Here is a 57,671-nt window from a genome sequence, read left to right as displayed (position 1 = left end):
GTCGGCAATAACCGGTCTTGCTGCTGCTTATATTCTTAATATTCCTTTAATTTACGGCCTATTGATTGGTGCGATTGTCGGTTCAACGGATGCTGCTGCCGTATTCTCTTTATTAAGAAATGCTGGCATTCATATCAATCCTAAACTCAAATCCACCTTGGAGATAGAAAGTGCAACCAATGACCCGATGGCGATCTTTCTCACCGTGGGACTTTTAGAAGTAATCGTAAATGGATTGGAGCCTGGAACAGGGTTACTTATGCTCTTCATCCAACAAATAGGCATAGGGTCTGTTGTCGGCCTTGCATGTGGATGGTTATCTGTCCGATTAATTAATCATATCAATTTAACGACATCCGGGTTATACCCTGTCATGGTAGCGGCTCTAGGCTTATTGTCATTTGGAATTAGTGCAAATTTAGGCGGAAGTGGTTTTTTATCTATTTTCATTACAGGCGTCGTGATTGGTAATAGTCGTTTTGTCTTCCAACGCAGTACTTTTTTATTCCATGATGGATTAGCTTGGTTAGGCCAAATCTGCATGTTTATGATGTTAGGACTACTGATCACGCCATCATCATTACTAGATGTTTGGTTTGAAGGCTTAATGATCGCAGTGGTTCTAACATTAATTGCCAGACCCATTTCCATTCTACCGATATTAAAACCTTTTGGTTTCAGCTTACGAGAAATCACATTAGTTTCTTGGGTTGGGCTACGTGGCTCGGTGCCCATCATCCTCGCCATTTACCCTTTAATGTATGGGGTGCCTGATGCTGGATTAATTTTTAATGTAGTTTTTTTCGTGGTATTTATTTCTGCAACCATACAAGGTTCAACTTTACCTCTCATGGCTCGACGATTAGGCTTAACTGAACCTGCACCATCAACCCCTGCAGCAACCTTAGAAATCACCACCCTAGGTGACGTCGATGCTGAAATTGTTGAATACAGACTCGGAGCAAATTCAAGGATAGCCGGACGCCGTTTATCTCAAATGGCACTTCCTGATGGCACTGTTGTCGCCATGATAACGAGAGGAAAACAAGTCATCCCCCCTCGTGGTTCCACTTTAATATTGGCAGAAGATCATTTATTTATCATGATGAAACCTAATGTTAGAGATTTTGTTGACCTTATTTGTTCGAGTGCAGATGAAACACCAATAGAAAGTTTGCCTAATCATGAACTATGCTTGAAAGGCTTTACCAAAATAGGTGATATACATCATTCTTACGGTATCGATTTACCCGCAGAGCATCATCTCTCTTTAAATGAATTATTAATGCAATCATTTGATGGTATCCCTATTCGTGATGCCGCAAAAGAATTTGGTCATGTCACATTGTTTATTCGAGATATTGTTGATCAACGAATCACCACAGTCGGAATTGTCATCAGCCCGAAAGAACCACTTTAACCCTTAACATCATAAAGGAGCCATCTTGATCAGCGTTTTAATCACCCAATTTGTCGTATTATGGGCCGTCATTGATCCCGTTGGTACTGTGCCGATTTATTTATCTCAAACTCAAGGGCTTTCGACCAAACAAAAGCGCTTAGTCGCTCTAAAAGCGGTGGCAATTGCAACCGGTGTATTATTGTTCTTTTTAGTGATGGGACAGCTCTTATTAGAGGCGATGCAGATTCCATTGCCAGCCTTCCAAGCAGCCGGCGGATTAGTTTTATTATTATTTGCTTTGAGCATGATTTTTGGTGAAGGAAAGCCGGCACAAGAAGCAAAGTTAACTCAAGATCTTAATCGTTCTGATCTAGCAAACTTAGCGGTTTATCCATTAGCAATTCCCTCCATTGCCTCTCCAGGAGCGATGATGGCTATTGTATTACTAACCGACAACCATCGAAATTCAATTATCGACCAAAGCTTAACTGCTGGGGTTATGATATTGGTATTATTATCAACATTAGCTTTACTGATTGGTGCCACGGGTATCCATAAAATCATTGGCAATGTCGGTGCGGCAATTATTAGCCGAGTCATGGGGTTAATTTTAGCGGCCGTTGCAGTTAACAACTTACTCTTAGGTGTAAAAGACTTCTATTTTACTTAAGCTAACTTTCCCTAGAGATTTACTTATTAGACCTTAGACTAACCTTATTAGACCTTAGCCTAGCCCCAACCCAACGCTAGGCTAAATTATTCCAACCCACCTCACAAAAAAGCCTATAAGGTCTTAATTTACCAACATTCCTGCCCGACTAAAGTTGAAAAGCCCCTTTCGACTCCTACTGCTATTGTTTTCTCGTAACGTTTTATTAACAAAAGAGCTCACTGTGAGTTCAGTGAAAATAACTGTTATATCAGTGAACATAGCTGTTATATCAATGAAAATAATCGGGTAAAACACAAAGGAGAATGGCCATGGCGTTTGAATCTGACAAACATGCCCAAGCCTACTGGAAGGAAAACCTAGGCATTATGGCGACACTACTGACCATCTGGTTCGTGGTGTCTTACTGTGCGGGCATTTTATTTGTCGACGCACTCAATACCATCCAATTTGCAGGATTTAAATTGGGATTTTGGTTTGCACAGCAAGGGTCAATTTATACCTTCGTTGTGCTGATCTTCGTGTATGTCGCTCGCATGAATGCGCTTGATAAAAAATACAATGTACAGGAAGACTAAGAGGCTAATATATGGATATTCAAACTTGGACGTTTATTCTCGTCGGTATCACCTTTGCATTGTATATCGGCATTGCAATTTGGGCGCGCGCTGGCTCAACCAGTGAGTTCTATGTCGCTGGTGGTGGGGTTCACCCTGTTGCCAATGGTATGGCAACCGCTGCCGACTGGATGTCAGCAGCATCTTTCATTTCAATGGCAGGTATCATTTCTTTTGCTGGTTACGATGGCTCGGTTTACTTAATGGGCTGGACTGGCGGTTACGTATTATTAGCACTTTGTTTAGCCCCTTATTTACGTAAATTTGGCAAGTTCACGGTTCCTGATTTTATCGGTGACCGCTACTACTCTCGTACTGCACGCTTAGTGGCTATCTTCTGTGCCATTTTTGTGTCTTTCACTTATGTGGCAGGCCAAATGCGTGGTGTTGGTGTGGTGTTTGCCCGCTTCTTAGAAGTCGATATTAACCTCGGCATCATCATTGGGATGGCGATTGTATTCTTCTATGCGGTATTAGGCGGCATGAAAGGCATTACCTATACTCAGGTAGCACAATTCTGCGTACTTATTTTTGCTTTCCTTGTCCCTGCGGTTTTCACATCTATTATGATGACAGGACATGTGTTCCCACAAATCGGTATGGGTTCCACAATATCTGGCTCTGATGTATATCTAATGGATCGCTTAGAAGGACTAACTCAGGAATTAGGCTTTAACTCCTACATTGATGGTTCGAAAAGTACCGTAGACATCTTCTTCATTACCGCGGCATTAATGGTAGGTACTGCTGGTTTACCGCACGTAATTATTCGTTTCTTTACCGTCCCTAAAGTAAAAGATGCACGTATTTCTGCAGGTTGGGCACTTCTATTCATATCACTACTTTATACAACAGCTCCAGCAGTCGCATCATTTGCTCGTGTAAACTTGATTGAAACCATCAACGGCCCAGATCAACAAGGTGTTGCCGTTGAAAATGCTCCAAGCTGGTACAACAACTGGGAAAGCACTGGTCTTGTTTCTTGGGAAGACAAGAATGGCGATGGCAAAATGTTCTACTCTGGCGATGAGCGTAATGAGATGAACATCAACCGTGACATCATCGTACTGGCTTCTCCAGAGCTAGCAAAATTACCTAACTGGGTAGTTGCATTACTGGCTGCGGGTGGTCTTGCGGCCGCACTATCGACAGCAGCAGGCTTACTATTAGTTATCTCGACCTCAATCTCTCATGATTTATTGAAGAAAGAGTTCAAGCCCAATATGACAGATAAACAAGAGCTATTATTTGCTCGGGGGGCGGCAGCACTTGCGGTAATCGGTGCGGGTTACTTAGGTATTAACCCTCCAGGCTTCGTAGCGCAAGTGGTCGCTTTTGCCTTTGGTCTTGCGGCAGCCTCGTTCTTCCCTGCCATCATCTTAGGTATTTTCTATAAGAAGATGAACAAAGAAGGTGCGATTGCCGGTATGGTAACAGGTATTACTTTCACCGCTGCCTACATCATTTACTTCAAGTTCGTAAACCCAGCGGCAAGCACGCCAGATAACTGGTTCTTCGGCATCAGCCCAGAAGGTATCGGTACACTAGGTATGTGTCTAAACTTTGTCGTATCCATTGTGGTGAACAAATTCACTGCAGAAGTACCCAAAGATGTACAGGATATGGTTGAGTCTATCCGCTTCCCGAAAGGCGCAGGTAAAGCACACGATCATTAATAGCTTAAGGTAAATAGCCTAAAAGAAACAAAGCCCGAAGAGTTTATATTCTTCGGGCTTTTTGGTTACTTTAAAGGCATTAATTAATATTGATAGCTGTCATCCTTGAGGAGCCTAAGCGACATCGAGGATCTATATACAGCGCGTGGTGAGTAGATTCCCGCTCTCGCTTAGACTCGGCAGGAATGACGATACTCCAATGAGATCACCATCTAACTACCCCTTCTCGACCTCAATCCCCAACACTTGCGCGACAGCTTCAAGTTCGGTTAAATCTCCCACAAACAACAAAGCATTTGAATCATCTACTGCCAGATAAAAACTGCCTGCGCCATCTGGAGTATTAATCGTGATCGCATGAATATTTTCCACTTTATCTGTCACCACTAAACCACCCATCGCAATACGCACTTGTCCTTGGAAGATTTCGACTAGCACACCTTGCTTAGTTTGATACTCACCCATCATCATTCTGCATCCTTTTATTATTAATTTTCTACAAACAAGTCATCACTATAACCGATTCAACACCGCTCTTAATTTTAAAGGTTTGACTGGCTTAGTTAAAAATTGGAAGCCACCTGCTTTAATGGCTTGGTTTACTTCTTCCGAGCGATCAGCACTGATCACTACCCCAACAAAGCTATCACCAATTTGATCTCTTAACGCATCTAACACTTCTAAACCAATGTGGCCATTATCTAAGTGATAGTCAGAAAATACCACTTCAGGACTCCAATCTTTCTCTAGCGCGCTGATACTTTGTTTAAGATCTAACGCAGTACGAACCTCACAACCCCAACGTTCAAGTAACGTTTTCATGCCTAACAAAATCTCGGGTTCATTATCGACACACAGCACTTTGATATTAGCCAGTGGTGCATGCTCGATAACGCTGGCTTTAATGGGTTCAACTGGTAGTTGATAACAGCGCTTTAAACTCACTGAAAATACCGTACCTTGTTGTGGCCATGAGCGCAGTTCTAAATGGTGTCCAAGCAATCGAGTGATCCCGCGAGCGATCGCTAACCCTAGCCCTAGCCCTTGATCAGCGCGGTTTTCATCAACTCGGGTAAACTCATCGAAAATTTCCCCCTGCTTTTCCAGTGGAATGCCAATACCGTTATCCCACACTTCAATTCGAATATCATCCTGCATACGTCGCACACCAAGCAGTACTTTACCCCGACGCCCTTCTTGTTGACTGTAGCGAAATGCATTCGTCAGCAAGTTTTGCAGTACCCGTCTGAGTAATTTAGGGTCAGATTCGACAATCAGTTGTGTTGGCACTCGCTCAAATTCAATATTTTGCTCTGCCGCTAATACGCTAAATTCAGCATCCAGTTTGTCTAATACTTCGCGTAATTCAAAACAGCGAATATCCGTCGGCACTTTTCCTGACTCTAAGCGAGAGATATCCAATAAATCACCAATCAAATCTTCAGCCGCCCCTAAGGCACTTTCGATATGAGCAGAAAATTGCTTGGTATTATCATCACTAGCCGTTTCGCTAAGCGATGAAGCAAACAGACGTGCAGCATTGAGTGGTTGCATTAAATCATGGCTAACGGCGGCCAATAGTCGACTTTTTGATTGAGAGGCTTGTTGGGCATCTTGAGTGGCATTCACTAATTTAGTGTTTAAGTTTTCCAATTCATGAGTACGCTCTTGTACCCTATCTTCCAAAGTTTCATTCGCTTCTTTTAATGCTTGTTCGGCACGGCGGAAAGCGGTGATATCGGAAAAACTCATTACAAAGCCACCACCAGGCATAGGGTTTCCTTGCACCTCAATCACTTGCCCATCTTCGCGGATTCGAGAAGACGTGTGTTGAGTGCCTCGCTCTAAATGCTCAACCCGACGACGTACATGTATTTCCGGATCGCCCGGCCCACATAAACCTTGTTGCGCATTATGACGAATAATATCGGCAATCGGTCGTCCTACTTGAATTAAGCCTGGAGGGAAATCAAATAACTCTAAATAGCGTTGATTCCACGCCACCAGCCGCAGCTGTTTATCGACCACCGCAATCCCTTGGCTAACGTGTTCGATCGCTCCTTGTAATAAACCACGACTAAAGTCATACAGTTCGGATGCCTCATCGACTATCGCGGCGACTTCCTCCAACTGCATATTGCGACCTTGCAACGCTGACGTCAGCACTAGCCGCGCCGAAGATGCACCAAAGACCCCGGCCAGTACCCGCTCAGTATGACGAATCAAGGGCGCAGAAGCTTGTTGCTGTGGTAGCAGCGTTTCAGGTTGTTGTGACCAAAACAGTTGGAAAGCATTACGTGCTCGCTTACGCCCAACAAAGCGTGAAGCCAACATTTCCAATTCAGCCACACTAACTCGGCTTTGATATAAACTAACATCTTCACTTTCTGGAAATGGAGTACCGACAAACGAAGCGGCTTGCAGGCGTTCACTTAAACTTGAACGCGTCACTAAGGAAACAAACACGTAAGCCAAAGTGTTCACCACAAGACTCAATGCCATCCCCCAATCAGAAGACTGTAAATTCAAGCTTTGTAGCCATTCAGGCGGTGTTAAAAACCAAACTAGAAAGTTAGTTTCTTCACTTCCAGCTAACATATTGGTTTGCAGCATTAAGGTCGCGAGCCACACCACAAAACCAAGGATTAACCCAACATACACACCTTTACGATTGCCTTTTCGCCAATACAAACCGCCAAGTAGAGCTGGAGCAAATTGGGCGATTGCCGCAAAAGACAATAAACCAATCACCGCTAATGAAGGCACGCGATCCAGTATTTGATAAAAGCCCCAAGAGCCAGCTAATAGCAGAGCAATCAAAGCTCGGCGCACATTAAGTAATAAACCGGATATTTGTTTAGGTTTAGCCTTAGATAACTTCATTCGGCGCAGTAACATTGGCCAAACTAAATCATTAGACACCATAATGGTAAGCGCAATGGTCGAGACAATCACCATACCACTGGCAGCGGAAGTACCGCCTAAGTAAGCAAGTAAAGCAATGGTATCCGCGCCAACCGACAACGGCAGATTAATCACATAAGCATCGGCACTTGAGCCCCCAAGTAAATATTGGCCAGCCCATGCGACGGGCAATACAAACAACCCCATCAGCACTAAATAGATCGGAAATACTCGTCTTGCAACATGCAAATCACGCGCTTGGTCATTCTCAACAATCGTCGTGTGGAACTGGCGAGGTAAACAAATGATCGCTGCCATGGTTAGTAGCATATGAATCACTAAAGTAGGAATATTCGGTGCTTGATAATACTGCTGAGATAGCTGGCTTAAGCTGATATTCGGAGTTTGATAAATCAAATACACCACAAACATGCCAACCACTAAAAAAGCCAATAGTTTGACGACCGATTCAAACGCCACCGCCATCACAATGCCACGGTGATGTTCGGTATTATCGATATGACGAGTGCCAAACAACATGGTAAACACTGCCAACACCCCAACCACAAACCATGACACTTGCATATCTTGGTAACCAAGTTGTTGCATTAAATTCGGTGCCACTAGCTCCAGCCCCATGGTAATACCACGTAATTGTAACGCGATATAAGGCAAGATTCCGATCACCGCAATTAACGTTACGGTGATGGCTAACCCTTGAGATTTGCCATAACGCGCGGCAATAAAGTCGGCAATTGAAGTAATGTGTTCACGTTTAGTGATAAGAATAAGACGCGCAAGAATACGCCAACCCAAGGTAAAAACCACAATGGGCGCAAGATAAATAGGTAAGAAAGACCACATATCGGCACTGGCTTGACCGACCGTGCCATAGAAGGTCCAAGAGGTACAATAGACCGCAATAGATAAACTATAGATCCAAGGTCGCCAACGAAATAACCAGCTTTTTTGCCTATCGCCATACCAGGCAATTAAAAATAGAACCCCTAAATACGCCAGTGATACTGGAATCACTATCCATCCTTGCATGTCGCCTCAATCTACTATCCATGTACATTAATTTGATTGTGCTATGGCGAGCTTTTTCCCTCAATCGCTTTACACCTAATTTGTGGGTTCAGTGAGAAATTATTCTTCTTAGGCCGCGTTAAATTGAACAGAGAGATCATATTCAATTGGCCTTGTCTAAAGCTTGTTTTATTCTTGCTGAAATTCGTATTTTGAAGTTACTTGGATATAGGCTGTTCAACCTTAACAAACAAAGCGACGATGCCCATTACTGCCATCAACAAAAAGACATTGCCTCCAAAAAACTCATACCCCCAACCACTTAATGCCGTCATTAAAGCAATAAAAGCCCCTAAAGGAATGGCATTATATAAGCCTTGCAGTGGTACTAAATATTGGTCATCGGCTAATTGTATATAACGAATCGTCGCATAATGCGTTAAAGCAAAAGTTAAACCATGCAAAGTTTGCAACAATGCTAACAACCAAACCTCATTCGTCATTGCCACACCACACCAGCGCACAACGACAGCTAACGAAGCAACAATAAACATAGCTCGTAATGACCAAGCACCAAACAACCTAGCACTAAAAGCAAACAGCAATACTTCAGAAACCACCGAAAAGCTCCACAAGTAACCTATCACTGATTCTGATATCCCAACCTCTTTCCAATGTAGAGTACTGAAACTGTAATAAGCAGCGTGTGAGCCTTGTAATAGAGAAACTAAAATTAAAAACTTCACTATCGGCCATTGTTTGAGCAAGATAAAAATACTTGGCTTAGCTTGTTGTTCACTTCCTACACGAGTCTCTGGCAAAGGAGTAGGTTGGCGTAACGACAGCAACAAGGTAACCAAAAGACCAGCCATCGCCGTATATACAATCATATCGGAACCAAACCCATTGACCAGATAACCGACCAAACTAGAACCAACAATAAAAGCCACCGATCCCCACAAGCGGCTACGTCCATAATCTAGTAGATTGAGCTTGTTATAATAATTAGCAACCGAATCCGACAAGGGAATTCCCGGTCCAAAAGTGGCGTTAAAGCCAATGGTTGCTAACGCCAACCACCAGAAGTTCCCTCCGGTAAAGAAATGCAAAGCACAAAAAATGAGTGCAATAAATGTCAACACCCTTAACGAGGGTAATAAATGCTCAACTTTATGCAATTTGGGGGTAAGTACTAGGTTAACAACACAACGAGTGGCAAAACCCAAACCGATCAGTAGTCCAATATCGGAAGCGGATACGCCTTGTTCAGAAAACCATAAGCTCCAAAAAGGCAAATACACCCCATAAGCAAAAAAGAAACCGAAAAAATATTGAGATATCCAACCAAAAGGCGTGGGGTTAAGCATGAGGTCATCCAAGAGTTTGTAGGGCAAACAAAAAATCAGGCGTCATTATGCCTGTAATCCCACAGAGTGACTATTCCGATAAGGCTAAAATAGTGAATCAACAGCGCACTATTTGAAGTATATATACCCAAGTAACTTCAAGATGCAGAATTCACTTGGGTATAGACCAAAGTCGTCTAGCGCGGTAAATAGAAAATAGCCACACTCAAGATTCTTGTAATCGTATGAGTGTGGTTACCATGCCTGATAAATTTAATATGACATTAGCACCCTTTGATCGCTTGTCAGAACAACAGCAGGCACAACTACGCTCAAATCTTGATGTCGCTTATTTTCGTCAATCCGACACCATACTCACTCCTGGTAAATGTGATGAAAACCTGTATGTATTAATTAAAGGCGCAGTAGAAGAAACCAGTGATGATGGTCGAGAGGTGTTTGCTCACTATGCCCATGAAGACATGTTTGATGTACGATCGCTACTCGATGGTACTATAAAGCACCGTTATACTGCCCTAGAAGACACGCTTACCTACTTACTTCCTCGTCATATTTTTCTGGGGTTATATAAAGAAAATGACGACTTTGCTGCTTATTTTGATAACAATTTATCGGCTCGCCAACAACGGATTGAGCAAGCGCACAACCAACAAAATTTAGCCGAATTTATCCTGACTAAAGTCGATGCGGCTATTTACACACCAGCGCTAATACTTGAGCCGGACGCCAATTTAAAACAAGCAACTGAACAAATGCAGCAACATGGCAGTGATGCGGCGTTAATTGCCCTTCCCACTTACCGACATACCAATCAACAACATGCTAATCAGCAACATACCGGTTCACAGTTACCGTTTGGCATTATTACTCGTACCGATTTATTGCACGCGATTGCTCTAGATCAGCAACCGCTTGAGTACCCTGCACAACAAGTGGCGAATTCTCCGGTTCTACATATACCTGAAGGTGACTATTTATTTGATGCGATGATCATAATGACTCGCTACAAGTGCAAACGCCTTGCGGTAACTCAAGGGCAACAAATTATCGGCATGCTTAATCTCACCCAAGTTTTGAGCGCATTTTCGACCCATTCACACGTATTAACCTTGAGAATCGCTAACGCCGATAACTTAGAGGAACTTATCGATGCAGCCAGTCGACAACGAGAGTTAGTACACACCCTACAACATAACGGTATTCGTACTCGATTTATTATGGAGCTTATTTCTGCGGTCAATGAACAGATCATTGAGAAAGCTTTTGAACTTATCGTGCCAGCACATTTACATGATCATTGCTGTTTATTAGTACTTGGTTCTGAAGGACGTGGAGAACAAATTCTCAAAACCGATCAAGATAATGCGTTAATCATTAAAGATGGCCTACATTGGCATCAATTTGGTCATTTGATGGACAGTTTCAGTGAGACTTTACAGCAACTTGGTTATCCACCTTGCCCCGGTAAAGTGATGGTCAACAACCCAAAATGGGTCAAAAGCCAACTTGATTGGAAAAAATGCTTACAACAATGGGCTAAAGAAAGTTCGTCATCTTCGGTAATGAAGCTGGCCATTTTCTCTGATGCTCAAGCGATAGCAGGCAATAAAAGCCTACTCGAACCACTAAAGCGACAGCTACACACCTTAATGCACAATAATGGTCTAGGCTTAATGGAGTTCGCTCGTCCGGCGCTAGGCTTTGCGGTGCCATTAACCTTTTTTGGTCAAGTTAAGCAAAGCAAACAAGGCATTGATATCAAGCAAGGTGGGATTTTCCCGATCGTACACGGTATCCGTACTTTAGCACTGGAACATCAAATACTCGCCAGTAATACTTTTGAGCGAATTGAACAGCTGCAAAAACAAAATATCCTAGAAAGATTAACTGCCGATAACTTATCGGAAGCCCTCAAACTATTTATCAAGTGGCGACTGTCGCAGCAGCTAACTTGTCAACATAGTCACAATCAACTGGATGTTCAAAGCCTCAATCGTAGTGAGCGCGATCTACTACGTCATAGCCTACATGTAGTCAAAAAATTCAAGCAATGGCTTGGCTACCATTATCAAATTAGGGAGTAATCGGATGAATACTCTGCAGCGTTTATATTGGTTTTTTCGCCTCAAAGGTTCCCCGTATCAACCGTTATTTGGCATGATCCCCAAAGGCGAATTTGTGTCTCTGGATTGCGAAACCACCAGCTTAAATCCACAACAAGCAGAATTAGTTACCATTGCAGCCACCAAAATTATCAACAATAAAATCATTACGAGTGAGCCATTTCATATCAAGCTGAAAGCGCCGCAATCGTTATGTTCCAACTCAGTGAAAATTCATCATATTCGTCATAATGATTTAGCAGAAGGTTACTCAGAAGCCGAAGGGTTAGAGAAATTACTGGCGTTTATCGGCAATCGCCCATTGGTGGGATACCACATTCGTTATGACAAAACGATACTCGATCGCGCTTATAAAAAGCACTTTGGGTTTCCACTACCCAATCCATTAGTTGAAGTCAGCCACCTTTATCATGAGCAACTAGAACGCCTACTCCCCAATGCTTATTGCGATTTAAGTTTAGAGGCGATTTGTCGACACTTAGAACTGCCGATTCAAGAACGCCATGATGCGCTACAAGATGCCATTACTGCGGCATTGATTTATGTTCGGCTCACTTACGGCAGCATGCCTAGCCCTAGTTTGGCTTATAAAAAACACTAAAAACATCCGATCTAGCTCTCATTTCACTCGATAATTTGAGCTAAAAAACCTTTATTAACAACATCTAATCCTAAAGTCTAATTGTAGAAAACACCTCATAGGCGGAAAGTAAGATAAAACAAAAAAGACGAATCCCTACAGATTAAGAATTGAGTCCTACTCAAGCAAGGAGAGCCCAATGAGTGAAGTTCATATTCATCCAGTCAAAGAAAATATCTTGCAGCAAACTCACGCCGACAATGACACTTACCTATCCATGTACCAAGAATCGGTCAATGACCCGCAAGGTTTCTGGGCCAAACATGGCAAAATTGTTGATTGGATCAAACCTTTTACTCAGGTTAAAAACACCTCTTTTGAACCTGGCAACATCAGCATCAAATGGTTTGAAGATGGCCAGCTTAATGTCTCAGCGAACTGTATTGATCGTCATCTCGCTGAACGTGGTGATGAAGTAGCAATTATTTGGGAAGGCGATGATCCAAAAGATGACGCTCAAATCACCTTTAACCAACTGCATGAAAAAGTTTGCCGCTTCTCCAATGTCTTAAAAGCACAAGGAATCAAAAAAGGCGATGTGGTTTGTCTTTACATGCCAATGGTGCCAGAAGCGGCAGTAGCCATGTTAGCGTGTACCCGTATCGGTGCTATTCATACCGTCGTATTTGGCGGTTTCTCTCCTGATGCGCTCGCCGGTCGTATTATTGATTCCAACGCTAAAGTCGTGATCACGGCTGATGAAGGAGTACGTGGTGGACGCGCGGTTCCACTTAAAGCGAATGTAGACCAAGCTTTGCAAAACCCTGAAACCAATATCAGCAGCGTAGTGGTTTTCCAGCGCACTAGGGGTAATGTTGAATGGAATGCTGAGCGTGATATTTGGTGGCATGAAGCAACCGAGCAGGCCTCGCCAGAATGCGCACCAGAGCCAATGAATGCGGAAGACCCGCTATTTATTCTCTACACATCAGGGTCAACCGGTAAACCAAAAGGCGTGCTTCATACCACTGGCGGCTACCTAGTGTATGCCACGATGACATTCAAATATGTGTTCGACTATCAAGACAACGACGTGTTCTGGTGTACTGCCGATGTTGGTTGGATCACTGGTCACACTTACCTTGTGTATGGTCCGCTATCTAACGGTGCAAAAACTATCCTATTTGAAGGCGTGCCAAACTACCCGAACACGAGCCGCATGAGCGAAGTGGTCGATAAGCATCAAGTCAGTATTCTTTATACTGCCCCAACTGCGATTCGCGCACTCATGGCGAAAGGTGATGAAGCAATCAAAGGCACCACCCGCTCTAGCTTACGTATTATGGGGTCGGTCGGTGAACCCATTAACCCTGAAGCTTGGGAATGGTACTACAAAACCATTGGTGATGAGCGCTGCCCGATTGTTGATACTTGGTGGCAAACCGAAACCGGTGGAATCTTGATCACCCCACTTCCGGGTGCTACCGAACTAAAAGCAGGCTCAGCGACACGTCCATTCTTCGGCGTACAACCAGCATTGTTTGATAATGAAGGCGGAACACTGGAAGGCGCTAACGAAGGTAACTTAGTGATCACTGATTCTTGGCCGGGACAAATGCGCACTATTTATGGTGACCATGAGCGCTTTGAGCAAACCTACTTCTCAACCTTTAAAGGCGTGTACACCACAGGTGATGGTGCACGACGTGATGAAGATGGTTATTACTGGATCACAGGCCGTGTCGATGATGTGCTTAACGTATCAGGTCACCGCATGGGTACCGCAGAAATTGAATCCGCTCTCGTGGCATTTGATAAGATTGCCGAAGCGGCGATTGTCGGCATTCCTCATGATATAAAAGGTCAGGCGATTTATGCTTATATCACGCTTAATGATGGTGAATTCCCATCAGCGGAACTGCATAAAGAAGTTAAAGACTGGGTTCGCAAAGAAATTGGTCCAATTGCCACACCAGATGTACTGCATTGGACGGATTCCTTACCGAAAACTCGCTCAGGCAAAATCATGCGTCGAATCTTACGTAAAATTGCCACTGGCGATACTGGCAACCTAGGGGATACCTCAACCTTAGCCGATCCAAGCGTAGTCGATAAACTCATCGAAGAAAAAGCGAATTTGGTGTAAAACAAGATCGCTTCACCACAGTGTAAAAATAAATAATAAGAACCGTGGCTTAGGCTGCGGTTTTTATTTTTAAGTCCCTAGGGCCTGTTGATCTTTGGTGATGATTTTTGCAGCGAAACGTTGTCACGAGAACCTAGGCCGCTTCGTGTCTCGAGGAAAAGATACAAGCGAGTACACGAAAAAACATTATTCCAGACGAGCCTTAGCGAGAGCGGGAATCTCATGCCGCGCACTGTAAACTATTATGAGCTTAACGATTCGGCTCGCTTTAAGTAAATCCCCTATCTTCTTCTCCTAGGACTTAGTTCCTAGAGGTTAATGTTCGAACCTTCGTTACATAAAGCAAATGAATAAGTTATTTATTACCGATAAATATTCAGCACCCGCCCCCCAGAAACTAGGAACTCGCAACCTAGGAACTCGCCTTGACCTCATTAGACCAGTAAAATGCTGCGATTTGCGCTGATTTAGCTATAATTGGGCAAATTATTAGATGTAGAGTCATTTTTTTTGCTATCTTACTTAGCAAAGTATCAAAATTATGACATGATGCATTTTACATTCACTTTAATGGATATTAGCCACACAATGTCAGCAAACTTACGAGTTCTTGTCTTAAATGGGCCGAATTTAAATTTGCTCGGGTTACGTGAACCGACGCATTATGGTTCTAATACATTGTCGGATATTGTTAATAACTTGGAGGCGCAAGCTAAAGAGTTGGGTATTGAACTATCGCATTTACAATCGAATCGTGAATACGAATTGATCGAAGCGATTCATGCTGCCTATAACACTATCGACTTTATCATCATCAACCCTGCCGCGTTTACCCACACTAGTGTGGCACTGCGCGATGCATTGCTTGGGGTGAAGATTCCATTTATTGAAGTACACCTATCGAACGTTCACGCTCGCGAAACTTTCCGCCATCATTCTTATCTTTCAGATAAAGCAGTTGGCGTCATTTGCGGCCTCGGCGCTCAAGGTTACCAATTTGCACTCTCGGCGGCACATGCACAGCTAAGCCAACAATCGGCTTAATGCACTCGTCTTCGATATCAGTAGGGCAACCTGTCTTACTAAAACATAAACAATGGCTTTGCTGTTGTTTGGACATGAATAATTAAATAAATAGAGAAAACATTATGGATATTCGTAAAATCAAGAAGCTTATCGAGCTAGTAGAAGAATCTGGCATCGCTGAACTTGAAATCTCTGAAGGTGAAGAATCAGTACGCATCAACCGCTATAGCAACCAAGCGGCACCTGCGGCTCCAGTTCAATATGCAGCTGCTCCGGCTCCAGTAGCGCCTGCGGCTGCTCCAGCGGCATCTGAACCAGCAGCGCCTGTGGCTGCTCCAGTTGAAACTGGTCACAAAGTACTTTCACCAATGGTAGGTACTTTCTACCGTTCTCCAAGCCCGGAAGCGAAATCTTTCATCGAAGTTGGACAAAGCGTACAAGAAGGTCAAACTCTTTGTATCGTTGAAGCGATGAAAATGATGAACCAAATTGAAGCTGATAAAACAGGTGTTGTGAAAGCTATTCTTGTTGAAGATGGCCAACCTGTTGAATTCGATCAACCGCTTGTTGTGATTGAATAAGTCTGTTGTCTCAAACAGATCTCACATCATTAACACGGTAACAAGAGGCAATAAAATGCTAGATAAATTAGTCATCGCGAACCGAGGCGAAATCGCCCTACGTATTCTTCGCGCATGTAAAGAGCTAGGCATTAAAACGGTCGCCATTCACTCAACGGCTGACCGTGATTTAAAACACGTACTACTCGCAGATGAAACCATTTGTATTGGTCCTGCCCGTAGTACCGACAGCTACTTAAATGTTCCTCGCATTATTTCTGCAGCAGAGGTTTCTGGTGCAGTTGCGATTCACCCAGGCTACGGTTTCTTATCTGAAAACGCAGATTTCGCTGAACAAGTTGAAAAATCTGGCTTTATTTTCGTTGGCCCGAAAGCTGAAACTATTCGCCTTATGGGTGACAAAGTTTCTGCTATCAACGCTATGAAAAAAGCAGGCGTACCTTGTGTGCCGGGTTCAGATGGCCCGTTAGACGATGACGATGCGAAAAACCGCGCCTTTGCAAAACGCATTGGCTACCCAGTTATCATCAAAGCCTCTGGTGGCGGCGGTGGTCGTGGTATGCGTGTAGTGCGTAAAGATGCCGATTTGGTTGAAGCAATTGCAATGACTCGTTCTGAAGCAAAATCTTTCTTCAACAATGACATGGTTTACATGGAGAAATACCTAGAAAACCCTCGTCACATTGAAGTTCAAGTATTAGCGGATGGCCAAGGTGGCGCAATTCACCTAGGTGAGCGTGACTGTTCAATGCAGCGTCGCCACCAAAAAGTGGTGGAAGAAGCTCCGGCACCAGGTATTACTGAAGAAATGCGTCAATACATTGGTGAGCGTTGTACGCGTGCTTGTATTGAAATCGGCTACCGTGGCGCAGGCACTTTCGAGTTCCTATACGAAAACGGTGAGTTCTACTTCATTGAAATGAACACCCGTATTCAGGTAGAGCACCCTGTGACTGAAATGGTTACCGGCATTGACCTAATCAAAGAGCAATTACGTATTGCTGCTGGCCAACCTTTATCATTCACGCAGAACGATATTAAGATCCGCGGCCATGCGGTTGAGTGTCGTATCAATGCGGAAGATCCAGTTCGCTTCCTACCTTGCCCTGGTAAAATCCAACACTTCCATCCACCAGGTGGTATGGGCGTTCGTTGGGAATCTCACGTGTATGCTGGCTACTCTGTACCGCCACACTACGATTCAATGATCGGCAAGCTCATCACTTTCGGTGAAAACCGTGATGTGGCAATTGCACGTATGAAGAATGCATTAGGTGAAACCATCATTGATGGCATCAAAACCAACATTCCTCTACAGCTTGACATCATGATGGATGAAAACTTCCAACATGGTGGTGCAAACATTCACTATCTTGAGAAAAAGCTAGGTTTGCAAGACTAAGAGTCGGTTGCTAGAGGCTAGTCTCTAGTTACTAGGAAAAGATAAAGAGACCGTGGTGAAAGCTGCGGTCTTTTTTTTGTTTCGAGTCTCGTTGCTCGGGCGCTACGCTGCTCGTTTTTCGATAAAGAAAGCAACGGAATTTGGGGAGGCTTCGCTCAAGAGCCGAAAAGAATTCTGATTTCGAGTGACGCGTCTCGTGTTGCGTGTAAGTGCGATCAGCCTCTCGCAATATTTTTTGCTCTTGCTTTTACTCGCAACACGAAGCGAAGCGCTCACGCAACTCGCCACCATCTTTTCACTTTTCCGAGCCACGAGAAGTAAAACGCCCGAGATTCGAGTAACGCTCATTTATGCCATTTGTTTTTCCATCTATTGTTTGTAAAAATGCCCTCCCTCATCCACTCAACAGGTCGCTGCTCATGAAAACACTACAGGCTCGCTATCGACAAGCACACAAAGAAGCTAAGTGGGCGATTGGCCTCGCATTAGCTTATTTTGTCTGGTGGTATGTTTCTGCTTATGGTTTAGCACCTAGCCCAGAAAACATCACGGATATGCCGGCTCTCTATTTAGGCTTTCCATTATGGTTTTTAATGGCCTGTGTAGTTGGCCCGATTGTCTTTACTTTATTGTGTGCCGCGATGGTGAAATGGATTTATAAAGATATGTCACTAGAAATCGAACAAGAAGATCACCATGAATAGCCAAATTTTAATCCCATTAGCTTTATATCTTATTGCGGTATTCGGTCTGGCTTTTTGGAGTAGCCGTCATAGCAATAAACAAGGCTTTTTAAATGAATACCTAGTCGGTGGCCGTAGCATGGGCGGTTTTGTGCTGGCCATGACACTTGCTGCCACGTATGCCAGTGCCAGCTCTTTTATTGGTGGCCCGGGAGCCGCTTATCAAATGGGGCTCGGTTGGGTATTACTGGCAATGATCCAATTACCCGCGACTTGGCTTACCCTTGGCGTATTAGGCAAAAAATTTGCGATTGAAGCTCGTCGTCATAATGCACTCACCTTAAACGACATTCTGTACGCCCGCTATAAAAATCGCGGCGTTGTTGTATTTGCTTCGTTATCTTTATTATTGGCTTTCTTTGGCACCATGGTCGTTCAGTTTGTCGGAGGTGCCCGCTTGCTGCAAACCGTGACTGGTCTTTCTTATACTCACGGCTTGATGATTTTTGCCATTACTGTTGGCTTATACACGACGATTGGTGGTTTTCGCGCAGTCGTCATGACCGATACCCTACAAGGTATTATGATGATTATTGGTACCATCGCCTTATTGGTCGGTATTGTCCATGCAGGCGGTAGTATTGGTGAAATCGTGACCGACTTACACGATATAGATCCAGCCTTAATTACCCCTTACGGACCAAACCACTTTCTAACTGAACCTTTTATGATGAGTTTTTGGGTACTGGTATGTTTTGGGGTAATTGGCTTACCGCATGCTGCAGTGCGTTGTATGTCATATAAAGACAGTAACTCCCTGCACAAAGGTATGGTGATCAGTACCATTATGGTAGCGCTATTGATGCTAGGCATGCACTTAGCCGGTGCTTTTGGCCGTGCCATTGTGCCGGATATCGGTAGCCCAGACCAAATCATGCCAACCTTAATGATCACGGTTCTTCCGCCTGTGGTGGCTGGTATTTTCTTAGCAGGCCCAATGGCAGCGATCATGTCGACCATTGATTCACAACTGATTCAAGCCTCTGCAACCTTATTGAAAGATTTATACATTAACTATATTAACCCTTCGATGGCACAAGGTGAAAAAGCCGAAAAAACGCTACCGAAATTATCATTATGGGTAACGGGTATTTTTGCTGCACTAGTGTTTGTCGCTGCGCTCAATCCACCCGATATGATCATTTGGCTAAATCTATTGGCGTTTGGTGGCATGCAAGCAGTATTCTTATGGCCATTGGTATTAGGACTTTATTGGAAAAACGCTTCGGCAACCGGCGCTTTTTCTTCGATGGTCATTGGACTATTTTCTTATATCGCATTCAGTACTTTCAAACCGGACCTAGGCGGCGTACATGCGATTGTGCCGACCTTATTATTAGGGCTGATTGCTTTTATCGTCGGCAGTAAACTCAAGCCAACCGCCCCGCTCAAAACCAATAGTCCGCAAGCGGTATAATCTTTCACGCCTATTAATAACTCTCACTCCAATCATGGCAAACTGAGTCCATGATTGGAGTAGATCTCTACAAGTTTGTCGTCATCTGCTACACTTCGCCTCAATTCTTATTCATGACGAGAGATCAATTCCATGCCTTGGATTCAAATTAAACTCAACGCGACCGACACCAACGCTGAAGCAATTGGCGATATGTTAATGGAAGAAACGGGTGCGTTATCTGTCACTTTTTTAGATGCTAAAGATACACCAGTATTTGAACCACTACCGGGTGAAACTCGTTTATGGGGTGAAACTGACATCCTTGCGCTCTACGATGCAGAAATTGATACTCAACTGGTATTAAACCAAATCAAAGGTAGCCAAATGCTCAGCGACGATTTTGCTTATAAAATTGAGCAAATCGAAGACAAAGACTGGGAACGTGAATGGATGGATAACTTCCACCCAATGCAATTTGGTCAACGTCTATGGATTTGTCCAAGCTGGCGTGAAATCCCTGATCCAAGTGCCGTCAATGTGATGCTTGATCCGGGTCTGGCATTTGGCACGGGTACTCACCCAACCACCTCTGTATGTTTAGAGTGGCTAGAAAGTTTAGATCTCGAAGGTAAAACCGTCATCGACTTTGGTTGTGGCTCAGGCATTTTAGCGATTGCGGCCATCAAACTTGGCGCTGCCAAAGTGATTGGTATTGATATCGATCCACAAGCGATTTTGGCATCAAAAGATAACGCTGAACGTAACGGCGTAGCAGACCAATTAGAATTATTCCTACCTCAAGACCAACCAGAAGGCTTAATTGCCGATGTTGTAGTTGCCAACATCCTTGCAGGGCCATTACGCGAGCTTTCAGGCGTAATCACTAGCCTAGTCAAACCAAATGGTTTATTGGCTATGTCTGGCGTGCTTGATTCGCAAGCAGCCGATGTTGCGACTTACTACCAAGATGCTTTCGAGCTTAACCCAATTATCGAGCAACAAGAATGGTGTCGAATCTCAGGCCAAAAGAGAACGTAATCATTAATTTCAAAAGCGCTTATGGGGCTAATTGACTGAAAATTAAACAATTTACAAAACTATTTGTGAAATGGTCAAATATTAGTCTTTTCACGCCCCGAAAAAATGCGTAAAATGCGCGCCCTTGCCGAGATGAAGTGTGATGCTGTTTTGAAAATCGGAAACTATACATTACCGAATAACCTAATCGTCGCTCCAATGGCAGGTGTGACCGATAGGCCGTTTCGTGAATTATGTCTTCGATATGGTGCAGGTATGGCTGTCAGTGAAATGATGTCCTCTAATCCTAAAGTTTGGAACACATCTAAGTCGCTACAACGCATGGTACATGAAGGCGAATCGGGCATTCGCAGTGTACAAATTGCTGGAGCAGATCCTGATCTCATGGCACAAGCTGCGCAAGTTAGTGTTGAAAACGGTGCTCAAATCATCGACATCAACATGGGTTGCCCAGCCAAAAAAGTAAATAAAAAACTGGCAGGTTCCGCGTTATTGCAACGCCCCGATATTATCGAACAGATATTAAAAGCGGTGGTGAATGCAGTAGAGGTTCCAGTAACCTTAAAAACGCGCACAGGATGGGACACAGACAATAAAAACTGTGTTGAAGTTGCCAAAATGGCTGAGCAATGTGGCATACAAGCACTGGCACTCCACGGGAGAACGCGAGCTTGTATGTACAAAGGCGAAGCAGAATACGACAGTATTAGAGCCGTTAAACAAGCTATCTCTATTCCGGTGATCGCCAATGGTGATATTGATAGCCCAGAAAAAGCGAAACTCGTATTAGATTACACTGGTGCGGACGCTCTGATGATCGGTAGACCTGCCCAAGGTCGACCTTGGATTTTTAACCAAATCCAGCATTTTTTACAAACCGGAGAACACTTGCCACCGCTTCCAGTAGAAGAAGTGCAAGACATCTTAATCGGTCATGTTCAAGCCCTTCATGAGTTTTATGGAGAGTTTTTAGGCCCTCGCATCGCTCGTAAGCATGTGGGTTGGTACCTAAAAGAGCATGATAGTGAAGGTGAGTTCCGCCGTATTTTCAATGCCATCGAGGATGCTAAGCAGCAAATTGATGTGTTAAGAAATTATTTTTATACCACGAGTATTTAAACACTCGCAGCAAGACGACCCGCGAATGAAGCCTAGTGATTCAGGTTAATAAGCATCGTCAACAACGCTGTCGCTTTAAATGTAACGGGGAAGATACCCTAAATAGTTAAAGTGACAGCTAGGCGGCAAGTGAACGAATCCCCATGAGTTTAGCTCGTCTAAATGATTGGGGTGAGTGAACGCAGCCAACAACGCTGTCGCTTTAAATATGACGGGTATCGTTGCATTATAACTATCAAAACGAAGAGCTAAGACTAATTATGTTCGAACAAAATCTGACTTCAGAACCATTCACAGTTACTACTGTTACATCACAAGACCAGATCACACAGAAGCCACTACGTGACTCTGTAAAAGCATCTTTAAAGAACTACCTTGCTCAGTTAAATGGCCAAGACGTTAACGATCTTTACGAATTAGTATTAGCTGAAGTTGAACAACCAATGCTAGACATGGTTATGCAATACACTCGCGGTAACCAAACTCGCGCAGCGAACATGATGGGTATCAACCGTGGTACTCTTCGTAAGAAGCTTAAAAAATACGGCATGAACTAAGCATTACGCTTATTCAAACCTCTAAAAACCGCATTCATTGAGTGCGGTTTTTTTGTATATCATTAAACCCACAATGAGCTTTCTATTGTTTATTTAACGCTCTTTGTAATAACTCCTGCTGCGCGGCATACTTTTCTGCTTTTGATTGTCCATCGGTGGTAAGACTTTGTAATTGTGCTTGGTCTAAATCTTTCAGATAACTAAAATCCTGTTGGCTTTGCATACTTGCTACAACTGTTTTTAACTTTTCAAATAAACTCATTCGGCTTCCTTTTCCTAGGGCCTGTTAATCTTTCGTGGTTAAATTTTGTTCGAGATAAAAGGGGCAGCGTTTGTTGGTCATTTGCACTGCGTTATCGGCTCCTCGTGTAGGCTAGCTACACCACGGAGCCTCTGCCTTGCTCAAATACCCAATAATTCGCTGCAAAAATCATCACGAAAGTTCAACAGGCCCTAAGGTTACGGTGATTTGTTGTCGATAAACTGCGGGGGTGAGTCCTGTATGCTTACGAAACATTTTAATAAACGCCGAAGCATCGCTGTAACCTAACTGATAAGCCACTTGATTTATTGGGGTTGGCTGTTTTAACAGTTGCAGGGCCGTGACTACCTTCAACCTCTGCCGCCATTCATTAAAACTCATCCGTAAATGCTTTTGAAAGCGCCGATGTAATGTGCGTTCAGTCGTAAAGGCTCGCTTGGCCCATTCAGACATTGAGCAATGGTTAGCGGGATTGGCTTCTAGTTCTGACAATATTGGTCGTAATAGTGGATCGGTGGTTGTCGGCAAAAAATCATCCACTTGGTGAGCATTAGCTAACCGTACAAGCAATACATCAGTTAAACACCTATCTTGGTGGTTTTCTATTTTATCCACTTTGCGTGAGACTAGATCATCAATAATCGCCAGCACTAAAGGTGGCAGGGCAATCATACAAGCCTGATTTGGCAAACGATGAGAATACGAAACATCAATGTTGATCGCGCAATATTCTATATCTTGTCGATTAAAGGCTCGGTGAGGGGTATGCGCTGGAGTCCAAATAGCAAAACCAGCAGGTGAGACCATTTTTCTTCCATTGACCTCCATCTCAAGTACACCTTGCTTGATCAAATGCACCTGCCCCCAATCATGCTGATGAGTCATGGTTTCTGTACCCCCAGCAATATGAAAGTAATGCACAAAAACTGAGCTTGGCAATTGTTCCACTAACTTAGGCATAAAGGTTGAGCTTGCTGTATTTTTGTTTTTCACTTTATTCACTCCGACATCAACTTGTCTGAACCTACCAACTCTCTGTCCGATCGAACCTATTGGCTCTCCAACTTTTCGTGCCACACTCTAGCTCAAAGGTAAAACGTTTTATCAACACACTAAAGAGCAAGTAGATAACACTCTCCACGAGGAAGAATGATGACCGTATTTAACCGTAGATTATTTATTCAGTGCTTATTTCCCATTGTTGCCGTCGCAATTTGGGCGACCAATGCCGTAGTAAGCAAAATGGCAACAGCAACCATTGAGCCCGGGGCCATTGCTTTTTATCGTTGGTTTGTTGCCTTACTCGTACTCAGCCCTTTCTGTTTACTCTCGGTTATAAAGCAATGGGCCGTGATTAAACACCACTTAATCAAACTCACCGTACTCGCTTCCTTGGGTATGGTACTCAACCAAAGTTTGGCGTATTACGCGGCCTACACCACCAGCGCTACCAACATTGCGATATTTCTATCTCTGATGCCGTTGATTGGCCTTTTCCTTGCCGTGCCGCTGCTCGGTTCTCAGTTACGTAAAACCACCTTAATCGGTGCCGTGATCTCTTTTTTAGGTTTGTTGTATATGCTGACCGAAGGAAACCCTTTGCAATTAATGGAGCAAGGCTTAAAACAAGGCGATATGTTGATGCTTGCTTCTACTTGTGCCTATGCCTTGTATTCGGTGTTACTGAATAAATGGAAGCTGCCTTTAACCACTTGGTGCGCTGTCTATTGTCAGGTGCTGCTTGGAGCTTTATTACAACTCCCATTACTATTTTCAAGTCAGCATTGGGGCATTGAAAATAACGCTTGGCCAATGGTTGGTTTTGCTGCTCTTGCCGCCTCGATTATTGCCCCTTGGTGTTGGTTAAAAGGCGTGGCTTTCATTGGCGCAGAACGAGCGACTTTATTTATGAATTTAGTGCCGATTTTTACCGCTAGCATCAGCGTGCTGCTACTTGGTGTGCACCCTACTCAGTTTCATTTAATTGGCGGCGGCTTGGTCTTTATCGGTTTAACGTTGGTTCAATATAAACCGAAGCCTAAACCTCAACTTTCCTCTAATTTGGGGTCCATTGATCTTTCGTGAGAAGGTAGCCCTAGATAACTCCTCTAGGGCTTTTTCTTTATTGATGCTGTAGAGTTTTAATTGCCGCAATTAAAGCCTTTAAGCCCGTTGCCACTTTACTGCGTGGACAACCGACATTCAGGCGCACATATCCTTCACCTTCTTTGCCATAAGTATCCCCTCGCATAATCGCGACCTTATGCTCTTCAATCAAAAGGCGTTGCAACTCATCCATATCAATATTAAGTGGCTTTAAATCAATCCAAGCCAAGTAAGTACCTTGAGGAACTTGATAGTTTAGTTGCGGGAATTCATGACCTAATTGCTCAGCGACATAACTCAGATTGCTATATAAGTACTCTTTTAACGCCTCTAACCATGGTTCACCTTGTTGATAAGCAGCAATATGAGCAATCACCCCTAAAATTGAAGGTGATGACAAACCATGCGCAGCTTTTAATTGAGTAAGGTAGGCATCACGATGCTCTTGATTGGGGATAAATGCATAAGCCCCCGTTAATGCGGGAATATTGAACGATTTAGATCCAGAGCTAACCAACGCCCATTGTTGATCTTTTGCTACTGCCGACCACGGAATATAAGGTTCAAACGCCATATCCATGTGGATATCATCGGAAATTACTTTGACATCATACTTCTGACAAATTTCAGCCATACGTTGCAACTCATCTTGAGTCCACACACGACCCGTTGGATTTTGTGGGCTACAAAGCAATAAGATTTTACATTGTGGGAGCGCAGCTTGAGCTTCAAAGTGCGACCAATCAATCTCATAACTGGTCTCAGTTTTCATTAAAGGACTAGTAAGCATTTGTCGATAATTAGCAGACAACATATTGCCAAAGGCGTCGTAAGCCGGAGTGTGTACTAACACACCATCACCCGGTTTACTCCAAAGCTGAACTAATTGAGAAATAATGTAGATCACCGAAGGGCCATACACTAAATCTTGCGATGAAAGCTTGGCATCATAACGCTTGGCAAACCAACGGGTCACCGCACCTTTAAATTCATCATGATTCCAACGACTATAACCTAAAACACCGTGTTCCATACGCAGCTTTATTGCCTCTAGAACACAAGGCGCAGTTTCAAAATCCATATCGGAAATAGTAAATGGTAATAAATCCGCTTGGCCAAAACGATCTTGAACATAGTCCCATTGAGTACAAAAAGTGCCGTGGCGATCTACCACACGAGAAAAATCAAACATACTTACCTCATCCCGAATAGCAATAAAGGGTAGAGAACGTCCCTACCCTTATCTCTCAATCAACAACCTTAAGCAGGCGAGTTCATGAGTGTTTGCATCTCATTCTTAACCATATGTACTTGTGGGCCGATCACCACTTGTAAATTATGGTCATCCAACTTCACGACGCCTAATGCGCCATTAGCTTTAAGAACCGCATCATTGACTAACGACATATCTTCAACCGACATACGCAGACGAGTGATACAGTTATCAAGAGAAGTGATATTTTTCGCACCACCTAAGGCATCTAAAATAATGTCACCTTTGTAACCTAACTTACTTTCTTTCACTTCAGCTGCAAACGTTAATTCATCATTGCTCTCAGCTTCACGACCTGGCGTTTTCAAGTTGAAACGAGTGATCGCGAAACGGAACACACCGTAGTACACCGCAAACCAAACTGCTGCCACAAGTGGAACTAAGTACCATTCTGTTTTAGTACCTTGCAGCACACCAAAGATTAAGAAATCGATAATGTTGCCATCAGTATTACCAATCGTCACACCCAATAATCCCATCACCATAAAGCCAAGGCCAGTTAGGATTGCGTGCACAAAGTACAACGCTGGAGCAACGAACAAGAATAAGAATTCAAGCGGCTCGGTAATACCACCAACAACACAAGCAACCACACCGGATAATAATAATGCTTTAACTTTGCCGCGGTTTTCAGGACGAGCACAGTGATACATAGCAAGAGCGGCCCCTGGTAGGCCACCAAGGAACGTTGGCATTTTACCTTGTGATAAGAAAGCCGTTGCATGTGGATCAAAGTTAGTCACATCAGAACAAGATAGCTGAGCATAGAAAATATTTAATGCGCCACTTACCTCTGCGCCACATACCGGTAAAGTCCCCCCCGCCTCAGTAAAACGAATTAACGCGACAAGAATATGATGTAGACCGAATGGCAATAGCATACGCTCGCCAGTACCAAACAAGAATGGACCGAATGGACCTGCGTGAGAAATCAGTGAACCAATACCATTAATGCCCATAGCAAAGTACGGCCAAACTACAGGTACGATAAGACCAACGACACCTAGCACGACGGCTGTAACAATCGGTACGAAACGCGCACCACCGAAGAAGGCTAATGAATCTGGCATTTTGTAGGTATAAAAACGAGCGTGTAATTTCGCGACAATAATACCGACAATCACCGCACCTAAAATACCGGTATCAATCGATTGAATACCAATGATCGACTTCACACCATACGCAGTCTCTAGCTCCGCATTACCAATCACACCCGCAACAGTTAAATAGAAATTTACCGATAGATTCATGGCAGCAAAGCCAACGAAACCTGCAAACGCGGCAACACCTTTTTCCTCACGAGCTAAACCTAATGGGATCGCTATCGCAAACATCACAGGTAAATAAATAAATGCGACCAAACCAATCTTGGTCATCCACATAAAGATCAGTTGAAGGATAAAATTATCAAGAAAAGGTAGGCTTTCCTTCACGGCAGAACTCGATAATGAACTACCAACCCCTAATAGGATCCCTGAAAAAGCAAGCAGTGCCACAGGTAACATGAAAGTCTTTCCTAAGCTTTGGAAAAACTCCCACATAGTGGTTTTTTTCTTTGTATTGGACATAGTTTGTCACTCCAAATCATCACATATAGGTTAGTTAACCTGATAAAAAGACTGCTAAAACGTTTTATCAATTTGGTTATAAAAAATGCTGACTCAATAAAATGAACATTCTCGTCAGCATTGCTTTTAAATTAGAAATGAAGGATAAAACGTTTTACCTATATATTTTGCAAACTTGATCACGGTTATTTCCAACCAAAACAAGCATTGTTTGATTTTGTGATCGCGATAAAAGAATCTATCTCTAATACACTTTTATTCATTGGCGGACCATGAGCACACCAAAACCGAAAATCACCGATGTGGCAAAGCATGCTGGCGTCTCTGTCTCTACCGTATCATTAGCATTAAGCGGTAAAGGACGAATTTCTGAAGCAACTATCATCAAAGTAAATCAAGCCATCGAAACCCTTGGCTATGTACGTAATACCGCTGCCGCTAACTTGCGCTCTCATACTTCTAATTTAATTGGCTTAGTACTTAAAGACATTACCGACCCTTTTTATATGGGCATCACAGCCGGATTAAGTGAACAATTAGAAAAACAAGGCTACATGTTATTTCTTGCCCAATCTGGCGATGACAAAACCAAGCAATTAAACTGTCTACAATCCATGATCCAACAAGGTGTCGCTGGACTTATTTTTTGCCCGGTACGAGAAGGTGCTCAAGCCAGTTTCGAATTAATTAAACACGCTAATATTCCTGCTATTAGTATCGCTAGAGCAGATATCAACGTAAACATTGATTACATAGGTCCTGACAATACTCATGCTGCCACCTTAGCGACAAAACACCTCATTGAACAAGGTCATCGTCATATCGCCTACCTAGGAGGAACTGGAGATTCATTAACTCGTGCAGAACGTATTGGTGGTTATTGTTCCACTCTAATGCAATATGGTTTGCCGTTTAAAAATGAATGGATTGTTGAATGCGGTAAAACACAGCAACAAGCCGCAGATGCTGCTCATGCTCTTCTCAATAAACACCCCAAAATAACCGCCATATTATGTCACCGCTCTGCCACAGCTATTGGTGCTATATATGGTGCACAAGCTGCCGGAAAAACCATAGGTAAAGATAATTATATTGGTCAAGAAGTGGCTATATTAGGTTTTGATGATGCCGCCGAAGCCGAACTCACTACACCATCACTTAGCTTTGTTGATACCTCAACGCACTACATTGGCCAACAAGCGGGATTACAGATCATAAGAAAAATGCAGCAACCGAATTTACCACCACAACGGATCATTGTTCCTCCCAAAATGATTCTGCGAGACTCCGCTTAACAACCCCACCACAACAGGTTATGATTTAACCACTTAGCAATGATTCAAGGATGAAACATGAAAAGTTCTATTCGTTACCCTCTCATATTACTAGCAACAGCAACATTACTTGGCTGTGCCCACCAAGATAAGCAAGAGTTCAAAGAAGACGCTCGTGAAGCTGCTCAAGCGACCAAAGAGGCTGGTAAAACTATTGGTCATGCTACCCGTGACGCAGCCAAAGAAACCGGTCACTTTTTCCGAGACATATTCAAAGACTAAGTTTTTGATTTTTATTGACATATAAAAAAGCCAAACGATTGCGCGAGCTTTTTGGTTTGAAGTTAGTTAGAATGTGCGCCAACAAATCTTGGAGTTTTGTGTTCGATTAGCCACCATTCTCAAACAATTAAGATTTTTACCAAAGTATGCTGGTACTGACTCTAGTTTCACTTTGGCAAACATCTTTGTTTTAACTCCGTGATTTAAGGAATATGGAAGCCATGGAAAACGCTCGCCCAATTCGCCGCGCTTTAATCAGCGTATCTGACAAAACTGGTATTGTAGAATTTGCTCAAGCACTCACTCAACGTGGTGTGGAAATTCTTTCCACTGGCGGCACTTTTAAGCTGCTACAAGATAATGCCATCACCGCCACAGAAGTGTCTGATTACACAGGTTTCCCTGAAATGATGGACGGTCGTGTTAAAACTCTTCACCCGAAAGTGCACGGTGGCGTTCTAGGCCGTCGTGGTACGGATGAGGCGGTAATGGAACAACACGGCATCAACCCAATTGATATCGTCGTGGTTAACCTATATCCATTCGCTGAAACGGTTGCCAAAGAAGGCTGCACACTAGAAGATGCCGTAGAAAACATCGATATCGGTGGGCCGACTATGGTTCGCTCGGCAGCCAAAAACCACAAAGATATCACTATCGTGGTGAATGCATCAGACTACGATCGCGTGATCGCAGAAATGGATGCTAACGACAAATCTCTGACTCTAGAAACTCGCTTTGATTTGGCGATTGCCGCGTTTGAGCACACTGCCGCTTACGATGGCATGATCGCTAACTACTTTGGCACTATGGTTCCTTCCTATGGAGAGAACAAAGAAGGTGATGAGGAAAGCAAATTCCCACGCACCTTTAATCAGCAGTTCGAGAAAAAACAAGACATGCGCTACGGTGAGAACAGCCACCAAGCCGCTGCTTTCTACGTTGAAGCGAATCCTCAAGAAGCCTCCGTTTCCACTGCGCGCCAAATCCAAGGTAAAGCCCTGTCTTACAATAACATTGCCGATACTGACTCAGCACTTGAATGTGTGAAAGAATTCAACGAGCCAGCTTGTGTGATCGTTAAGCACGCTAACCCATGTGGTGTGGCGTTAGGTAAAGACATTCTTGAAGCATACAACCGCGCTTACCAAACCGATCCAACATCGGCGTTTGGTGGCATCATCGCCTTTAACCAAGAATTAGACGCAGCAACAGCGCAAGCAATTGTTGAACGTCAATTTGTTGAAGTGATTATCGCACCTTCTGTTTCAGCGGAAGCGATTAAAGTCGTGGAAGCGAAGAAAAACGTGCGTCTACTTGAGTGTGGCCAGTGGTCAAGCAAAACCACTGAATTTGATATCAAACGCGTGAATGGCGGTCTACTGGTTCAAGACCGTGATCAAGGCATGGTGAGCCTAGATGACCTAAAAGTGGTTTCTAAACGTCAACCAAGTGATGAAGAATTAAAAGATGCGTTATTCTGCTGGAAAGTCGCCAAATACGTGAAATCAAACGCCATTGTTTACTCAAAAGGTGACATGACTATCGGTGTCGGCGCAGGCCAAATGAGCCGCGTGTACTCAGCCAAAATCGCCGGCATTAAAGCGGCAGATGAAGGTTTGCAAGTCGAAGGTTGTGTGATGGCATCGGATGCTTTCTTCCCATTCCGTGATGGCATCGACGCGGCAGCCGAAGCTGGCATTAAATGCGTGATTCAACCAGGCGGATCAATGCGTGATGATGAAGTAATTGCTGCTGCCGATGAACATGGCATGGCGATGATCTTTACCGGCATGCGTCATTTCCGTCATTAGAAATAAGGAAGCGAGGTTCTAGTCCCTAGTTTCTAGGGTTCGAGCCTCGTAATTTTCAAAAATTCTTAACGACTCGATACACTTGAAGATTTTAGACCTAATAAAAGCGTCTACCTCTAGGGACTAGGAACCAGGAACTAGTAACCTAAAATGTCGAGTCGATAAGCTAAAGAGATACCATATATGAACATTTTAATTATTGGCTCCGGCGGCCGCGAACACGCACTAGGCTGGAAAGCAGCACAAAACCCTGACGTTGAAACCGTATTCATTGCCCCTGGTAATGCGGGTACTGCGCTTGAGCCTAAACTTAAAAACATCAATATTGGCGTTGAAGATATTGATGGTCTAGTTGAGTTTGCACAAAACAACAGCATTGAATTGACGATTGTTGGCCCTGAAGCACCGCTTGTTATTGGTGTGGTTGACGCATTCCGTGCGGCTAAACTGCCTATCTTTGGCCCGACTCAAGCGGCAGCGCAATTAGAAGGCTCTAAAGCGTTCACAAAAGACTTTCTAGCACGTCATAAAATCCCAACCGCCGATTATGCTAACTTTACAGAAATCGAGCCTGCGTTGGCTTATGTGCGCGAAAAAGGCGCACCTATCGTGATTAAAGCCGATGGCCTTGCAGCCGGTAAAGGCGTAATTGTTGCGATGACGCTACAAGAAGCTGAAGATGCCATTCAAGATATGTTGGCTGGCAATGCCTTTGGGGAAGCCGGTAGCCGTGTGGTAATCGAAGAATTCCTTGATGGCGAAGAAGCAAGTTTCATCGTTATGGTCGATGGCTCAAGCGTACTGCCAATGGCCACCAGCCAAGATCACAAACGTGTTGGCGACAAAGATACCGGCCCAAATACTGGCGGTATGGGTGCGTATTCTCCCGCACCAGTAGTGACACCGGAAATCCACCAGCGCGTACTTGATGAAGTCATCTACCCAACCGTACGTGGCATGGATGCAGAAGGTTATCCTTACACTGGTTTCCTTTACGCAGGCCTGATGATCATGGCTGATGGCACACCTAAAGTCATCGAATACAACTGCCGCTTTGGCGATCCAGAAACCCAACCTATCATGATGCGTATGCAATCTGATTTGGTTGAACTGTGTTTAATGGCGATTGATGAAAAATTAGATGAAGCGGAATCACATTGGGATCCTCGCGCGTCAATCGGTATTGTATTAGCCGCTGGCGGTTACCCAGGTGATTACGCCAAAGGTGATGTGATCAGCTTACCAGCAGGCGCTGAAGTAGAAGGTGAGAAAATCTTCCATGCCGGCACCAGTAATAATGCCAATGGCGATGTCGTGACCGCTGGCGGCCGCGTACTATGTGCCACTGCACTAGGTAATACGGTTTCAGAAGCGCAACAACGTGCTTATCAGCTCGCGAAACAAGTAAGCTGGAATGGTATGTTCCATCGCAATGATATCGGTTATCGGGCAATTGCTCGTGAACAAGAGCAAAAATAATACCAATCACACTAATTAGGTGATCAGATAATTAATACGATTGGTATAAATTCCTAGTCGCATAAAAAAGCAAAAGCGCGCACTTTTATGAAGTGCGCGCTTTTTTATATGTAAAGACAATATACCCAAAGTAATTGAAGTTGCAGTGAGGCGACAAGTGAATGAGGCCCCATGAGCGAGCATAGCTCGTCGATATGATTGGGGCGAATGAACGCCGACAACAAAGCTGCAGCTTCAAGTGCGACGGGTATAGATTAATTCATAATAAGATGAGCTCGCTGAATACAGCCATGAGTAGGTTCATCCAACAATAATAGCTTCTCAACCGTCAGGGTTTTACTCTTTTTATTTTTATAACCAATAAATGCAGCATAACTATTTAAACTTTTAATTCGTTCTTTTAGTACCGGGGATATATTCGCAACTTGATCGAACTGCAAGTTATCATATTGAACACCATCGCATGAGTCGAAAGCACTGCCATTCCATACCCCTTGAATTAACTCGAAACCTTGACCATGAATATCATCGACTTTTTTGACTAAGTCTTCCGCTTGTTGCGAGTAATAATCTAAATCTTTTTGGTTTAATGGTAGTACTTGATTATCTAAACGATAACGCTGATAAATCGCCTCGCCTTCAGCGCTAAAGCGAATATGAACGAGAAAAGGTTTTAATCCATCACTGCTTTGTTGTATTTCACCTTCACGAACAATCTCTTTAATAGTGCCATCTTGCCATTGGTAACTACTTTTATACCAAGCATTACCAGGTAATTGAACGTAATCTGATGCAACTTTAGGTTTGGATAGCGCTCGAGTATACCAATAGAAAGCTTTTGAAGTGCCTTCTAATTCGCCACCGGATAATTCGGCGGACTCAACTGAGCCTGAGAATTTACTGCTGATATGATCTGTCCACGAGCCAGGTGATGAACAACCAGCAAGCAAAGATAAAGTAAGTATGGAAAAAAAACTACGTTTCATAAAAAAACTACGCTGAGAAGACACTCAGCGTAGTATATACACAAACAACCGCTGGGTGCGAGTTGCAAATTATCAAGACAAAGTAAAATTATTTTACAGCGTCTTTTAGTGCTTTACCGGCTGTGAATGCTGGAACATTTGCTGCAGAAATTTGGATTTCAGCACCTGTTTTAGGGTTACGGCCAGTGCGAGCTGCACGGTGGTTAATTTTAAAAGTACCAAAACCAATTAGTTGCACTTGATCGCCATCTTTAAGAGCGCCAGTTACGCCTTCAAGAGTTGCTTCAAGAGCCGCTTTAGCTTGAGCTTTAGATAGGTCTGCTTTTTCAGCAATAGCATCGATTAATTGAGTCTTGTTCATTCTAGGTTTCCCTTCTCATTATTTTTGAAGATCGTATTGTTTAAGGTCTGAAGTCACTCTAAATCATAAAGGCCCCGTCTGGCAAAGGTTTGTGGCACTTCTTTTGATCTTATGACGTAATTTTGACCATAATTTGAGCTTTAACTCACATTTTGTATTTTTTTAGGAAAATCAGATACAAAATGATGAATTTTAAACTATTAATGCTTTCTTGATTTAAGTGACACTACATTCATTAAAATAATCTTTTTTGTCAATTTGATTACATTAATGTTCAACACTAATCCCAATATTACTAATGCCTTCTTCACGTAGCTCAATACGTAACTCTTTAATCAAATCAATATCGCGAACTTCTGATTCACGTAATGGGCGGAATAATGCCCATTGAACATCCCATTCTTGGCAAACCGCTTCATTTTGTTTTTGATTCTCGTTGGTGATCTCATCACTACCTTGTGCTTCTTCAAGTTGCGCAACCGTCTTAACCGATACTTGGCTTAAGTCGATCATCGCTTCAAACATTTCTTCACGGTCAAGTAGAGCATGCAACAAAATAGATAAACCTATACAGGCATCAATCGCAGGGTATACCGCATAGAATTGATAGTCTTCTGAGCTTGGGATCAACTCTTCTAGCTTTTCAAGTTGACGTTCGAAATTCACTTTGGCAGTTTTAACCGTTAGAACTTCCCAAACACTGTCTAAAATTTCACGGTATTTTCGCGCATCGGCAAATTCGGTGTTTTCACAAAATAAAGCGTAGTTTGGATACATACGCTCACATAAACAGGCCATGAAAGTCATTTGCTGCCAAGGGACGAATTTTTCTAAGCGGACTTGAAGGGGATTCTGTAGCATAATTACGTTAACTCATTCCAAATAATACCAGACATGGGAAGTGTACTTGATAACCGTATCGTTTACTTGAAAAAGCATTCGGTTTACCTAAAAAAAGCATGGAGCTTAGTATAGTTTAATGAAACCAACTGCCGAAACATCTGCTACCCCATTATTGTATATTGCATCAAAACAGCAGCAGGATTACCTAGATTTATTACAACAATCTAGCTTAAAACATATCGCGATTACTCAAGATAAATCACAAGCGAACATCGTTTTGGCCGATCCACCCCTTCTGGCTAAATACCTTGATGAGCTCACCAATCTAAAATGGGCTCAAGCTACTTATGCCGGTATTGATAAGCTCACTAAACCGGAACTACGCCAAGACTACACTCTCACCAATGTGAAAGGAATTTTTGGGCAGCTTATTAGTGAGTATGTTTTAGGTTATAGCTTGAGCTACTTCCGACACTTGAATCAATACCAACAATTACAAGCTCAAAATAAATGGCAACCTATTGAATACCAGTCTGTGATGGGCAAAAAAGCCGTAATCCTTGGTACAGGTTCCATTGGTACTCAACTCGCATCATGCGTATCGGCATTGGGATTTGTTGCGATTGGGGTTAATAGTCGAGGTCTGATCCCACAAGGCTCAATGTTCAGCCAATGTTACTCAACCGAGCAACTCGATGAAGCATTAGCCCAAGCCGATGTGGTCGTTAATGCCCTACCGAGCACGCCACAGACTTATCATATTTTAAACGCTCAACACTTATCACATTGCCAATCGGCTCTATTATTTAATATTGGCCGAGGAACGGCGGTCGATGATGATGGCTTGTTACTGGCTTTAGAAAAGGGTTGGATTGCGCACGCTTATTTGGATGTTTTTCCGCAAGAGCCGTTACCGCAAGAAAGCGCGTATTGGCAGCATCCTAATGTCAGCATTACTCCGCATATTGCTGCTAATAGCTTTCCTCAACAGGTTTTCGATATTTTTGAGCAGAATATGCAACGCTGGCAAAATCAACAGCCCTTATTAAATCAAGTGGATTTTAGTCGAGGTTATTAGTGGCTAGCTTTACTTCGCTATTAGATAACATTCAACAATGCCAAATTTGTGCTAAATCGCTTGCCGATGGATGTCGGCCAGTAGTACAAGCTCACCCAGATGCAAAGATATTAATTATTGGTCAAGCACCTGGATTAAAGGTTCATCAAACTGGCATTCCTTTCAATGATGCCAGTGGTGAGCGTTTACGCCAGTGGATGGGGATTGATAAAACGCTCTTTTATGATCCCCACTTTCTCGCCATTATGCCAATGGGGTTTTGTTATCCGGGAAAAGGCAAAAGTGGCGATTTACCACCACGTAAAGAATGCGCGCCGCAATGGCATGCACAACTACTGGAACAATTGCCAAATATTGAACTGATCTTATTAATAGGCCAATATGCGCAAGATTATTACTTAGCGAATAAACCCAAAACCTTAACCGAGACAGTTCAAGCTTGGCAGCAGTATCTGCCTAAATATCTACCTTTGCCGCACCCTTCGCCACGCAATAATATCTGGCTCAAGAAGAATCCTTGGTTTGAACAACAGCTCGTCCCGCATCTGCAAAGCATTATTGCTGAACTACAACTCTAGTCGATTTCGCTTTACGCTGCATTAACCACAGCGCTAAGCCACCGTAGATCGCAACTTGTGCCCAGAGCTGCCAAACATAAGGAAGAACTTGTTCGAAGCTTGCGCCCATTTGGTTAAGACGCAAAAAACCATTAATTGCAGGGGTAGAGGGTGCTAATTGTGCTAACCATTTAAGTAAACTTGGCAGCTCTGAAGTCGGCCAGACAAAACCGGCACAAAAAACTAAAGGCAAAGAGCTCAATACCACGATTAAAGTCGCTAGCTCTTTACGCGGGATTAATTCTCCCATCACCATCCCCAAACCAATCACTGCTAATAAAAATGGAATGATCAGTGCAAATAAATGGGAAATAGAAGCTAGGCGACTAATGCCATAAAACTCGAAACTAAAGCCGAAGTAGTACATTACTAATGGAATATAAGTCAGTAATAGAATCAGCGCTCGTGCCGACCACATATCAAAGGCCGAACAATCTTGCCAATATCCAGTTTTCTTAGCTTGGCGTTGCTCATTAAGACCTCCACCGAGTAAGCCTGCGGCAATTAATAGCGTTTGATGCAAAATCAACACAAATACCGCTGGTACTATGTAATTAATATAGCCGTTGGTTGGGTTAAATACCGGCTGCATTGACAACTTAATTGGCGCATATTGATTGGCTGCCAAAACCAAGTTTTCTCCTGACATGACCATTCTCGACACTTTAGCCTGCGCCGATAAAGTCCCTCCTGCGGTCGCTAGCCCTTCAACTACTGTACCGTAAATAAGGAAATAAGCGGCATCACCGGCATAGGCTAACGTCGGGCTTTCACCTAATAATAAATCACGAGCAAAGTGGCGAGGAATCAATAAAATGCCATGCACCTTACCTTGATTAAATAACTGCTTGGCCGCTTCTAAGCTATAGGCATGTTGAGTGATCTGTACCTGTGGCGTAGCATCCACCATTCGCTCAAGTGTTCGACTGGTTGAAGTGTTATCTAAATTGATCACTACAATCGATTGCTCACGCGGTAGTTGCTGGCTATAAGGTAGAGGGTATAAAAACGAATACATCACTACCCCACCAAACACCGTAAGCAGTAATGCCGAGTTGGTATAAATCGACTTTACTTCATAGCGAAATACTTGCCACCAGCTCATTATACGATTCCCTGTTTAGTGGATAACGTCAAAGATCGTGCTCTTAACCACACCACGAGCAACAGTGTTAAAAACAAACTCAGTGCAAGTAATGAACCCATCACTTGCGTTAAATCGACCCCGTTATTGACCTGTTTCACTTGCACATCAATATAGTGACTGACTGGTAATAAACTTCGCCAAATCTGACCTAACAACGGCATATCTGAAGTCGGAAAAGTGATCCCCATAAACGCAAAAGCTGGCGCGGTAAACGCGGCGACAAAACTCATTGAACGGGTAGCATCTAAAGTGATCATAAAAAATAACGCACCTACTGTTTGGCAAGCCAAGACCATCAATACTTGTGCGGATAATAAAATCCCCCAACTACCGTGCATAGGCCAACCTAGCCAACCGTACATTCCCCATAAAAACACCACGCCTTGCGCTAGATATAACGGAGAGTAAGCCAACAGTTTGGTGACAATAGACTGAAAAGGCGTAACCGCAAGCCAACGCTGTATACCTTGCGTTCTTTGCTCTAATGAAAAACTCAGCACGGTAGTCGCGACAATTAAGATTTGCCATAACGCAGGGATTGCCGCTGAGACTAAGAATTGACCATAATGACTATTACTATTAAATAACGCGGTGATTTGAGTTTGAATCGGCACAGCTTGTGCTAAAGCTTGTTGCGGAACAGTATCTCCTTTACTGAGATTCTTAACCGCTTCAATTTGCGCATTAAAGGTACCCTGAGCTTGCTGCATGGCGGCGTTGACTAACTTACCAATCAAGATAAATTGGCTGTTATAAAAGGTAGTAATGGTTGGAGAATGACCTAGTAATACATCTTGAGTAAGACTATCTGGGATCACCACTAAGGCGTAAATTTTACCAGATTGCAGATCTTGCTTGCCTTCTGATACCGAAGTGTAGCTTTGAGCGACTTTCAAAGTAGGGCTGGCATCGTAATAACGCACCACTCCACGCGACATACTTGAGTGCTCAAAATCAACCACACCGATAGCAAGATCACGGGCGCTGCCATTCGAGAATATCCACCATAGTGCAAAAAACATCAGCAGAGGTAGCCAGAACAACATCGCCTTAAGCCAAGGTTGAGTTGCTATCTGTCGCCACTCTCGAATCAGTGCATGCCGATGCAACATTAATTCAGCCCTGCATTCTCAAGCAACACACTCATTCCTACTCGTAAACCTTCGATTGGCTTATTTGGACGAGCCTCAACTTCAAAAGTTCGCATATCAAAACCTTGATTAGCATCGGTGGTGCGCCAAGTAGCAAAGTCCCCCATCACGGCCACATGAGAAACCACAAAGGTATATTGCTCATCACCTAAAGCAGGAATCGTCAGGCTGAGCTCGGTGCCCTGTTTAAATTGTTGTAATTTATCTTCACGAACATGGAAAATTGCCCATGCATCCTGCATATCTAAAATCGTCACAACAGGAAATCCCTGTGGTGCTAACTCACCTGAATGCAGCAAAATATCGCTCACTTCGCCATCATGCCAACTGGCGACTTGAGTATCGGCTGCATAGGCCTCGACCTCAGCCACTGCACCTGCCGCTTGTTTCTCTTGCTGCTTGGCGGCGCGCTTCGTTTCATCACGAGCCCCCTCTTGCGCCATTTGGTACATTTGATATGCCGCACGTTCGGTATATAACGAGGCTTGCCATTGGGTATAGGCTTCATCACGTTTTTGCTCAGCGACAACACCATCTTGATACAAGTTTTGCACACGTTGGTAGGTTTTTTCCATCAAGCTAGAAGCTGCCTTAGCTTTACGCCATTGATCTTGTGCCGCGGCAACTTCTTGAGTACGTGCGCCTTTTTCTGCTTGATCTACCATCGCCCCCGCTGCGCCTTGAGCGGCTTTCGCTTGCGCTAGTTTGGCTTCAATCTCTGGGCTTAAAATGGTGAAAATTTGCTGACCCGACTTAACTTGATCACCTTTTTTAACCAACACTTGATCTATGCGCCCCGGCACTTTCGATGAAATCAAATATTGCTGCGCTTCAATCTGACCTTGAAAACGTTCCGCTTTAGGTTGATAGGCAAGCCAAAAGGTATAAGCCAACCAGACTAGAACTAAAGCCACAACACCAATAAAAATAATCGATTTACGTGAGCGCATTATTGAACCTCTAATCCTTGATGTTGTTGGTATAGATTAAAACTATCGACTTCACCACTGATCGCCAGTAAGCGCGATAAAGAAAGAACATATTGATAAGCTGCTGCTGAACGTTGGGTTTTAATACTGTTTAAATACATCTCCGCATCCACTACATCCAGAGAAGTCGCAAGTCCTTGACTAAAGGCTTTTTTCTGCAAGCTAATATTTTCACTGGCCATACTGACACTCGAGGCTAAGCCATTATATTCTTCTAGCGCTTGATTAGCTTCGCGATAAGTTTTTTCCACCAGCAAAGATAAATCTTGTTTGGCTTGTGCGCGTAAATAACCAACTTGCTTAATGGCACTATGGGCAACGCTGACTTTTTCAGAGCGACCCGACGTATCCAATAGAGGAATACTCACGCCAACCCCCACTAACCAATCTGGGGTATTATCGCCAACTAAAGTGTCATCTTGGTATAAGTTGTAATTACCGTAGAGATAAACTTCTGGATAATATTTTCCTTTCTCCACATCAACCAATCCACTGGCTTGTTGTTCTTTAGCATCCAAAATACTCAAGCCAGGGTAACTTTGCAGGGTTTTATCCATAAAGGCTTGCATCGGTGGTAGGCTTTCATTAATAAAAAGATGGGTAGAAGGCTCTGCCAGTGCGGGCGCTTTAATCAAGTTAGTCAGCGCCATTTGGGCAATTTCCAGATCGCGCTGTGCTTTTTTGGTATCAACTTGCGCCTTATGGTACGCAGTTTCTGCTTGTAGACGCTGCACACGAGCAATTTGTCCTTGCTCTTGCATTTTAACCGCATGATCAAAGTGTTCTTTCAAGCCTTGCTCGACTTCTTGTCTAGTCTCGAGTACTTGTTGGGATAACACCACACCAAAATAGTATTTCGATAAATCTTCAAATTTACCTTGTTGCTTCATCTCTAACAGATACTTGGCTTCTTCGGATTTCGCTTTGGCAATATCTTGAGTTGCAGAAATCCGTCCACCAGTAAAAATAGGCCAAATAGCACGAATTGAACTGGTAAAAACATCTTTCTCCACCAAAGTAGAAGTCAACATACCATCAAAGGCTTGAGTTAAAGCACTAGAGCCTACTGAAGTACTGTCCGCCAACTCAGATGGGGATACTTCAATATCATCATCTAAACGGGTGTAATTGGCACTTAAGGTAATGCTTGGTAAGTTCATCGCGCCAGCTGCTTGCTGCTTATATTCAGCCTGCTCAACACTAGCACGCTCTGCAGCTAAACCATCATTATTGCTAAGTAGTGATTGCCACGCTTGATAAAAAGTCACGCTTTGCGCCCAACCAGACGTTGGCATCAATAGAAGTAGCGGCAGAACAAAAATGGCAAGGGGAGATTTGAATCGATACATGTGTCTGTTACTTATCCATAGTAGGTGCTGACGACTAATTATAGGTCGTAGATTGATAGACAGATCCGAGCAGTTATTTTGCAGTAATGCACTGACAAAAAATGAGATCTAGATCACCATCACATTAACCATATCAATGAACAACCATTGAAATAACCATATGAAAACACAAATAAATAAAAACGCAGCCAAAGTTAAAGCTGCGTTTTTTATTATTTATTTTCAATACGAAGATGATTGATAGTTATTTATGGTACGGCCTAGATAACTCATGCACAGCATCAACAAAGACGCCGGCGTTTTCTGGCGGCACATCTAAATGAATACCATGACCTAGGTTGAATACATGCCCAGTACCAGCATCACCAAAACCTTCAAGAATCGAAGCGACTTCTTGGCGAATACGTTCAGGTTGAGCATACAGCATTGACGGATCCATGTTGCCTTGTAGTGCTACTTTATCACCCACACGAGCCGCCGCATCTTGAATGTTAATCGTCCAATCAAGACCAACCGCATCACAACCTGTAGCAGCAATTTTCTCAAGCCACATACCACCATTTTTAGTAAATAGCGTCACCGGTACTCGACGACCGTCATTCTCACGAATTAAGCCATCGACGATTTTATGCATGTATTGCAAAGAAAAATCATTGTAATCGCGCGGGGTTAATACACCACCCCAAGTATCAAACACCATCACAGATTGAGCTCCGGCTTTAATTTGGGCATTCAAATATTCAATGACACTATCGGCCAGCTTATCTAAAAGTGCATGCAAAATAGCAGGGTCGGCGTACATCATTTTTTTGATTTTAGTGAAGGCTTTAGAGCTGCCACCTTCCACCATGTAAGTCGCTAACGTCCAAGGGCTGCCAGAGAAACCAATCAGCGGCACTTCACCTTGTAAGTCTTTACGAATTTGGCGAACCGCATTCATCACGTATTGCAGTTCACCTTCTGGATCGGGCAAACCAATTTTATCAACATCAGCTTTACAGGTAATCGGGCGCTCAAATTTAGGGCCTTCACCAGCTTCAAAGTATAACCCTAGTCCCATTGCGTCTGGGATTGTCAAAATATCAGAAAACAGAATCGCCGCATCCAGGGGAAAACGACGTAATGGTTGAAGTGTGACTTCTGAAGCTAACTCGGCATTTTTGCATAAAGACATAAAGTCGCCCGCAACACTGCGTGTTTGGCGATATTCAGGCAAATAACGACCGGCTTGGCGCATCATCCATACTGGCGTGTAATCTACCGGCTGTTTTAATAAAGCACGTAGATAACGGTCATTTTTCAATTCAGTCATTTTTCTATCCTAAAAATTTGGGGCAGTCTTTATTTGGCCCTTATTCTACCACTACACAGCGCACATTTTGCTAATGGTTTGTAATCCAGATCATGTTCTTGAACATTAAAATCTATCGTAATTTGCTTCAATTGAGCCATTTGTTAATACTTTGTTGGCTAGCACAATTATAACGAGCTGAAACACATGAATGTTCAGCATCTCATAACGACATCTTACTTACCCCTCCGGCGAACCCGGAGGTTTTTTTTATTCCCTGCGTAATTGAAGCTTCAGCGTTGTTGACTGCATTCATTCACCCCAATCATGTAGACAAGCTACATTCATGGGGTCTCACTCATTTGTCGCCTAGCTGAAATTCCAATTACTTTGGGAGTAATCATTAAGTATTTGAAATAAAATCATGATGTTGCTCTATTTCACAACCTAACGTGTGTTCGATCAAGGCTCGTGCAATCGTTCCTTTTGGAGCAATTGGTGGTAACTCACTAGCACCAAACCAACCAGCAGATGACAATTCAAATTTATCGACACGAACTTCACCGCTATCATAATCCGCTAGAAAGGCCATCATCATACTAGATGGAAATGCCCAAGGCTGACTGCCAAAGTAACGAATATTGGTGATATTAATACCGGTTTCTTCTTTTACTTCACGCGCCACACATTGTTCTAACGTTTCCCCTACTTCGACAAAACCGGCAATGACTGTATGCATACCACTTTGGTGACGGGCATGATGTGCCAGTAGAATTTTATCGTCTTTACGAATAGCGACGATGATGCAAGGAAAAATCCTAGGATAATGTAAGGTACGGCAATCACTACACTGCATCGCCAATTGATTATGATTAAGGCGATTACGTCCACCACAATGTGAACAAAATCGCTGTGAAACAGACATATAACCATATTGAACTGCACGACTAGCCATTAGAAAAGTGGCTTCAGGAAAAGACAACAAGTCTCGTAATGGTGTCATCTTTAGCTCATAGTCAAGCTCACTCACATTAAGCCAAGCACATGGCGTTCCATCTAATTCACCAATAATAACCGCATGTTCTGTCGGTAAGTTTAATTCTTCAGCAGATCCATAAGGCAATGTTTTGTCTTGTAAATGTAACGTACTACCGTCAACGATACACCAGTTTACTTTTTGATCTTTTTTTAGCATCTGCTCATCTCATTGCTTGAAGTTCCACCATTTTACTGGCAATCTAATTTCATACCAGTGCTTATCGATTTGCTGTCTATAACCACTCATATAACTACATGGTATACACTATCAAAAAGGACCCTCTATTAATCAAAAAGTAGAGCGGCTAAACGCCAATAACGCGTTAGCTATTATGAGGATACAGCCATGCTAAATAAACTAAAACAGACTCAAGCACAATTTGGCGGTTCCAGTGAAGTCATCGACCATTGGCTCGACACTAGACAAAACTTGATTGTTGAATATTGGAAATTGGCAGCACTAAAGCCAAGTCATCATAAAAAAACAGCCATCGAGAAACTTCCTTCCCCTGAAGAACTACAAGATTTCTGCCAACACGTGGTGGATTATATTTCTGAAGGGCATTTCAAAATCTACGATATGGTGATGCAAAAGTGGGAATCAACTGGCTTTTCACCAACCGAAGACATCAACACGACGTATTTTAAAATTGTCGAAACCACCGACCCTTTGCTAAATTACACCGACAAATATGCTGATGTAAGTGCAGAAGATGAACTCGACGATTTTGATTTCGATTTGTCACAAATTGGTGAAGTTTTAGAAGAGCGCTTCGAATTAGAAGACCAACTCATCCAAATGATCGCAGAAAGCTTAGAGATCCCACCAGGGGCGTAAGCGAATAATTTTTCGTAGGCATTATTACTCACCATAATAATGCTTACTTTTGCGGCACTTTTGCCATCATAGGCTTAGTGCCTCGACTTTGTTGAGCCAAAATCACCCCACCAATAATCATCGCCATCCCAACATAGTCAAATAAAGCCAAACTAGCGCCTAGAATAATACTGGCAAACACCGCGGTCACTGCTGGCATAAGATTCATAAAGATCGCGGCTTTATCTGCCCCTAAATGTTCAATTCCCATCATCCAACACCAAGGCGCGATCACTGAGGCGAGCAAACCTGCATACATGATCAAAGGCACGGTTTGATTTGAAAACTGAACTGGCTGGCTAATGCTAAACAATGGAAACAAGAACATAAGCGCAAAACACACTTGAACATAGACAGATTGCCAGTTCGAAATAGGCATACGCCAGCGTTTAATTAACACGACATACAAGGCATAAGCTAAGGTACCAAGTAATACCAGTACATCACCTCTATTCATTCCATGAGAAAACAATGCGTGAATATCACCATGAGCCAACATAATAATTAGCCCAGAGAAAGACACTACAGCGCCTAATACTGCATAAAGCGTCAGCTTCTGATTCAGGAGTGGAATACTCAGAAATAACCCCATCAAAGGAACCAATGACGTGATTAAGGATAAGTTCAATGCCGTAGTACTTAAGCCCGCGTAGTAACCAAGAGACTGGTTTAGCACCATACCAAGCAAAGAGAGAAAAGCCAGTTTAGGTAGGTAAGGTAATAAATGCCTGCGATGCTTCCAAGTAGACCGAGCTAAAAATGGCGTTAAAACCATAAAAGCCACCAGCCAACGATAAAAAGAGATCGCGCCAGGATCGATCACGGTTGAGGCCATTTTATTGATAATGGCATTTCCCGCCCAGATAAAAACGGTAATGATAGGGAAAAGGTAGTACATACAGTCAGTCGCAGGCAAGATAAACAATGTCGCGAGTATATACCCAAGTAACTTTAAGATGCGAGTTTCAGCAAGAATAAAATAATACCAATTCCAACACCTAACAACTCATCTTAAAAACAAAAAAGGCACCCGAAGGTGCCTTTTTAACAGTCTTGACTTACGTCAGTCTCTTTAAAGATTACTCTTCAGAGAAACCTGCGTTAAGTAATGCTGCAAGGTTGTCAGTTGCTTGTTCAGCTGAAGGACCTTGTTCTTCACCCTCACGTTGCTTTTGACGCTCTTGGTGGTAAGCATAACCAGTACCAGCTGGGATCAAGCGGCCCACAATTACGTTCTCTTTCAAGCCACGTAGTTCATCACGCTTACCAGAAACCGCAGCTTCTGTTAATACGCGCGTCGTTTCTTGGAACGATGCGGCAGAGATGAACGATTCAGTTGCTAGAGACGCTTTAGTGATACCTAGTAAGTCACGCTCGAACTGTACAAGTGCTTTGCCTTCAGCTTCAAGCTGACGGTTAGCGATTTTAACTTGTGCAAATTCAACTTGCTCACCTTCAAGGAATTCAGAATCACCAGAATGCGTGATTGTACACTTACGTAGCATTTGACGAACGATAGTCTCGATGTGCTTATCGTTAATCTTAACGCCTTGTAAGCGGTAAACTTCTTGAACTTCGTTAGCAATGTATTGAGTAACAGCGTGAACACCACGTAAACGTAAAATGTCATGCGGCGTTTCTGGACCATCAGAGATCACATCACCACGTTCCACTTTCTCGCCTTCAAACACGTTAAGCTGACGATGTTTATGAATCATTTCTTCATAAACGTCACCGCCTTCGCGAGTGATTAATAGACGACGTTTACCTTTGGTTTCTTTACCAAACGACACAGTACCTGTGTGCTCAGCAAGAATCGCAGGCTCTTTCGGCTTACGTGCTTCAAACAAGTCAGCTACGCGTGGTAGACCACCGGTGATATCTTTGTTTCCGCCAGATTTCTGAGGGATACGAGATAGTGTGTCACCAATGCCAACTTCCGCGCCATCTTCAATGTTAACGATCGCTTTACCTGGTAGGAAGTATGCCGCTGGCATATCCGTACCAGGAATCATCACATCGTTACCTTGAGCATCAACTAACTTGATCACTGGACGCATATCTTTACCAGCTGATGGACGTTGTGCTGGGTCTACTACTTCACTTGAAGATAGGCCAGTTAAGTCATCAGTTTGGCGAGAGATAGTCACACCATCAATCATGTCTACGAACTGGATACGACCTGCCACTTCAGTGATGATTGGCATGGTGTGCGCTTCCCAGTTAGCGACAACTTCACCAGCAGTCACTGCTTCGTTGTCGCCTTTGCTTAGCATAGAACCGTATGGAAGTTTGTGTTTCTCTTTCGTACGACCGAACTCATCAATGATGGTCATTTCAGATGCACGAGAAGTGATTACAAGTTTGCCATCTTTATTAGTTACATACTTAGCATTGTGAAGTTTCACAGTACCCGTTGTTTTCGCTTGGATGCTGTTTTCTGCTGCTGCCGTTGATGCCGCACCACCGATGTGGAACGTACGCATGGTAAGCTGTGTACCTGGTTCACCGATAGACTGTGCTGCAATAACACCTACCGCTTCACCTTGGTTCACTTTATGACCACGAGCAAGATCACGACCGTAACAGTTTGCACAACAACCGAAGTCAGCCTCACAAGTTACCACTGAACGTACTTTGATCTTATCAACAGAGTTGTCTTCTAGGATCTGACACCACTTCTCATCAAGTAGAGTATTACGTGGAATCAATACTTGTTCAGTACCTGGCTTAACGATGTCATCAGCAACAACACGACCTAGAGCAAGCTCAGAAAGTGCTACTTTAACATCACCACCTTCGATATGAGGCATCATATCTAGGCCTTCGAAAGTACCACAGTCATGTTCTGTAACCACAACGTCTTGCGCAACGTCTACTAGACGACGAGTCAAGTAACCGGAGTTCGCAGTCTTAAGTGCCGTATCGGCAAGACCCTTACGAGCACCGTGGGTTGAGATAAAGTACTGAAGTACGTTTAGACCTTCTTTAAAGTTTGCTGTGATCGGCGTTTCGATGATTGAACCATCTGGACGCGCCATCAGACCACGCATACCGGCTAACTGACGAATCTGCGCTGCAGAACCACGAGCACCGGAGTCAGCCATCATGTAGATGCTGTTAAACGATTCTTGTTGTTCTTCTTCGCCATCGCGGTTAATCACGGTTTCAGAAGAAAGGTTATCCATCATCGCTTTCGCAACGCGGTCGTTGGTAGACGCCCAGATATCGATAACTTTGTTGTAACGCTCGCCCGCAGTAACAAGACCTGATTGGAATTGCTCTTGGATTTCGCGTACTTCTTCTTCTGCTTCAGAAATTTCAGTGTATTTCGCAGCCGGTACAACCATATCGTCGATACCAACAGAAACACCAGAAAGTGCTGCGTATGCAAAACCTGTGTACATGATTTGGTCAGCAAAGATTACTGTATCTTTAAGGCCAAGCTTACGGTATGCCTCGTTCAACAAGGTAGAAATTTGTTTCTTACCTAGTTTTTGGTTCACGATGCTGAAAGGTAGGCCTTCCGGTACGATCTGCCAAAGCATTGCACGACCAACAGTGGTATCAACCATGCCAGTATTTGTTGTGCGGTTACCGTCTTCATCAACCACAGTTTCAGTGATACGTACTTTAACTCGAGCGTGAAGCTCAGCAGTCTTAGTACGGTATGCCTTTTCAGCCTCTTCAGGGCCAGCAAGGTACATACCTTCACCTTTAACATTGATCTTGTCACGAGTCATGTAGTAAAGACCCAATACAACGTCCTGAGAAGGTACGATGATCGGATCACCAGATGCTGGTGAAAGGATGTTGTTGGTTGACATCATTAACGTACGTGCTTCAAGCTGAGCTTCCAATGTTAACGGTACGTGTACCGCCATTTGGTCACCATCGAAGTCGGCGTTGTATGCCGCACACACAAGTGGGTGAAGCTGAATCGCTTTGCCTTCGATTAGTACAGGTTCGAATGCTTGAATACCAAGACGGTGAAGTGTTGGTGCACGGTTTAGTAGAACTGGGTGTTCACGAATCACTTCGTCTAGGATATCCCAAACAACCGCTTCTTCGCGCTCTACCATTTTCTTCGCTGCTTTAATCGTTGTAGCCATGCCACGAGATTCTAGCTTGCTGTAGATAAATGGTTTGAATAGTTCTAGTGCCATCTTCTTAGGAAGACCACACTGGTGTAGACGTAAGTATGGACCTACTGTAATTACAGAACGGCCAGAGTAGTCAACACGCTTACCAAGTAAGTTCTGACGGAAACGACCTTGCTTACCTTTGATCATATCAGCCAAAGATTTAAGAGGACGCTTGTTAGAACCTGTGATCGCACGACCGCGACGACCGTTATCTAGTAGGGCATCAACAGATTCTTGCAACATACGCTTTTCGTTACGTACGATGATATCTGGAGCCGCTAGGTCTAGAAGACGCTTCAAACGGTTGTTACGGTTGATCACACGACGGTATAAGTCGTTCAGATCTGAAGTCGCAAAACGACCGCCATCTAGAGGTACTAGAGGACGTAGATCTGGTGGTAGCACTGGAAGTACTGTTAAGATCATCCACTCAGGGTTGTTGCCTGAAGCAATGAATGCCTCAACAAGCTTCAAACGCTTAGTGATTTTCTTACGCTTAGTTTCAGAGTTAGTGGTTTCTAGCTCTTCGCGCATTTGCTCTGCTTCTGCGCTCATGTCCATGGTGTGTAGCAGATCTTTGATCGCTTCAGCGCCCATTTTCGCAACGAACTCATCACCCCACTCTTCCAAGCGGTCTAAGTATTCTTCTTCCGTTAGCATTTGACCTTTTTCAAGATCAGTCATGCCAGGTTCAGTCACTACATACATTTCGAAGTAAAGTACACGTTCGATGTCACGTAGCGGAATATCCATTAATAGACCGATACGAGATGGTAGTGATTTTAAGAACCAGATGTGTGCAACTGGAGAGGCTAGCTCGATGTGGCCCATACGGTCACGACGAACTTTAGTTTGTGTAACTTCTACGCCACACTTCTCACAGATAACACCACGATGTTTCAAGCGCTTGTATTTACCACAAAGACATTCGTAGTCTTTTACTGGACCAAAAATACGCGCACAGAACAGACCATCACGCTCAGGTTTGAACGTACGGTAGTTAATAGTTTCTGGCTTTTTAACTTCACCGAAAGACCATGAGCGAATCATGTCTGGAGAAGCTAGACCGATTTTGATTGCATCAAATTCTTCGGTCTTATGCTGTGCTTTTAGAAAGTTCAGTAAATCTTTCACAATCAGCTCCTGTAAGGAGTTAAGAGACGCTCAAATTGAACGCCTCTTTTCTACCGGGTTAAATCCGAGAGTTCTTTATCATTAATCGCAATATTTGCTGAATAAATAACAATGATTACTCTTCGTCTTCTAGCTCGATGTTAATACCTAGCGAGCGAATCTCTTTCAACAATACGTTGAACGATTCTGGCATGCCAGGCTCCATGCTGTGGTCGCCATCGACGATGTTTTTGTACATCTTCGTACGGCCATTCACGTCATCAGACTTAACAGTTAGCATTTCTTGAAGCGTGTAAGCAGCACCGTATGCTTCTAGTGCCCATACTTCCATCTCACCGAAACGCTGGCCACCGAACTGAGCTTTACCACCAAGTGGTTGCTGAGTTACTAGGCTGTAAGAGCCAGTCGAACGTGCGTGCATCTTGTCATCAACCAAGTGGTTCAGTTTCAGCATGTACATGTAACCTACCGTTACAGGACGCTCAAACTTATCACCCGTACGACCATCGTATAGGTCTAATTGACCAGACGTTGGAAGATCAGCAAGCGCAAGCAATTCTTTAATTGCTGGTTCGTTTGCACCATCGAATACAGGTGTAGCAATTGGTAGACCGCCACGCAAGTTTCCGATTAGAGTACGGACTTCATCATCAGACAGTTCAGCAATGTTCACTTCTTGGCGAGTATCGCCTAAGTCATAAACTTTCTGTAAGAACTCGCGGAATTTTGCTAGTTCTTGTTGCTCTTTCACCATCTGGTTAATCTTGTCGCCAATACCTTTCGCTGCAAGACCTAAGTGAACTTCAAGGATCTGACCGATGTTCATACGTGATGGTACACCCAGTGGGTTCAACACGATATCAACAGGTTGACCTTTTTCATCATAAGGCATGTCTTCAACAGGGTTGATCTTAGAGATTACACCCTTGTTACCGTGACGACCCGCCATCTTATCACCAGGTTGAATGCGACGTTTAACTGCTAGGTAAACCTTAACAATCTTCAGTACGCCCGGTGCAAGATCATCACCTTGGGTGATCTTACGACGTTTAGTTTCAAACTTCTTATCAAAGTCAGCTTTTAGCTCATCCCACTGCTCAGCAAGTTGCTCAAGCTGAGACTGCAGTGTATCGTCTTCTAGTGTTTGTACTAACCACTGCTTACGATCCATTGAGTCTAGTTTCGCTTCAGAGAAGCCACCAGAAATCAGCAGAGAACGAACACGCGCTAATAGACCACCTTCAAGAATTTGGAACTCTTCAGTTAAGTCTTTCTTCGCGTCTTTCAGCTGCATTTGTTCAATTTCAAGCGCACGCTTGTCTTTTTCTACGCCATCGCGAGTAAAGACTTGAACATCAATGATAGTACCTGAGATAGAGTTAGGTACACGTAGTGACGTATCTTTAACATCAGATGCTTTTTCACCGAAGATTGCACGTAGTAGTTTCTCTTCAGGAGTCAGTTGTGTTTCACCTTTAGGGGTTACTTTACCAACTAGGATGTCGCCACCCTTCACTTCAGCACCAATGTAAACGATACCTGACTCATCTAACTTAGATAGAGCAGACTCACCTACGTTTGGAATATCAGCTGTAATTTCTTCGCTACCAAGCTTGGTATCACGAGCCACACAAGAAAGCTCTTGAATGTGAATCGTTGTGAAACGGTCTTCTTGAACTACGCGCTCAGATACTAAGATTGAGTCTTCGAAGTTGTAACCATTCCAAGGCATGAATGCGATACGCATGTTTTGGCCAAGTGCCAGCTCACCAAGGTCGGTAGAAGGACCATCAGCAAGAACGTCACCACGTGAAACAGGTTCACCCGGTAGTACGGTTGGACGTTGGTTAATACATGTGTTTTGGTTTGAACGGGTGTACTTAGTTAAGTTATAGATGTCGATACCAGCTTCACCTGGAACCAACTCATCTTCGTTAACTTTAATTACGATACGTGATGCGTCGACAGATTGAACTGTACCGCCACGTTTCGCAACTGCTGTTACACCTGAGTCAACCGCTACATTACGCTCAATACCAGTACCAACTAGAGGCTTATCAGCTTTTAGTGTTGGTACTGCTTGACGTTGCATGTTTGCACCCATCAATGCACGGTTCGCATCATCGTGTTCTAGGAACGGGATAAGCGAGGCAGCGATAGATACAACTTGGTTTGTTGCCACGTCCATGTAGTTAACATGGTCACGTGGGTGAAGACCAGATTCACCTTTCTGACGAGCTGTGATTAGCTCATCGGCAAAACGACCTTCGTCAGTCAAGTGTGCGTTCGCCTGAGCGATAACAAACTGACCTTCTTCAATAGCAGAAAGGTAATCCACTTCTTCAGTTACAACACCATCAACAACGCGACGGTACGGAGTCTCTAGGAAACCGTATTCATTACAACGAGCAAACGCTGATAATGAGTTGATCAAACCGATGTTTGGACCTTCTGGCGTTTCGATCGGACATAGACGACCGTAGTGAGTTACGTGAACGTCACGCACTTCAAAGCCGGCACGCTCACGCGTCAAACCACCAGGACCTAATGCAGAAATACGACGCTTATGCGTCACTTCTGACAACGGGTTGTTCTGATCCATAAATTGAGAAAGCTGTGATGAGCCAAAGAACTCTTTCACTGCAGCCGAAATCGGCTTAGCATTGATAAGGTCTTGAGGCATAATCGCATCTAAATCACCAAGACTTAGACGCTCTTTCACTGCACGTTCAACACGGACTAGACCAACACGGAATTGGTTTTCAGCCATTTCACCAACAGAACGGATACGACGGTTGCCAAGGTGGTCAATATCATCCACTTCACCAATACCGTTACGAATACCGATCAGTTTCTTCATTACCGCAATGATATCCGTTTCATCAAGGATACCTTGGTCTTGCGCATCTTCACGTTCGATAGAGCTGTTAAACTTCATACGACCAACAGTCGATAGGTCATAACGCTCTTCAGAGAAGAATAGGCTTTGGAATAAAGATTCTGCTGCTTCTTTCGTTGGTGGCTCGCCAGGGCGCATCATACGGTAGATTTCTACAAGTGCAGAAATACGGTCCGTTGTACTGTCAACACGTACTGTGTCTGACATGAATGGGCCATGGTCTAAGTCATTAGTAAACAGAACTTCAAGCTTCTTATAACCAGCTTGGGAAAGGTTCGCTAATGCTTCTAATGAAATTGCTTGGTTCGCTGCAACGATCAGTTCGCCAGTTGATTCATCAACATAATCTTTAGATGCCACTTTATCGACAATGTACTCAACTGGTACTTCAATAAATTCAACACCATCTTTTTCAAGATTACGGATATGACGAGCCGTTACGCGACGACCAGCTTCTACATAAACTGTACCATTTGCTTCAATATCAAATGATGCTGTTTCACCACGTAGACGATCTGGTACCAACTCCATTAATAGAGTTTGATCTTTTACTTCAAAGCGCACTTTTTCAAAGAATATATCTAGGATCTCTTCTGTGGTCTTACCTAGTGCACGTAAAATAATTGATGCAGGAAGCTTACGACGACGGTCGATACGTACGTATAAGTTATCTTTCGGATCGAATTCAAAATCCAACCACGAACCACGGTAAGGAATAACACGTGCGTTATAAAGCACTTTTCCTGACGAATGGGTTTTACCCTTATCGCTGTCGAAGAACACGCCTGGGCTTCGGTGCAACTGGGATACGATAACCCTCTCAGTACCATTAATTACGAAGGTACCATTGTCTGTCATGAGTGGAATTTCACCCATGTAGACTTCTTGTTCTTTGATGTCTTTTACAGTACCTGCTGGTGCGTCTTTATCAAATACAACTAGGCGCAGTTTAACGCGTAGTGGTTTCGAATAAGTGACACCACGAATTTGACATTCTTTAACGTCAAATACTGGTTCACCAAGACGGTAGCTAACGTATTGCAGCTCAGAATTGCCGTTATAGCTCTGAATTGGAAAAACAGAACGGAAAGCAGCTTCAAGACCGTATTGACCTTCAGGATCTTGTTCAATGAACTTGTCGAATGAATCGAGCTGGATCGATAGCAAATATGGAACGTCCAATACTTGTGGACGCTTACCAAAATCCTTACGGATGCGCTTTTTCTCGGTATAAGAGTAAACCATGGGGTTCCTCAGCTAGCTGATAAGTGACCCAAACTGCCCAAGACACGTTTCATACCAAATTTAATTGATAAAACGGGGACAGTGACTAACAACACTGTTTATGTGGATACACCCTAATCTCATCTGAACGTTTTTATTTCAGCAGAGCCTTAGCGATGTTTTTTGCTGGGTCATAGATGCCTAAACAGCGGGAAAATTAATCTATGCCCTACAGCGCAAAAAGGCCGGTGGTCAATTAACCACCAGCCATTAGCCTTTCGGCTAAGAAATTAAGTATAAATTACTTAACTTCAACAGAAGCACCAGCTTCTTCTAGTTGTGCTTTAAGAGCTTCAGCTTCTTCTTTAGAAACGCCTTCTTTAAGCGGAGCTGGAGCACCGTCAACTAGACCTTTAGCTTCTTTAAGACCTAGGCCAGTTGCGCCACGTACTGCTTTGATAACAGAAACTTTGTTACCGCCAGCAGCAGTTAGGATTACGTCAAATTCAGTTTGCTCTTCAGCAGCGTCACCGCCAGCTGCGCCGCCAGCAACAACAGCTGCTGCAGCAGAAACGCCGAATTTTTCTTCCATAGCTTCGATAAGCTCAACAACTTGCATTACAGACATTTCTGCAACTGCGTCTAGGATTTGCTCGTTAGTAATAGACATAACAATTCTCTTTTAAGTTAACAATAAGTTTATTTAGCAATCAGTAAAAAGCAAGGCTTATGCAGCGTCTTGTTTTTGATCGCGAACAGCAGCGATAGTACGTACCAGCTTGCCAGCAGAAGCTTCTTTCATGCACATCATCAAGCGTGCAATCGCTTCGTCGTAAGTAGGTAGTGTCGCTAGTACATCAGCGTCAGTAACCGCGCCTTCAAATGCAGCAGCTTTGATTTCAAATGCTTTGTTCTCTTTAGCGAAGTCTTTGAAAAGACGCGCCGCAGCACCTGGGTGCTCGTTAGAGAAAGCGATCAAAGTTGGACCAACGAATACGTCTTTTAGACATTCGTAGTCTGTACCGTCTACAGCACGACGAGCTAGTGTGTTACGAACAACTTTCATGTAAACACCAGCTTCACGAGCTTGTTTACGTAGAGAAGTCATTGCGCCAACAGCAACGCCACGAGAGTCAGCAACAACTGCAGAAAGTGCACCACTGGCTGCTTCGTTAACTTCAGCAACAATTGCTTGTTTGTCTTGAAGGTTTAAAGCCATTTGGATTTACTCCTGGTTGTAGTTACACCACTCATTAAAATTAATGAGCGTTCTTAACGGTGCATTCCCAAATGAATATTTTTTACAAAATACGACCATCAGTTCGGGCACCATCTACGTAGGTATTATTAAGTTAAGCCAATATCACTATTGATTAACGCCTACGGTCTTGGATGGAAGCATCATTTGCTCTGCCTTTGTCTAAAAAGAATTAGGCAAAATAAGCAACACTCCAACCATAATTAGGCGCAAAATTATACACAAATCTCGCGCCTAAGCAAATTAATTAAGCAACTGTAGTATTAAGAGTCGCCTGATCAACTGCAACACCAGCACCCATAGTGGTAGAGATGCTTACTTTCTTCAGGAAAGTACCTTTCGCTGAAGAAGGTTTTGCTTTCTTAAGCGCTACTAGAAGAGCTTCTAAGTTCTCTTGTAGTTGGTTTGCTTCGAAAGATGCTTTACCAATAGTAGTGTGAATGATGCCGTTTTTGTCGTTACGGTAACGAACCTGACCAGCTTTAGCATTTTTAACTGCTTCAGCAACGTTAGGAGTTACAGTACCAACTTTAGGGTTTGGCATAAGGCCGCGTGGACCTAGGATAGTACCTAGTTGACCAACTACACGCATTGCATCAGGAGAAGCAACAACTACGTCGAAGTTCATTTCGCCTTTTTTCACTAGCTCAGCTAGATCTTCCATACCAACGATATCTGCACCAGCTTCTTTCGCTGCTTCAGCGTTTGCACCTTGAGTGAAAACAGCTACGCGAATGTCACGGCCAGTACCATGTGGAAGTACTGTAGCGCCACGAACGTTCTGGTCAGATTTACGAGCATCGATGCCTAGGTTTACAGCTACGTCTACGCTTTCTACGAATTTAGCAGTCGCTAGTTCTTTAAGAAGAGCAACAGCTTCGTTGATTTCGTATTCTTTAGTCGCATCCACTTTTTCGCGGATTGTTTTCATACGCTTAGTAAGTTTTGCCATGATCTTATCCCTCTACCACTAGGCCCATTGAACGAGCAGTACCCGCGATAGAACGCTTCATCGCTTCGATGTCTGCGCCAGTCATATCTGCAGCTTTAGTTTCAGCAATCTCTTGTAGCTGAGCGTCAGTAACAGTACCAACTTTCTCAGTGTTTGGACGGCCAGAACCAGACTTAACGCCAGCAGCTTTCTTAAGAAGAACAGCAGCAGGTGGAGTCTTAGTTACAAACGTGAAAGAACGGTCGTTGTATACAGAGATAACAACTGGGATTGGAAGACCTTTCTCAACAGATTCTGTTTTTGCATTGAACGCTTTACAGAATTCCATGATGTTTACGCCGTGTTGACCTAGTGCAGGACCAACCGGTGGACTTGGGTTTGCCATACCAGCTGCAACTTGCAGTTTGATATAAGCTTCTACTTTCTTAGCCATTTTAATTCCTAAATTTTGGGTACAGACGCTAATCGCTTGATCAGCTCCCCGCTAGCTTTACATTAATACCTGTAAAAAGGCGCGAAATTATAGTCAAACTTCACGCCTGAAACAAGCCTTTTGATGCTTTATTAAGCAAATTTATTAGTCCGATTTTTCAACTTGACTAAATTCAAGCTCAACCGGTGTTGCACGACCAAAGATCGATACAGACACTTTTAAGCGGCTCTTTTCATAGTCAACTTGCTCAACCGTACCATTGAAGTCAGCAAATGGGCCTTCTGTAACACGAACCACTTCACCTGCTTCAAATAATGTTTTCGGTCTTGGAGCTTCGCTCGCCTGTTCTAAACGATTCAAGATAGCATCAGCTTCTTTATCGGTAATTGGAGCAGGACGATCAGAGGTGCCACCAATAAAGCCCATAACACGCGGAATACTACGTACTAAGTGCCATGATTCATCATTCATTACCATTTGGACTAACACGTAGCCTGGAAAGAATTTACGCTCACTCTTACGACGTTGACCAGCGCGCATTTCCACCACTTCTTCAGTAGGTACTAATACGTCACCGAAAAACTCTTCCATAGCGTGCATTTTGATATGTTCGCGAAGAGATTGTGCAACACGGCCTTCAAACCCGGAAAAGGCTTGAACCACATACCAGCGTTTTTTTGGTGCTTCACTCATGTTTAAAACCCCTTACACTCCAGTTGCTAGAGCAATTAGACGAACCATGATGCCGTCAATTCCCCATAGCAATAGAGCCATTACAATACTTACAGCTAATACGATAAATGTTGTTTGCATTGTTTCTTGGCGTGTAGGCCAAACCACTTTGCGCACTTCAAGTTTTGCTTCGCGAGCAAATACAATCGTAGCTTTACCTTTCGTTGTCAGAGCCGCTACACCAAGGGCAGCTGCAATTAAAATAACAACGGCTGCTGCACGAATAGCAACAGACATTTCACCATACAGGTAATTTCCCACAACAGCAGCAGCTAGCAGTGCAAAAGTGATAAACCACTTAAAAGCATCTGCCGCTTTTGAGCTCTCATGAGTTTCAGCTTTGGCTTTCATAAACAAACCTGTGAAAAGTTTTACTTAAAAACGACAATAACCCCGCAATTGGCAGGGCTAACTCATTAGTTTAGGACAAGCCATCAACTAAATAAATTAGATATAAATCTAATACAATTCTTTGCTGAGTCAGTTACAAAACGACCAATTTATGCCTTCATTTTGTTCAGCGTAGAAAAAGGGCATCAAATGATGCCCTTTTTGATAGTCGTTAGTCAAATACAATTCGTATTTAAACTTAAAGTTTGGCTAATTAAGCGATGATTTTCGCTACAACACCAGCACCAACTGTACGGCCACCTTCACGGATAGCGAAACGTAGACCTTCATCCATCGCGATTGGTGCGATTAGAGTAACTGTCATTTGTACGTTATCACC

General features: G+C 43.5%; 49 protein-coding genes (1 of these 49 running past the window's edge). 23 read left to right on the top strand and 26 right to left on the bottom strand.

The features are described from left to right. From QQJ93_RS00245 to QQJ93_RS00230, 4 genes are all read left to right on the top strand, one after another. Positions 1-1,420, top strand: the 3' portion of a protein-coding gene (locus tag QQJ93_RS00245) for a potassium/proton antiporter (RefSeq protein ID WP_089124717.1). 302 nt of this gene lie to the left of the window's left edge; 1,420 of the gene's 1,722 nt are visible here — the last part of the coding sequence; its start codon lies beyond the left edge, outside the window; it ends in the stop codon at positions 1,418-1,420. A gap of 25 nt (positions 1,421-1,445) precedes the next feature. After that, a complete protein-coding gene (locus tag QQJ93_RS00240; protein WP_089124718.1) occupies positions 1,446-2,072 on the top strand; it encodes a MarC family protein in 627 nt (208 codons plus the stop codon). Between the two features lie 311 nt (positions 2,073-2,383). Then, positions 2,384-2,650 carry a DUF4212 domain-containing protein gene (locus tag QQJ93_RS00235; protein ID WP_089124719.1) on the top strand — a complete coding sequence of 89 codons (267 nt, stop codon included), beginning with the start codon at positions 2,384-2,386 and terminating at the stop codon, positions 2,648-2,650. An 11-nt stretch (positions 2,651-2,661) separates the two neighbouring features. After that, a complete protein-coding gene (locus QQJ93_RS00230) occupies positions 2,662-4,365 on the top strand; it encodes a sodium:solute symporter family protein (protein ID WP_089124720.1) in 1,704 nt (567 codons plus the stop codon). 216 nt (positions 4,366-4,581) lie between these two features. On the opposite strand, the gene QQJ93_RS00225 is transcribed toward QQJ93_RS00230, so the two are convergent. The 3 genes from QQJ93_RS00225 to QQJ93_RS00215 form a co-directional block, all read right to left on the bottom strand. Further along, the gene (locus QQJ93_RS00225) at positions 4,582-4,836 is read right to left on the bottom strand and encodes a hypothetical protein (RefSeq protein WP_089124721.1); all 255 of its coding nucleotides are present in this window, start codon (positions 4,834-4,836) and stop codon (positions 4,582-4,584) included. A gap of 42 nt (positions 4,837-4,878) precedes the next feature. Next, positions 4,879-8,319 carry a hybrid sensor histidine kinase/response regulator gene (locus QQJ93_RS00220; protein ID WP_089124722.1) on the bottom strand — a complete coding sequence of 1,147 codons (3,441 nt, stop codon included), beginning with the start codon at positions 8,317-8,319 and terminating at the stop codon, positions 4,879-4,881. Between the two features lie 197 nt (positions 8,320-8,516). Then, positions 8,517-9,665 carry a 3-phenylpropionate MFS transporter gene (locus tag QQJ93_RS00215; RefSeq protein WP_089124723.1) on the bottom strand — a complete coding sequence of 383 codons (1,149 nt, stop codon included), beginning with the start codon at positions 9,663-9,665 and terminating at the stop codon, positions 8,517-8,519. A 239-nt stretch (positions 9,666-9,904) separates the two neighbouring features. Between QQJ93_RS00215 and QQJ93_RS00210 the strand changes: the two genes are divergently transcribed. The 11 genes from QQJ93_RS00210 to fis all read left to right on the top strand — a co-directional run bounded on the left by QQJ93_RS00210 (position 9,905) and on the right by fis (position 22,379). After that, a complete protein-coding gene (locus QQJ93_RS00210; RefSeq protein ID WP_089124724.1) occupies positions 9,905-11,749 on the top strand; it encodes a DUF294 nucleotidyltransferase-like domain-containing protein in 1,845 nt (614 codons plus the stop codon). 4 nt (positions 11,750-11,753) lie between these two features. After that, positions 11,754-12,389 (top strand): 3'-5' exonuclease, encoded by a 636-nt coding sequence (locus tag QQJ93_RS00205; protein WP_089124725.1) that lies wholly within the window; start codon positions 11,754-11,756, stop codon positions 12,387-12,389. A 178-nt stretch (positions 12,390-12,567) separates the two neighbouring features. Beyond that, positions 12,568-14,514, top strand: a complete 1,947-nt coding sequence (gene acs, locus QQJ93_RS00200; RefSeq protein ID WP_089124726.1) for an acetate--CoA ligase — start codon at positions 12,568-12,570, stop codon at positions 14,512-14,514. Between the two features lie 588 nt (positions 14,515-15,102). Further along, positions 15,103-15,558, top strand: coding sequence for a type II 3-dehydroquinate dehydratase (gene aroQ, locus QQJ93_RS00195; protein ID WP_089124727.1), 456 nt, complete (start codon positions 15,103-15,105; stop codon positions 15,556-15,558). A gap of 104 nt (positions 15,559-15,662) precedes the next feature. After that, positions 15,663-16,121: an acetyl-CoA carboxylase biotin carboxyl carrier protein gene (accB, locus tag QQJ93_RS00190; protein ID WP_089124728.1), complete on the top strand. Its 459-nt coding sequence runs from the start codon at positions 15,663-15,665 to the stop codon at positions 16,119-16,121. A gap of 55 nt (positions 16,122-16,176) precedes the next feature. Then, positions 16,177-17,523 carry an acetyl-CoA carboxylase biotin carboxylase subunit gene (accC, locus tag QQJ93_RS00185; protein ID WP_089124729.1) on the top strand — a complete coding sequence of 449 codons (1,347 nt, stop codon included), beginning with the start codon at positions 16,177-16,179 and terminating at the stop codon, positions 17,521-17,523. Between the two features lie 419 nt (positions 17,524-17,942). Further along, a complete protein-coding gene (locus QQJ93_RS00180; protein WP_089124730.1) occupies positions 17,943-18,227 on the top strand; it encodes a YhdT family protein in 285 nt (94 codons plus the stop codon). After that, a complete protein-coding gene (panF, locus tag QQJ93_RS00175; protein WP_089124731.1) occupies positions 18,220-19,683 on the top strand; it encodes a sodium/pantothenate symporter in 1,464 nt (487 codons plus the stop codon). Before QQJ93_RS00180 ends, panF begins: the two co-directional genes overlap by 8 nt. A gap of 132 nt (positions 19,684-19,815) precedes the next feature. Beyond that, complete coding sequence (prmA, locus tag QQJ93_RS00170; protein WP_089124732.1) at positions 19,816-20,703, top strand: 50S ribosomal protein L11 methyltransferase; 888 nt, start codon at positions 19,816-19,818, stop codon at positions 20,701-20,703. 150 nt (positions 20,704-20,853) lie between these two features. Then, a complete protein-coding gene (gene dusB, locus QQJ93_RS00165; protein ID WP_089124770.1) occupies positions 20,854-21,822 on the top strand; it encodes a tRNA dihydrouridine synthase DusB in 969 nt (322 codons plus the stop codon). Positions 21,823-22,082: 260 nt separating this feature from the next. Then, positions 22,083-22,379 carry a DNA-binding transcriptional regulator Fis gene (fis, locus tag QQJ93_RS00160; protein WP_027695356.1) on the top strand — a complete coding sequence of 99 codons (297 nt, stop codon included), beginning with the start codon at positions 22,083-22,085 and terminating at the stop codon, positions 22,377-22,379. Between the two features lie 82 nt (positions 22,380-22,461). Here the strand turns inward: fis and QQJ93_RS00155 are convergent, their stop codons facing one another. After that, entirely contained in the window at positions 22,462-22,641 is a 180-nt protein-coding gene (locus tag QQJ93_RS00155; protein ID WP_089124733.1) for a hypothetical protein, read from the bottom strand. A 171-nt stretch (positions 22,642-22,812) separates the two neighbouring features. Next, a complete protein-coding gene (locus QQJ93_RS00150) occupies positions 22,813-23,634 on the bottom strand; it encodes an AraC family transcriptional regulator (protein ID WP_348542209.1) in 822 nt (273 codons plus the stop codon). Positions 23,635-23,793: 159 nt separating this feature from the next. On the opposite strand from QQJ93_RS00150, the gene QQJ93_RS00145 reads away from it, so the two are divergent. Further along, positions 23,794-24,726 carry a DMT family transporter gene (locus QQJ93_RS00145; protein WP_089124734.1) on the top strand — a complete coding sequence of 311 codons (933 nt, stop codon included), beginning with the start codon at positions 23,794-23,796 and terminating at the stop codon, positions 24,724-24,726. Between the two features lie 37 nt (positions 24,727-24,763). Here the strand turns inward: QQJ93_RS00145 and QQJ93_RS00140 are convergent, their stop codons facing one another. Beyond that, positions 24,764-25,939 (bottom strand): MalY/PatB family protein, encoded by a 1,176-nt coding sequence (locus tag QQJ93_RS00140; RefSeq protein ID WP_089124735.1) that lies wholly within the window; start codon positions 25,937-25,939, stop codon positions 24,764-24,766. Between the two features lie 68 nt (positions 25,940-26,007). Continuing rightward, the gene (malX, locus tag QQJ93_RS00135) at positions 26,008-27,588 is read right to left on the bottom strand and encodes a maltose/glucose-specific PTS transporter subunit IIBC (protein ID WP_089124736.1); all 1,581 of its coding nucleotides are present in this window, start codon (positions 27,586-27,588) and stop codon (positions 26,008-26,010) included. Positions 27,589-27,860: 272 nt separating this feature from the next. Here malX and malI point away from each other — a divergent pair, with 272 nt between their 5' ends. The 4 genes from malI (at position 27,861) to purD (ending at position 32,437) form a co-directional block, all read left to right on the top strand. Continuing rightward, positions 27,861-28,883: a Mal regulon transcriptional regulator MalI gene (malI, locus tag QQJ93_RS00130; protein ID WP_089124737.1), complete on the top strand. Its 1,023-nt coding sequence runs from the start codon at positions 27,861-27,863 to the stop codon at positions 28,881-28,883. Between the two features lie 57 nt (positions 28,884-28,940). Next, complete coding sequence (locus QQJ93_RS00125) at positions 28,941-29,144, top strand: hypothetical protein (RefSeq protein WP_089124738.1); 204 nt, start codon at positions 28,941-28,943, stop codon at positions 29,142-29,144. A 221-nt stretch (positions 29,145-29,365) separates the two neighbouring features. Continuing rightward, positions 29,366-30,958, top strand: coding sequence for a bifunctional phosphoribosylaminoimidazolecarboxamide formyltransferase/IMP cyclohydrolase (gene purH / locus QQJ93_RS00120; protein ID WP_089124772.1), 1,593 nt, complete (start codon positions 29,366-29,368; stop codon positions 30,956-30,958). Positions 30,959-31,141: 183 nt separating this feature from the next. Beyond that, on the top strand, positions 31,142-32,437 hold the full coding sequence (gene purD, locus QQJ93_RS00115; protein ID WP_089124739.1) for a phosphoribosylamine--glycine ligase: 1,296 nt from the start codon (positions 31,142-31,144) through the stop codon (positions 32,435-32,437). 254 nt (positions 32,438-32,691) lie between these two features. Here purD and QQJ93_RS00110 read toward each other — a convergent pair whose 3' ends face one another. From QQJ93_RS00110 to QQJ93_RS00100, 3 genes are all read right to left on the bottom strand, one after another. Then, positions 32,692-33,423: a DUF1481 domain-containing protein gene (locus QQJ93_RS00110; RefSeq protein ID WP_089124740.1), complete on the bottom strand. Its 732-nt coding sequence runs from the start codon at positions 33,421-33,423 to the stop codon at positions 32,692-32,694. 88 nt (positions 33,424-33,511) lie between these two features. Further along, a complete protein-coding gene (locus QQJ93_RS00105) occupies positions 33,512-33,784 on the bottom strand; it encodes an HU family DNA-binding protein (protein ID WP_027695367.1) in 273 nt (90 codons plus the stop codon). 267 nt (positions 33,785-34,051) lie between these two features. Beyond that, entirely contained in the window at positions 34,052-34,645 is a 594-nt protein-coding gene (locus tag QQJ93_RS00100) for a YjaG family protein (RefSeq protein WP_089124741.1), read from the bottom strand. Between the two features lie 118 nt (positions 34,646-34,763). Between QQJ93_RS00100 and QQJ93_RS00095 the strand changes: the two genes are divergently transcribed. Both QQJ93_RS00095 and QQJ93_RS00090 read left to right on the top strand, forming a co-directional pair. Next, positions 34,764-35,705, top strand: a complete 942-nt coding sequence (locus tag QQJ93_RS00095) for a D-2-hydroxyacid dehydrogenase (protein WP_089124742.1) — start codon at positions 34,764-34,766, stop codon at positions 35,703-35,705. Further along, complete coding sequence (locus QQJ93_RS00090; RefSeq protein ID WP_089124743.1) at positions 35,705-36,283, top strand: uracil-DNA glycosylase family protein; 579 nt, start codon at positions 35,705-35,707, stop codon at positions 36,281-36,283. The genes QQJ93_RS00095 and QQJ93_RS00090 overlap by 1 nt, the downstream gene beginning before the upstream one ends. Here the strand turns inward: QQJ93_RS00090 and QQJ93_RS00085 are convergent. The 6 genes from QQJ93_RS00085 to nudC all read right to left on the bottom strand — a co-directional run bounded on the left by QQJ93_RS00085 (position 36,261) and on the right by nudC (position 43,444). Next, the gene (locus QQJ93_RS00085; RefSeq protein WP_089124744.1) at positions 36,261-37,427 is read right to left on the bottom strand and encodes an ABC transporter permease; all 1,167 of its coding nucleotides are present in this window, start codon (positions 37,425-37,427) and stop codon (positions 36,261-36,263) included. The two genes, QQJ93_RS00090 and QQJ93_RS00085, sit on opposite strands and share 23 nt — an antisense overlap. After that, entirely contained in the window at positions 37,427-38,581 is a 1,155-nt protein-coding gene (locus QQJ93_RS00080) for an ABC transporter permease (protein ID WP_089124745.1), read from the bottom strand. Before QQJ93_RS00080 ends, QQJ93_RS00085 begins: the two co-directional genes overlap by 1 nt. Next, a complete protein-coding gene (locus QQJ93_RS00075; RefSeq protein ID WP_089124746.1) occupies positions 38,581-39,570 on the bottom strand; it encodes an HlyD family secretion protein in 990 nt (329 codons plus the stop codon). The genes QQJ93_RS00080 and QQJ93_RS00075 overlap by 1 nt, the downstream gene beginning before the upstream one ends. Further along, positions 39,570-40,958 (bottom strand): TolC family protein, encoded by a 1,389-nt coding sequence (locus QQJ93_RS00070; protein ID WP_179949217.1) that lies wholly within the window; start codon positions 40,956-40,958, stop codon positions 39,570-39,572. The genes QQJ93_RS00075 and QQJ93_RS00070 overlap by 1 nt, the downstream gene beginning before the upstream one ends. Positions 40,959-41,202: 244 nt before the next feature. Further along, a complete protein-coding gene (gene hemE, locus QQJ93_RS00065) occupies positions 41,203-42,270 on the bottom strand; it encodes a uroporphyrinogen decarboxylase (protein WP_089124747.1) in 1,068 nt (355 codons plus the stop codon). A gap of 382 nt (positions 42,271-42,652) precedes the next feature. Then, positions 42,653-43,444: an NAD(+) diphosphatase gene (nudC, locus tag QQJ93_RS00060; RefSeq protein WP_089124748.1), complete on the bottom strand. Its 792-nt coding sequence runs from the start codon at positions 43,442-43,444 to the stop codon at positions 42,653-42,655. Between the two features lie 189 nt (positions 43,445-43,633). On the opposite strand from nudC, the gene rsd reads away from it, so the two are divergent. Continuing rightward, positions 43,634-44,125: a sigma D regulator gene (gene rsd / locus QQJ93_RS00055; RefSeq protein ID WP_089124749.1), complete on the top strand. Its 492-nt coding sequence runs from the start codon at positions 43,634-43,636 to the stop codon at positions 44,123-44,125. Between the two features lie 43 nt (positions 44,126-44,168). Here the strand turns inward: rsd and QQJ93_RS00050 are convergent, their stop codons facing one another. The 10 genes from QQJ93_RS00050 to QQJ93_RS00005 all read right to left on the bottom strand — a co-directional run. Continuing rightward, on the bottom strand, positions 44,169-45,062 hold the full coding sequence (locus QQJ93_RS00050; RefSeq protein ID WP_089124750.1) for a DMT family transporter: 894 nt from the start codon (positions 45,060-45,062) through the stop codon (positions 44,169-44,171). A 181-nt stretch (positions 45,063-45,243) separates the two neighbouring features. Further along, a complete protein-coding gene (gene rpoC / locus QQJ93_RS00045; protein WP_089124751.1) occupies positions 45,244-49,443 on the bottom strand; it encodes a DNA-directed RNA polymerase subunit beta' in 4,200 nt (1,399 codons plus the stop codon). Between the two features lie 115 nt (positions 49,444-49,558). Continuing rightward, positions 49,559-53,587, bottom strand: a complete 4,029-nt coding sequence (gene rpoB, locus QQJ93_RS00040) for a DNA-directed RNA polymerase subunit beta (protein ID WP_089124752.1) — start codon at positions 53,585-53,587, stop codon at positions 49,559-49,561. 280 nt (positions 53,588-53,867) lie between these two features. Next, positions 53,868-54,236, bottom strand: coding sequence for a 50S ribosomal protein L7/L12 (gene rplL / locus QQJ93_RS00035; RefSeq protein WP_089124753.1), 369 nt, complete (start codon positions 54,234-54,236; stop codon positions 53,868-53,870). Between the two features lie 57 nt (positions 54,237-54,293). Continuing rightward, positions 54,294-54,785, bottom strand: a complete 492-nt coding sequence (rplJ, locus tag QQJ93_RS00030; protein WP_089124754.1) for a 50S ribosomal protein L10 — start codon at positions 54,783-54,785, stop codon at positions 54,294-54,296. Between the two features lie 286 nt (positions 54,786-55,071). Then, positions 55,072-55,776, bottom strand: coding sequence for a 50S ribosomal protein L1 (gene rplA / locus QQJ93_RS00025; protein WP_089124755.1), 705 nt, complete (start codon positions 55,774-55,776; stop codon positions 55,072-55,074). Between the two features lie 4 nt (positions 55,777-55,780). Then, positions 55,781-56,209: a 50S ribosomal protein L11 gene (gene rplK / locus QQJ93_RS00020; RefSeq protein ID WP_017026547.1), complete on the bottom strand. Its 429-nt coding sequence runs from the start codon at positions 56,207-56,209 to the stop codon at positions 55,781-55,783. A 144-nt stretch (positions 56,210-56,353) separates the two neighbouring features. Then, positions 56,354-56,902, bottom strand: a complete 549-nt coding sequence (gene nusG, locus QQJ93_RS00015) for a transcription termination/antitermination protein NusG (protein ID WP_027695384.1) — start codon at positions 56,900-56,902, stop codon at positions 56,354-56,356. A 12-nt stretch (positions 56,903-56,914) separates the two neighbouring features. Continuing rightward, positions 56,915-57,292 (bottom strand): preprotein translocase subunit SecE, encoded by a 378-nt coding sequence (secE, locus tag QQJ93_RS00010; protein ID WP_027695385.1) that lies wholly within the window; start codon positions 57,290-57,292, stop codon positions 56,915-56,917. A 253-nt stretch (positions 57,293-57,545) separates the two neighbouring features. Continuing rightward, a partial coding sequence (locus tag QQJ93_RS00005; protein WP_488803634.1) for an EF-Tu C-terminal domain-related protein occupies positions 57,546-57,671 on the bottom strand: 126 nt, incomplete at its 5' end.

The sequence above is a fragment of the Vibrio algivorus genome, from assembly GCF_030161215.1.
Lineage (GTDB): Bacteria > Pseudomonadota > Gammaproteobacteria > Enterobacterales > Vibrionaceae > Vibrio > Vibrio algivorus.
Note: the sequence above shows the minus strand (reverse complement) of the source record. Positions and strands in the feature narration are given on the sequence as shown.

What these genes read in the sequence shown, in the direction of transcription:
- nusG (WP_027695384.1), bottom strand. Translation starts at nt 56,902, where the DNA reads ATGAGTGAAGCACCAAAAAAACGCTGGTATGTGGTTCAAGCCTTTTCC.
- acs (WP_089124726.1), top strand. Translation starts at nt 12,568, where the DNA reads ATGAGTGAAGTTCATATTCATCCAGTCAAAGAAAATATCTTGCAGCAA.
- panF (WP_089124731.1), top strand. Translation starts at nt 18,220, where the DNA reads ATGAATAGCCAAATTTTAATCCCATTAGCTTTATATCTTATTGCGGTA.
- QQJ93_RS00205 (WP_089124725.1), top strand. Translation starts at nt 11,754, where the DNA reads ATGAATACTCTGCAGCGTTTATATTGGTTTTTTCGCCTCAAAGGTTCC.
- rplA (WP_089124755.1), bottom strand. Translation starts at nt 55,776, where the DNA reads ATGGCAAAACTTACTAAGCGTATGAAAACAATCCGCGAAAAAGTGGAT.
- hemE (WP_089124747.1), bottom strand. Translation starts at nt 42,270, where the DNA reads ATGACTGAATTGAAAAATGACCGTTATCTACGTGCTTTATTAAAACAG.
- QQJ93_RS00180 (WP_089124730.1), top strand. Translation starts at nt 17,943, where the DNA reads ATGAAAACACTACAGGCTCGCTATCGACAAGCACACAAAGAAGCTAAG.
- QQJ93_RS00220 (WP_089124722.1), bottom strand. Translation starts at nt 8,319, where the DNA reads ATGCAAGGATGGATAGTGATTCCAGTATCACTGGCGTATTTAGGGGTT.
- accC (WP_089124729.1), top strand. Translation starts at nt 16,177, where the DNA reads ATGCTAGATAAATTAGTCATCGCGAACCGAGGCGAAATCGCCCTACGT.
- QQJ93_RS00050 (WP_089124750.1), bottom strand. Translation starts at nt 45,062, where the DNA reads ATGTACTACCTTTTCCCTATCATTACCGTTTTTATCTGGGCGGGAAAT.
- QQJ93_RS00230 (WP_089124720.1), top strand. Translation starts at nt 2,662, where the DNA reads ATGGATATTCAAACTTGGACGTTTATTCTCGTCGGTATCACCTTTGCA.
- QQJ93_RS00095 (WP_089124742.1), top strand. Translation starts at nt 34,764, where the DNA reads ATGAAACCAACTGCCGAAACATCTGCTACCCCATTATTGTATATTGCA.
- QQJ93_RS00210 (WP_089124724.1), top strand. Translation starts at nt 9,905, where the DNA reads ATGCCTGATAAATTTAATATGACATTAGCACCCTTTGATCGCTTGTCA.
- purD (WP_089124739.1), top strand. Translation starts at nt 31,142, where the DNA reads ATGAACATTTTAATTATTGGCTCCGGCGGCCGCGAACACGCACTAGGC.
- aroQ (WP_089124727.1), top strand. Translation starts at nt 15,103, where the DNA reads ATGTCAGCAAACTTACGAGTTCTTGTCTTAAATGGGCCGAATTTAAAT.
- rplJ (WP_089124754.1), bottom strand. Translation starts at nt 54,785, where the DNA reads ATGGCTTTAAACCTTCAAGACAAACAAGCAATTGTTGCTGAAGTTAAC.
- QQJ93_RS00215 (WP_089124723.1), bottom strand. Translation starts at nt 9,665, where the DNA reads ATGCTTAACCCCACGCCTTTTGGTTGGATATCTCAATATTTTTTCGGT.
- QQJ93_RS00110 (WP_089124740.1), bottom strand. Translation starts at nt 33,423, where the DNA reads ATGAAACGTAGTTTTTTTTCCATACTTACTTTATCTTTGCTTGCTGGT.
- QQJ93_RS00225 (WP_089124721.1), bottom strand. Translation starts at nt 4,836, where the DNA reads ATGATGATGGGTGAGTATCAAACTAAGCAAGGTGTGCTAGTCGAAATC.
- QQJ93_RS00125 (WP_089124738.1), top strand. Translation starts at nt 28,941, where the DNA reads ATGAAAAGTTCTATTCGTTACCCTCTCATATTACTAGCAACAGCAACA.
- QQJ93_RS00080 (WP_089124745.1), bottom strand. Translation starts at nt 38,581, where the DNA reads ATGTTGCATCGGCATGCACTGATTCGAGAGTGGCGACAGATAGCAACT.
- malI (WP_089124737.1), top strand. Translation starts at nt 27,861, where the DNA reads ATGAGCACACCAAAACCGAAAATCACCGATGTGGCAAAGCATGCTGGC.
- QQJ93_RS00140 (WP_089124735.1), bottom strand. Translation starts at nt 25,939, where the DNA reads ATGTTTGATTTTTCTCGTGTGGTAGATCGCCACGGCACTTTTTGTACT.
- QQJ93_RS00085 (WP_089124744.1), bottom strand. Translation starts at nt 37,427, where the DNA reads ATGAGCTGGTGGCAAGTATTTCGCTATGAAGTAAAGTCGATTTATACC.
- nudC (WP_089124748.1), bottom strand. Translation starts at nt 43,444, where the DNA reads ATGCTAAAAAAAGATCAAAAAGTAAACTGGTGTATCGTTGACGGTAGT.
- QQJ93_RS00105 (WP_027695367.1), bottom strand. Translation starts at nt 33,784, where the DNA reads ATGAACAAGACTCAATTAATCGATGCTATTGCTGAAAAAGCAGACCTA.
- rpoB (WP_089124752.1), bottom strand. Translation starts at nt 53,587, where the DNA reads ATGGTTTACTCTTATACCGAGAAAAAGCGCATCCGTAAGGATTTTGGT.
- rplL (WP_089124753.1), bottom strand. Translation starts at nt 54,236, where the DNA reads ATGTCTATTACTAACGAGCAAATCCTAGACGCAGTTGCAGAAATGTCT.
- rsd (WP_089124749.1), top strand. Translation starts at nt 43,634, where the DNA reads ATGCTAAATAAACTAAAACAGACTCAAGCACAATTTGGCGGTTCCAGT.
- malX (WP_089124736.1), bottom strand. Translation starts at nt 27,588, where the DNA reads ATGTCCAATACAAAGAAAAAAACCACTATGTGGGAGTTTTTCCAAAGC.
- QQJ93_RS00235 (WP_089124719.1), top strand. Translation starts at nt 2,384, where the DNA reads ATGGCGTTTGAATCTGACAAACATGCCCAAGCCTACTGGAAGGAAAAC.
- secE (WP_027695385.1), bottom strand. Translation starts at nt 57,292, where the DNA reads ATGAAAGCCAAAGCTGAAACTCATGAGAGCTCAAAAGCGGCAGATGCT.
- fis (WP_027695356.1), top strand. Translation starts at nt 22,083, where the DNA reads ATGTTCGAACAAAATCTGACTTCAGAACCATTCACAGTTACTACTGTT.
- QQJ93_RS00070 (WP_179949217.1), bottom strand. Translation starts at nt 40,958, where the DNA reads ATGTATCGATTCAAATCTCCCCTTGCCATTTTTGTTCTGCCGCTACTT.
- purH (WP_089124772.1), top strand. Translation starts at nt 29,366, where the DNA reads ATGGAAAACGCTCGCCCAATTCGCCGCGCTTTAATCAGCGTATCTGAC.
- prmA (WP_089124732.1), top strand. Translation starts at nt 19,816, where the DNA reads ATGCCTTGGATTCAAATTAAACTCAACGCGACCGACACCAACGCTGAA.
- QQJ93_RS00155 (WP_089124733.1), bottom strand. Translation starts at nt 22,641, where the DNA reads ATGAGTTTATTTGAAAAGTTAAAAACAGTTGTAGCAAGTATGCAAAGC.
- QQJ93_RS00075 (WP_089124746.1), bottom strand. Translation starts at nt 39,570, where the DNA reads ATGCGCTCACGTAAATCGATTATTTTTATTGGTGTTGTGGCTTTAGTT.
- rplK (WP_017026547.1), bottom strand. Translation starts at nt 56,209, where the DNA reads ATGGCTAAGAAAGTAGAAGCTTATATCAAACTGCAAGTTGCAGCTGGT.
- QQJ93_RS00100 (WP_089124741.1), bottom strand. Translation starts at nt 34,645, where the DNA reads ATGCTACAGAATCCCCTTCAAGTCCGCTTAGAAAAATTCGTCCCTTGG.
- QQJ93_RS00145 (WP_089124734.1), top strand. Translation starts at nt 23,794, where the DNA reads ATGACCGTATTTAACCGTAGATTATTTATTCAGTGCTTATTTCCCATT.
- accB (WP_089124728.1), top strand. Translation starts at nt 15,663, where the DNA reads ATGGATATTCGTAAAATCAAGAAGCTTATCGAGCTAGTAGAAGAATCT.